The organism is Actinoplanes sp. NPDC026619, from assembly GCF_040638295.1.
In the GTDB taxonomy this organism is placed as follows: Bacteria; Actinomycetota; Actinomycetes; order Mycobacteriales; family Micromonosporaceae; genus Actinoplanes.
The window spans coordinates 323,601-369,265 of the sequence record NZ_JBEZYA010000008.1 but is presented as its reverse complement, the minus strand read 5'-3'; the positions used below and the strand labels follow the sequence as shown (position 1 = coordinate 369,265).

The 45,665-nt window shown below is 68.0% G+C and carries 40 protein-coding genes (1 of these 40 only partly in view); 5 read left to right on the top strand and 35 right to left on the bottom strand.

The genetic code is table 11. The features are described from left to right. Positions 1–113: 113 nt before the first annotated feature. The 9 genes from AB0E90_RS20540 to AB0E90_RS20500 form a co-directional block, all read right to left on the bottom strand. Positions 114–620: a hypothetical protein gene (locus tag AB0E90_RS20540; RefSeq protein WP_360407543.1), complete on the bottom strand. Its 507-nt coding sequence runs from the start codon at positions 618–620 to the stop codon at positions 114–116. A gap of 585 nt (positions 621–1,205) precedes the next feature. Further along, positions 1,206–1,928 (bottom strand): trypsin-like peptidase domain-containing protein, encoded by a 723-nt coding sequence (locus AB0E90_RS20535; protein WP_360407582.1) that lies wholly within the window; start codon positions 1,926–1,928, stop codon positions 1,206–1,208. 589 nt (positions 1,929–2,517) lie between these two features. Further along, a complete protein-coding gene (locus AB0E90_RS20530) occupies positions 2,518–3,303 on the bottom strand; it encodes a DUF2442 domain-containing protein (RefSeq protein WP_360407540.1) in 786 nt (261 codons plus the stop codon). Beyond that, a complete protein-coding gene (locus AB0E90_RS20525; protein ID WP_360407579.1) occupies positions 3,300–3,626 on the bottom strand; it encodes a DUF4160 domain-containing protein in 327 nt (108 codons plus the stop codon). The genes AB0E90_RS20530 and AB0E90_RS20525 overlap by 4 nt, the downstream gene beginning before the upstream one ends. 459 nt (positions 3,627–4,085) lie before the next feature. After that, positions 4,086–4,550 carry a hypothetical protein gene (locus AB0E90_RS20520; protein ID WP_360407537.1) on the bottom strand — a complete coding sequence of 155 codons (465 nt, stop codon included), beginning with the start codon at positions 4,548–4,550 and terminating at the stop codon, positions 4,086–4,088. A gap of 2 nt (positions 4,551–4,552) precedes the next feature. Continuing rightward, positions 4,553–6,631, bottom strand: a complete 2,079-nt coding sequence (locus AB0E90_RS20515) for a hypothetical protein (protein ID WP_360407535.1) — start codon at positions 6,629–6,631, stop codon at positions 4,553–4,555. 65 nt (positions 6,632–6,696) lie between these two features. Then, positions 6,697–8,349 (bottom strand): hypothetical protein, encoded by a 1,653-nt coding sequence (locus AB0E90_RS20510; protein WP_360407532.1) that lies wholly within the window; start codon positions 8,347–8,349, stop codon positions 6,697–6,699. Between the two features lie 74 nt (positions 8,350–8,423). Next, positions 8,424–9,974: a site-specific integrase gene (locus AB0E90_RS20505; protein WP_360407530.1), complete on the bottom strand. Its 1,551-nt coding sequence runs from the start codon at positions 9,972–9,974 to the stop codon at positions 8,424–8,426. A gap of 207 nt (positions 9,975–10,181) precedes the next feature. After that, complete coding sequence (locus tag AB0E90_RS20500) at positions 10,182–11,114, bottom strand: hypothetical protein (protein ID WP_360407527.1); 933 nt, start codon at positions 11,112–11,114, stop codon at positions 10,182–10,184. Between the two features lie 160 nt (positions 11,115–11,274). Here AB0E90_RS20500 and AB0E90_RS20495 point away from each other — a divergent pair, with 160 nt between their 5' ends. The 3 genes from AB0E90_RS20495 to AB0E90_RS20485 all read left to right on the top strand — a co-directional run bounded on the left by AB0E90_RS20495 (position 11,275) and on the right by AB0E90_RS20485 (position 13,398). Continuing rightward, positions 11,275–11,436 (top strand): hypothetical protein, encoded by a 162-nt coding sequence (locus tag AB0E90_RS20495; protein ID WP_360407524.1) that lies wholly within the window; start codon positions 11,275–11,277, stop codon positions 11,434–11,436. A 341-nt stretch (positions 11,437–11,777) separates the two neighbouring features. Next, positions 11,778–12,062 carry a hypothetical protein gene (locus AB0E90_RS20490; RefSeq protein WP_360407521.1) on the top strand — a complete coding sequence of 95 codons (285 nt, stop codon included), beginning with the start codon at positions 11,778–11,780 and terminating at the stop codon, positions 12,060–12,062. A 607-nt stretch (positions 12,063–12,669) separates the two neighbouring features. Then, positions 12,670–13,398 (top strand): HNH endonuclease, encoded by a 729-nt coding sequence (locus AB0E90_RS20485; RefSeq protein ID WP_360407518.1) that lies wholly within the window; start codon positions 12,670–12,672, stop codon positions 13,396–13,398. 99 nt (positions 13,399–13,497) lie between these two features. Here AB0E90_RS20485 and AB0E90_RS20480 read toward each other — a convergent pair whose 3' ends face one another. Both AB0E90_RS20480 and AB0E90_RS20475 read right to left on the bottom strand, forming a co-directional pair. Beyond that, positions 13,498–13,947, bottom strand: a complete 450-nt coding sequence (locus AB0E90_RS20480; RefSeq protein WP_360407515.1) for a GIY-YIG nuclease family protein — start codon at positions 13,945–13,947, stop codon at positions 13,498–13,500. A gap of 74 nt (positions 13,948–14,021) precedes the next feature. Beyond that, positions 14,022–14,273: a hypothetical protein gene (locus tag AB0E90_RS20475; RefSeq protein WP_360407512.1), complete on the bottom strand. Its 252-nt coding sequence runs from the start codon at positions 14,271–14,273 to the stop codon at positions 14,022–14,024. A 10-nt stretch (positions 14,274–14,283) separates the two neighbouring features. Here AB0E90_RS20475 and AB0E90_RS20470 point away from each other — a divergent pair, with 10 nt between their 5' ends. After that, a complete protein-coding gene (locus AB0E90_RS20470; protein ID WP_360407509.1) occupies positions 14,284–14,517 on the top strand; it encodes a hypothetical protein in 234 nt (77 codons plus the stop codon). 94 nt (positions 14,518–14,611) lie between these two features. On the opposite strand, the gene AB0E90_RS20465 is transcribed toward AB0E90_RS20470, so the two are convergent. The 24 genes from AB0E90_RS20465 to AB0E90_RS20350 form a co-directional block, all read right to left on the bottom strand. Then, a complete protein-coding gene (locus AB0E90_RS20465; protein ID WP_360407506.1) occupies positions 14,612–15,745 on the bottom strand; it encodes an alpha/beta hydrolase in 1,134 nt (377 codons plus the stop codon). Positions 15,746–15,774: 29 nt separating this feature from the next. Next, on the bottom strand, positions 15,775–16,248 hold the full coding sequence (locus AB0E90_RS20460; protein ID WP_360407503.1) for a MarR family winged helix-turn-helix transcriptional regulator: 474 nt from the start codon (positions 16,246–16,248) through the stop codon (positions 15,775–15,777). Then, positions 16,245–17,357, bottom strand: coding sequence for a M23 family metallopeptidase (locus AB0E90_RS20455; protein ID WP_360407500.1), 1,113 nt, complete (start codon positions 17,355–17,357; stop codon positions 16,245–16,247). The genes AB0E90_RS20460 and AB0E90_RS20455 overlap by 4 nt, the downstream gene beginning before the upstream one ends. Then, on the bottom strand, positions 17,354–17,815 hold the full coding sequence (locus tag AB0E90_RS20450; RefSeq protein WP_360407497.1) for a hypothetical protein: 462 nt from the start codon (positions 17,813–17,815) through the stop codon (positions 17,354–17,356). Before AB0E90_RS20450 ends, AB0E90_RS20455 begins: the two co-directional genes overlap by 4 nt. Before the next feature lie 139 nt (positions 17,816–17,954). Continuing rightward, the gene (locus AB0E90_RS20445) at positions 17,955–18,242 is read right to left on the bottom strand and encodes a hypothetical protein (RefSeq protein ID WP_360407494.1); all 288 of its coding nucleotides are present in this window, start codon (positions 18,240–18,242) and stop codon (positions 17,955–17,957) included. Continuing rightward, positions 18,239–18,856 (bottom strand): hypothetical protein, encoded by a 618-nt coding sequence (locus AB0E90_RS20440; RefSeq protein ID WP_360407491.1) that lies wholly within the window; start codon positions 18,854–18,856, stop codon positions 18,239–18,241. Before AB0E90_RS20440 ends, AB0E90_RS20445 begins: the two co-directional genes overlap by 4 nt. Beyond that, positions 18,856–20,712 carry a TraM recognition domain-containing protein gene (locus tag AB0E90_RS20435; protein ID WP_360407489.1) on the bottom strand — a complete coding sequence of 619 codons (1,857 nt, stop codon included), beginning with the start codon at positions 20,710–20,712 and terminating at the stop codon, positions 18,856–18,858. The genes AB0E90_RS20440 and AB0E90_RS20435 overlap by 1 nt, the downstream gene beginning before the upstream one ends. Further along, the gene (locus tag AB0E90_RS20430) at positions 20,709–22,286 is read right to left on the bottom strand and encodes a hypothetical protein (protein ID WP_360407487.1); all 1,578 of its coding nucleotides are present in this window, start codon (positions 22,284–22,286) and stop codon (positions 20,709–20,711) included. The genes AB0E90_RS20435 and AB0E90_RS20430 overlap by 4 nt, the downstream gene beginning before the upstream one ends. After that, positions 22,283–23,821: an SCO6880 family protein gene (locus tag AB0E90_RS20425; protein ID WP_360407484.1), complete on the bottom strand. Its 1,539-nt coding sequence runs from the start codon at positions 23,819–23,821 to the stop codon at positions 22,283–22,285. The genes AB0E90_RS20430 and AB0E90_RS20425 overlap by 4 nt, the downstream gene beginning before the upstream one ends. Continuing rightward, complete coding sequence (locus tag AB0E90_RS20420; protein WP_360407481.1) at positions 23,818–25,422, bottom strand: hypothetical protein; 1,605 nt, start codon at positions 25,420–25,422, stop codon at positions 23,818–23,820. Before AB0E90_RS20420 ends, AB0E90_RS20425 begins: the two co-directional genes overlap by 4 nt. A gap of 416 nt (positions 25,423–25,838) precedes the next feature. Further along, positions 25,839–26,198, bottom strand: a complete 360-nt coding sequence (locus AB0E90_RS20415) for a hypothetical protein (RefSeq protein WP_360407478.1) — start codon at positions 26,196–26,198, stop codon at positions 25,839–25,841. After that, on the bottom strand, positions 26,195–26,947 hold the full coding sequence (locus tag AB0E90_RS20410; protein WP_360407475.1) for a hypothetical protein: 753 nt from the start codon (positions 26,945–26,947) through the stop codon (positions 26,195–26,197). Before AB0E90_RS20410 ends, AB0E90_RS20415 begins: the two co-directional genes overlap by 4 nt. Before the next feature lie 939 nt (positions 26,948–27,886). Beyond that, a complete protein-coding gene (locus tag AB0E90_RS20405; protein ID WP_360407472.1) occupies positions 27,887–28,837 on the bottom strand; it encodes a hypothetical protein in 951 nt (316 codons plus the stop codon). A 424-nt stretch (positions 28,838–29,261) separates the two neighbouring features. Further along, positions 29,262–32,492 (bottom strand): hypothetical protein, encoded by a 3,231-nt coding sequence (locus AB0E90_RS20400; protein ID WP_360407469.1) that lies wholly within the window; start codon positions 32,490–32,492, stop codon positions 29,262–29,264. Positions 32,493–32,610: 118 nt separating this feature from the next. Continuing rightward, the gene (locus AB0E90_RS20395; RefSeq protein WP_360407466.1) at positions 32,611–35,235 is read right to left on the bottom strand and encodes a TrlF family AAA-like ATPase; all 2,625 of its coding nucleotides are present in this window, start codon (positions 35,233–35,235) and stop codon (positions 32,611–32,613) included. 342 nt (positions 35,236–35,577) lie between these two features. After that, positions 35,578–36,783, bottom strand: coding sequence for a histidine decarboxylase (locus AB0E90_RS20390; protein WP_360407463.1), 1,206 nt, complete (start codon positions 36,781–36,783; stop codon positions 35,578–35,580). Next, a complete protein-coding gene (locus AB0E90_RS20385) occupies positions 36,780–38,045 on the bottom strand; it encodes an MFS transporter (RefSeq protein WP_360407460.1) in 1,266 nt (421 codons plus the stop codon). Before AB0E90_RS20385 ends, AB0E90_RS20390 begins: the two co-directional genes overlap by 4 nt. A gap of 125 nt (positions 38,046–38,170) precedes the next feature. Then, on the bottom strand, positions 38,171–38,614 hold the full coding sequence (locus tag AB0E90_RS20380; protein ID WP_360407457.1) for a hypothetical protein: 444 nt from the start codon (positions 38,612–38,614) through the stop codon (positions 38,171–38,173). Between the two features lie 152 nt (positions 38,615–38,766). Then, positions 38,767–40,023, bottom strand: coding sequence for a cytochrome P450 (locus AB0E90_RS20375; RefSeq protein ID WP_360407454.1), 1,257 nt, complete (start codon positions 40,021–40,023; stop codon positions 38,767–38,769). 84 nt (positions 40,024–40,107) lie between these two features. Beyond that, positions 40,108–41,880, bottom strand: coding sequence for an asparagine synthase-related protein (locus tag AB0E90_RS20370; RefSeq protein WP_360407451.1), 1,773 nt, complete (start codon positions 41,878–41,880; stop codon positions 40,108–40,110). Positions 41,881–41,906: 26 nt separating this feature from the next. Next, positions 41,907–42,572, bottom strand: a complete 666-nt coding sequence (locus tag AB0E90_RS20365) for a hypothetical protein (protein ID WP_360407448.1) — start codon at positions 42,570–42,572, stop codon at positions 41,907–41,909. Positions 42,573–42,577: 5 nt separating this feature from the next. Continuing rightward, entirely contained in the window at positions 42,578–43,225 is a 648-nt protein-coding gene (locus tag AB0E90_RS20360; RefSeq protein ID WP_360407445.1) for a hypothetical protein, read from the bottom strand. A gap of 40 nt (positions 43,226–43,265) precedes the next feature. Next, positions 43,266–44,063 (bottom strand): L,D-transpeptidase, encoded by a 798-nt coding sequence (locus tag AB0E90_RS20355; protein WP_360407442.1) that lies wholly within the window; start codon positions 44,061–44,063, stop codon positions 43,266–43,268. Then, entirely contained in the window at positions 44,053–44,973 is a 921-nt protein-coding gene (locus tag AB0E90_RS20350) for a protease pro-enzyme activation domain-containing protein (protein WP_360407576.1), read from the bottom strand. The genes AB0E90_RS20355 and AB0E90_RS20350 overlap by 11 nt, the downstream gene beginning before the upstream one ends. 417 nt (positions 44,974–45,390) lie before the next feature. Here AB0E90_RS20350 and AB0E90_RS20345 point away from each other — a divergent pair, with 417 nt between their 5' ends. After that, positions 45,391–45,665 carry the beginning of a hypothetical protein gene (locus AB0E90_RS20345; RefSeq protein WP_360407439.1) on the top strand. 400 nt of this gene lie beyond the right edge of the window, so 275 of the gene's 675 nt are visible here — the first part of the coding sequence; the start codon lies at positions 45,391–45,393; its stop codon lies beyond the right edge, outside the window.

Genomic DNA, 45,665 nt, shown 5'->3' with positions numbered 1-45,665 from the left:
GGATCGACCCCGTCACCGGCCGACACCGGCTGCTTGTCAGATGAAGTGGACACGCTCACAAGGATCTCCGATCCCCGCCCTCAGGTCATCACCCCAGAGTCACACGGGGTGTCTCACCTGATCTTGACTGAGAGGGCATCGCTGATCGTCTCCAGCAGTTGCACATGGTCGCTGGAAGGCATGTCGGTGACGTCGGCGATGTCGAGCCATACCAGGGGCATCAGCCGGCCACGCCCGTGCAGGAGTTCGCTTAAGTCGGCGAATAGCTCACCAACTGGAGTCGTGACGGGGGATGGTGGCCGGACGCCAGGCCCGGCCCAGAGGCGGTTGTACCAGTCCACGGTCGATTCGCCACGCTGCTGATCGACGCCGCTGTTGGACTCCAGGTTCGACGACCACCGCTCCAGCTGGGTACGCGCGACGATGCTTGCACCAATCGGCTGCAGGCACATCATCAGACGCACCGCGGCGACGACACTGTCCAGGCCCCAGGCTAGATGGTCCGGCCAGGTCGGGCCGCGATAGAAGGGGGGACGCCCTTGGCTTGCACCTAGTTCCTCGGCGGCGAGCCCTAGAGGAAATTGGCTCGTCAGCAGCGGCGGGCCGATGCTCTGCATCATCTGTCCAGAGCGAACGATCCGCTGAAGCGTTGGTTGTGTCGGGCGATTAACGCCTCTGCTATAGCATCGTGCCCACGTTCGTGCAGAGCAGCCTCGAACCCCGCCACCGTCAGCGGCACGCGTTCTCCCCGCCGATCCGCACTCCGTCCGATCTTCGATTGGGCTCGCTGGGCGGCTCGGCGAGCAGACCGTGGACGGACGCGCCGCCGTCCACCACTCTGACCTGGCACGCCCACGCTCCGTCGTTGCGAGATTGCTCTGCTACCGATGTGCGTCCAATGTAGGCGCCCGCCGGTAGGGCAGCCAAGGCAATTTCGGTAGTCAGGCTCATCTTGGGAAGCGTGTCCGCGGTGCTGCTCTGAACATCGCTATCGACGGGTTCGGGCAAGTTATGGCTGGGGCAGAGGATCCGGCATCGGCGAGCCCGATATCTAGGCCAAACTCAAGCTTAGGCGCCGCCGTTGGCGTCACTCCTTCTCCCGTTCCGCGGCGCTGGCTCGGCGTCCGCCGGCCTTGGACTTCGTTCGCGGCGGTAAGTTCAGCGTGCCATCTCAGCGGCAGCCGAGTTGCCCGTGATAAAAGCGTCTAGTCCTCAGGTGGATCGAGCAAGGGCAGAAGTGGCTGAATCGTCGAGCCGTAGCAGTATGGCGGATTCTCGTCACTCGCTGACACTCCACGGGAACAGACTCCGACCACCTCGTTAGTTCCCGTCCGAAAGATCGGACCGCCGCTCATTCCGCCAGGCATCAAGCAAGGCATTTCAAACACCGGAGCAGGAATACCGGGAACCTCGTCGTGCATCCGTGTTACAACTGTCGGAATCGCAGCGAGCGCGCCTCCCGTTGTGATTACCTGTGCACCTTCGTTAACGGATTCCCCTCCATGTAAGTAGCCAACCATTGTCACCTCGTCGCCAACCTTAACTGGCGTTCCCGAAAATCCCAGGGATTGCATTTCCCTCAGATCGTTGTTTGGTCCGGCTGGCAATGCGAGCAGACCCAGGGCAAGATCCGTGGCGGCGCCCGCAGCATTGCGAAATGTTTTGAGGTCAAGAATAGGAATCAGAAAAGGTTTACTAGTTGGCACGTAGAGCGCTCCCGGCATCCCTCTCTCTGACACTGGGGAAGACCTCGTTTCCCACCAAATGTCATGCAACTCTTCTGCCACGTGATTAGCTGTGATCAAGCACCCATCAGAAGTGGTGACAAATGAACTACCAACGAACCCATACGCGTATGACGCCGAGGACGATAGGCTAAGAACCACTGGAAGCAGAGACGTCAGCCAGTCATCATCGCCTGGCTGCATAATTGCTGACGGAAAGTTCACGCAATGATTCTACTTCGCGCCATACATACGGGATCCAGCCGTCGCACATTCATCCTTTTGAGGTGTTTCTTAGAATGGCAGCGAATACGATTGCCCAACGTTCCCCTCACTCTCGTCGGCAGATGTGCGCAGCCGATCAAGGGGCTCGCGGACTCTGCTGTCGTGGTGAAAGCGCCGCCGACTCGACCATACGTACTTAGCCGGGACGGGTGGAGTTCAGTCCCGACGCCGCGGCATGCCGGCCCGGACCGCCGGAGGCTGGCCCGCAGGCCGCTCCCGGCACGGCCGCTGGAGGCGCCCAGCAACAAGGCGCCGCGGTCGTTCGGCCTGCACACCTCGACCAGCATGTCCTCAGTATCTCAACGATCAACGACAGGCCGCCGTTTCAGCAGATCACCAACGCGAACCCCACATCGAGAGGGAGCCTCATTCCGCGCACGGTCGGCGGCAGGTGTGCACTAGAACTCCGCCGATCAGCGGATAGGAAATGTGCAATCGCTCGGACGAGCCTCTTGGCGACGTTATCGTGGCTACGAGGCCTACTACGGAGATGGCACTGGACTGCGGGTCAGTTCCCAGTCCTCTTGCTTGCCGCTGAGGACTTAAGCGGCGGCGTCATCTTTTGGGCCGCTGTCCGCTTAGACGCTGTGCTCTTGGTAGTAACCTTGCCGCTTGTCATCTTTGCGGCTGCCTTCTTAGCGGCCATCTTTTGACTGCTAGCCGCTCTGGCTGCCGATTTAGCGCCGGTAGCACTCTTCGCCGTCGCGGCCTTTGCGGCTGCCTTCTTGGCGACTATCTTTTGACTGCTAGCCGCTCTGGCTGCCGATTTAGCGCCGGTAGCACTCTTCGCCGTCGCGGCCTTTGCGGCTGCCTTCTTGGCGGGTGATGCCTTCTGGATACCAGCCGTCCCCGACACTTTGATTGCCGGCAGCCCCGTCTGTTTGGGTACTCTGCGAGGCAATCTGGTTTCCGTGGAAAAGCTCGGCAAAAGTGTTCGCTTCGAGGTCGGTCCTCTTAGCTTTGCATTCCCTCCTTTGGCTGGCCGTCGCACCGAGTCCTGGATTACTACACGTTGGAAGTCAATCGAAAGCCCTTCGGCCCACGATGGAGTTAACCCATGCCTCAAGACATCAGTGTCGATATTGGCGCCATTGGGCCACTCCAGTGTTCCAGTTATGGAATCGATGAAGTAGGCGGCGAAAACCCCTGGATCCTCAATCAACGGCTGGAAGATTCGGCCATGCAGATAAGGCAGTAAATCAATCCTGATGATTGCGCCGTCTTCAAATTCAATTTCGACCCAATGGTCGCGCAGGCGCTCTACGGCTCGGATCCGAGTCCTCTGGTAGCTCACCGCGAAACACCCCCAGCCGTCGCTGAGAGTGCTGGGGGTTCGCCATCGCCTGCAGCAGTGGCGACATATTCTGCCAGAGAGCGCAACTCTTCCCCGGCGCAAGCGTCATCCCACGCGAGGAGCAGCGCCTCGCGGTGCTCGGTCACCCATTCCAAGATCTTCCTTTGGCCCTTCCGTGGGAAGGTGCCCGGCGGTAGCTCTTCACCGGTCTTGATGACTACCCTACCGTGGGTCTCCGCCGTGTCCACGTGGACGTGCGGTGGAGAATGATCGTTATAGTTGATGCTGATCCTGGCACCCTCAACGTTGGCCAGCCTCGGCATCCGGGCGTTCTCCTCGCGTATAGGCATGGCGTGCGCCGCCGCGCATCCGGATAGTAAGGCACGATCCGGGTGGCAGGGGCAGCTTTACCCATATGGGTGAATGGACCCTCATGGTGGTCAACATGAACGCGACCCATAGATCACCCTCGGTTCATGAAGCGGACCCGGCGACGTGGGTTTCAGCCATGATCCATGTCTCGATTTCGATCCAGTTTTAGGTCGTACAGGGTGCACTGTCATCGGCAAATCCGAGTGTCCCGCGTGGTGGTGAGCGTCGCGCTCCGTAGCCGACGATTCTGTTCGCTTGCGTCCGTCAGGCCCCTTGCTCGCCGCAGCAGAAGATGCGGATGTCGATACCGGTGGGTGCTTGGTGGTGTACGCGGCTCTGCACTCAGCCATACGTCGATACCGACATCCGGTGAGGTAGCACCGTGGCGGCTCTTTGAGGGCTGCACGTCTTTAGCCCGTTGATAGCGGGAATCGGATGAGGTTGTCGGGGATCTCGTCGGTGCCGGTCGCGTCGGCGGCGTATTCCGATCGCGTTGCGTCGCGGGTTCTGGCGGGTTCGGGCGTCTCCGAGCGGTTGGGTGTTGCGCGGAGAACAGTGTTGGCGAGGGTCAGGTTCGTGACGAGCAGCCGGAGTTTGTCGATCTCGGCGGCTTGGTCCGCGACGGTTTTCGTTAGCTTCTTGACGGCTTCCTGGAGTCGTTTCTCGGTGTCGGGGATCTGCTGGGTTTCGGTGCGGACCCGCGCGTAGAACTCGGTCTTCAGGTCGGCGTGCCGCTTGATGAGGGCCATGCGGTGGACGCCGGCCTCGAGGGCCAGGGCGACGACGGTGAGGCTGCCGTTGGAGGTGGTGGCCTGTCCGGTCAGGAGCCGGTCCATGGCGGCACGGATGCGGGCGCGTTCGTCGTCGTGCTGCACGGTCACGCCAACTCCTCGGCGGTGCGGGCGGTGGCGTTGTGGCCGTCGGCGAGTGAGCGGAGCCGGGCGGCGTCCCGGCGAAAGCGATCGCCGAGGGGCCCCGGCGAGTGAGCGGCGAGCAGGTCTCGATCGTCGGCCTTTTCGCGGAGGCTCCGGGTGTGTGTGTCGGTGCGGATCGCGTTGCCGCAGCCTTGCTCGCAGACGTCCTGGCGGGGCGCGTTCGCGTCGGGGTCTGGGTCGCAAAGCGCGGTGCTGTGGTTGAAGACGCAGATAAGCATCGCGCTGGGGTTGTCGAACAGGACGAGGCCGTCGCGGGCAAGGTACTTGGCGGCCTTCTTCGCGTATTGGGCAGGAACGAGGCGCCCGGCGAAGCGGGGTGCGGTGGCCGCGGCGGTGAGAGCGCGGCGGGAGGCAGAACCGGAGATTTTCTCGCCGGCGGCGAGGCGGTCACGCAGGTGGGCGGCGGTGTCGGCTGCGGCGAGGGCGGTCTCGACGTCGAGGACGCTGTGCAGGCCGCCGCTGCTGCGGCTGGCGTAGCCACTGGAGGTGCGGGCGTCCAGGACGGTACGCATGTGCCCGTACTGGATCGCGAGAGCGATCAGGCCACCGGGTCGGCGGGCGATGTGCCAGGCCAGGGTGCGTCTGAACCGGGACAATCCGACGGCGCCGTGCGGGTCATTGGGGATGACTTGCCCTGGCAGCCCTTGTATGTGCGCTTCGCGGTTGGCCCACTGGATGAAGTCCTCGATGCGGGAGTTCATGGCGAGGCTCTTCAACGCACCCGGATAGCCTCGCTGGAAGATGAAGTCGTGGTGAGTAGCGCTGAAGAGCAGTTCACCGGCGGGGACGATGCGTTCCAGGACGCGAATGGCGTGGACGACGGGGGTGATGGCGACCCACGGGACCTCGCGTTGTTCGCCGGCGGAGACGTGGTTACCGTCGTCGTCGGTGACGTTCTTGTAGTGGCGGCCGCGGATGAGGTGCCGGCCCGGGGTGCCGTCAGGGGCAAGTTCGGAGTCGGGGCAGCAGCCCGAACGCAGGCTTTGGACTTCTTGGGGGCGCATGCCCGTGAGATAGAGGCAGATGATCAGGGCGGCGGTGCCGAGCTGTCGCATCAGGTCGCCGGCCTCATTGAAGTCGAGGTGTTCCCGCCACGGCCTGTCACCGATCCGGCCGGTGACCGGGATTTGCATGGGGCATCCGCCAGGTCGCTGGGTGGCCAGCGCGGTTAGATCGTGCGCCTGGTTGAACCGCTCGACCTGCCCAGGGCTGGTCCCGGTGGTGGCGGCGATGAATGTGCAGGCCAGTCTGTCGGCGCCGTTGCGCTTGGTCGTCGGCAGCGGTGCTCCACTGGCGATCAGAGGGAGCAGGTATGCCGCGAGCGCGCCTTGCCCGGCGGGGCCGGTGGAGGGTTTGGCGGCGATGTCGGTCAGGCGGCGGTTCTCGGCCCAGGCGGCCAGGATGTCGTCGGCGAGGTCGTCGACCATGCGGATCGCCCAGACCAGCAGCGGCCCGATGACTTGCGGGTCCAAGGGCTGGGTCGAGTTCTCCCCGCCGCCGGCACTGGTAGCGGCGGGGAGGTAGGTGTCGACGCCCCCGGTCTCCCACGGAGGCTGGACGACGCCGATGCGGCAGCCGGTGAGCTGGTCAAATGCCCACAGTTGCGTCAGCCAGCCGAGAATCTTCGTGAGGTGCTTGCGGGTACCGCCATCGGCGCGGCGATCGGCTACGTAATCTCGCCACTGATCGTGGGTGCAGGCAGCGAGGTCGGTGATGCCGCGCCGATGGAGCCACCGCGCCAGGAGTATCCACTCGCTGACGACGTCCTGCATGGAGCCGGCCGACCATCGGGTACGAGCCTTTGCCCCGCGAGTTTGCACGTAGGTGGCTCTCAACTCCCCGTTGATCATGACCCAGGCGACGACCTTGATCTGCTCGCGCAGCTCCGCGGGACACCTCACCCAGCGGATTTTGCTGAGTTGCGCGGCGGGGTTGTCGATCAACGGGGCGAGCGACCAGGTGAGGTCGCTGTAGCGGGAGTTGGGGTGCCGATTGTCGGGGCTGATCCGGTGCGGCAGCACGACGGGGTCATGCGCGGTGGGTGTCGGTAGCGCATACCGGTCGTCCTCGACGGCGAGGCCGGTTGTCACGGGGCGAGGTGTCCTTTCAGCAGGAGGGTGATCAGGGTGCGGTCGTCCGCGGTGACCTGGGCCAGCGCGGCCGTCCAGACGGCGGAGCCGACCTTGCCGCGTAGGTCTTCGAGCCGCAGCAGGTGCTCACTCCAGCGTGGGGTCCAGTGCCGATCCGGCAGAGCGGAGCGCAGGCTGTGCAGCTGCTGGTGCAGGTGCGCCAGGCGGGGATGGTGGCCGGGGTGGACGTGAGCGTTCGGGCAGGCCAGGCAGAGCAGGAAGTCCGCGCCGCAGCCCCCGTCCGGACCCGGCCAGGGGCTGCTGGTCTCGTCCGCGCAGTCCGCGATCACGGTCTGCTGGCGCTGCCGGTCCGGCTCCGCGTCGAGGCGGCCCTTGAACACGACGTCGCGGGCCTGCTCGAGCGCTTCCAGGGCGCCAGCCTCGATGGTCTCCTGAGAGGCCTGTTGGACCCGCTTGTCGGGCAAGACGTAGACACTCTCGTGTGTGCCCCGAGCATGCTGCAACGGACCGTCACGGACCACCGTCGTTCGTCGCGTGCGCTGGAACGGTGAGCTGCCGAACTCGTGGTGCTGGGTCCACCACTTCGCGTCGACCCCGGAAATTCCGAAGCGCAGCGGTCCGACCGGTCGCGGCCGGTCCAGCAGCCGGTCCTCCATTCCGACCCGAGCGGTGCGGGCAGTCATCAACAGATCGACGCCGGGTGCCAGGGCGGCCGCCAGGCGGCGGCCGTGCGCGGTTGCCTCCAACGCCTCGGTGATCAAACGTCCTGGAGAGCCTGGGCCGGAATCGGTGATGTTTTCCGTGTCGAACCAGCGGCCACCGCCTCTGCGGCGTTTCTCCACCTGGACGTGGTAAGTCACCGACCTCGTCTCGCCGGCCGACGGCGTGGTGACAGGGGTTGGCATGCGGTCGAAAACGGACAGATTCCAGCCGAACCGGTCAGTGAACAGGACCGCCAACGCGGTCAACTCCATGCGAGTAAGAAACAGTCTTCCCCATGTGTGTTCCACGGCCTGCCCGCCGAGCAGCCTGCGGTTGGGCAAGTAGGGGCCGCCGCTCGGGCCGACTCCGCGCGGAACGTCGCCGGTGCGGGCGAGGTGGTCGAGTGCCTGGCCGATGCGTTCGTCGCTGCCGCCTGCCGGCAGTTGCCCCAACCGCCAGCGTTGCAGCAGGCTGGTGTTCGTCCGGATGCGCATCAGCGCCGTCCGGAACTGCCGGGTTGCTGCCAGACGTACCCGGTCACGTTCCGCGTCTTCATACGACTGCTTGCTAGGCGCGGGTTGGGGAACGCGGCGTGCAAGTTCCTCTGCCACCGCACCGACCTGGAGCCGGGGATCTCGTCGCAGCAAAGTCCGAATATTTCGCAGCGTAGTCCTGCCGGTGTTGCTCGCGATGTTCTTGGCGCGCCAGCGTTTGAACATCGCCAGGGTCACCTCGTGCAGGTCCTGAGGCGGTCGCTCGAACTCGGACAGGAACCGCGTGAAGACTACGAGTTTGGCCCAGTAGCTGCCGGCGCTCTGATGGCTGGTCCAGTGGCGCGACTGCTCGGCGAACGCGGCTGCCAGGGAGCGCTGCATCGGCTGGGGAGCCGGCAGACCGGCGAAATCGAACGTCTTGGCGAGACCCTCACGGTTGATCACCGTCACCACCAAGCCCTCCGCGGCCAGGACGGGCTCGACCCGGAAATCCGCAGGAGGCCGAACCGCCGGGTGACCCCGCCCGCTCACCGGCGGTCCCGCGGCAGCTTGTCGACCAGCGTGTCCACGTCTTGAATCCCGGAGGTCTCCCGTGCCAGCCGGGAGAACACCTCGTCCAGATCCTCAACCCGCCCTGGCGACGCGCCAGCGCTGTCGTCAGCGGCGGCGAGGATCGACTCGAGCTGCAGATGCGCGACCGGTGACAGATAATGCCGCTTGGTCGTCTCCACGTCCGCATGCCCGAGCAAAGTCTTGACCAGGAACCACGGATCGCCGAACAACAGGGCGAAGTCCCGTCGGTCCGCGGCGGTCAGCCCGAAACGGGCTTCCATCAGCTGGTTCAACACGATCAACATGTAAAGCGCGAACGAATGCCGACAAGCGTGTGGCGTCGCGTACGGTGTCTTGCCCCGCACCTCCGCCGTTCGGAAACCCCGCCCCACCTCACGCTCCTCCGCGGCCAGCAGCACCCGCTCGCAGCGCAGGTTCGCCTCCCGGAACACCCCATTCCACTGCTCCGGCGGCATCGGCGTGCCCTGCTCTGTCAACCACAACCAGGCCGGCTCCAGCCCGTCAGGGCCATCGACGAACAGCCACTGCCGTTCCCGCCAGCCCAGTCCACCCAGCCGCTGCCGGCCCACCGTGCCGTCCGGCTCCTGCCAGCGCACCACCGGATCCTGGCCCCGCGACACGCTTGTCAGCCGCCGCACCAGCGGCAACCGGTCGTAGCGGCCCTGATCCTGTGCCCGCTGCACCGCCCAAGCCCGTTCCGACTGGACATACGCCTCGACCTGACCAACCGCGTCTACACCCGCGTAGAACGTGCGGTCCCTCTTCGATCGGGTCACCGCGCCGGCCACCCGGCCGTGCAAGTACCGGCCGGACCGTAACCGCTGCGACGGGACCTCGAACGTCAACAGCGAGGCGCCCTCTTGACGGCGCAGGCCCGAACTCAGCAGCAGCTGCACGAACGACGTGTTCCGCAGCTCGGCCCGCGATGCCCAGTCCAACGCCGCAGCCCCGCTACGAGTGTGGCCGCGCAGCCCGATGTTCGACCACAGCCCCCACGTCCGCGGCGTCAGCCACGACACCCGCGAGCTCACCGCATGCGCCGCCCGGTCCTCCCGCCGCGACACGTCCACCGGCAGCGGCGACACCCCAGCCCACCGAAACAACTTCGTGAAAGCGGCCGCCTCCCGATTCCACTTCGCCCCGCTGATCCGCCGCGGATTCTCCGGCGCCCGGCACCGCCACGCCCGATAGTCCGCAAGGTCCCGCGCAGACGCTTCCCGCCACGGCACACCACGCGACCATAAGAAGTCCAGCAACAACCGAATGTCCGTCGCGTAGTTCCGCTTCGTCTCCCGCTCAAGCCACCGGAAGTCGTTCGAGCGGACGAACTCCAAAAGGTCCAAGTCGACCGTGAAATCCGGCGCGACAAACGCCGGATCACCCGCCTGCAAACCTAGCCCCACGACCGCCCGCGGCAGGTCCCTCACCCCCAGCACGGCCTCCGACAGCGGGCCCCAGCCACCCGGATCCGGCACCCAAACCACACGCCACTCGCCCACCTGCATGCCTCCCCTGACCTCTTGAACACAAGAGATCATCAGGGAACTTCAGACTCCGGACGGTCGGTGGCGGATAGAGGCGATCAAGCGTGCAGGACAGGACCGCTTCCGGCTCTTGCACGACGGCAACGTCATTGATGGGCTTTCCATCGCTGCGGTGGAGAGCCTTCTGAGCGAGGCGGGCGTGGACATGGCCGACTTCGTGAATGCCAGTCAGGTACCCGCGTTGGCCGAGCGCAGAGGCATCGCGTAGCGCTCGCCGTCGTGCGCGGTGAGGAACACAACGTCGCCCCCGAATTCAGGTGCGACGGCCTCGTGTTCTTCGCCGAGTTCCAGTTCAGCAGGGTCCGGCATCGGCATGTTCGCCACGGTGGACACGTACACGAGCGCTTCCACCACTTTGTCGTTGATGACCTGCATGAGGCTGCTGAGACTGCGATATTCAGTCGGGTCGTCGCGGATCGGCAGGCTGAGCACATATGCGGGTGCCAGGCGAAGGTCGACGACGTGCCTGTTTGGTGGCCGCTTGAGCTTCAACCGGGCAACGACAGCTCCGTCGTCCGCGGGCCCGTCAGCATGCCACTCTTCAACGACTTCCAGCGGATACGGTGAGTCGACGTCGATCGGCCCAAGGTCGATCGACGTGCGGCCCACGACATGCACTGCCCGGTGTTTGTCGACGTTGCTGAGCCACCGGAGGATCTCTAACGGAGACGTGTACGCCTCGTCGCCGCCATGGAACGGTTGAAGCGCCTCGATAACGTCCCACACGTCGCCCGCGAGCAGACCTTGAAGGTCGCGGCGCCGCCGCTCGAATTTGGCCAGCACCGTCTCGATGGGAAACTGGACCAAATTCGGCTTCGCAGGCACGCCAGAGTGTTCCAGCACCGCAGCCCAGAAGATGTGATCCAAGGCGGCACGCAGGTTGGTCACGATGTCGCCCAGATCGACGCTCCAGTGCGGTGGAAAATCCCGCGTGACCCGAAGCCGCCAGTACATCCTGATCAGAGGATCGGTGCGGTCGCCTGCGTTGTCGAACCGTTCGTACTCGTGCGAATCGGTGGCGAAGAACTCGCGAGTGCTTCGGGCGAGCACCCGCTGATGCTCCGTTGCCCGAGCCCATTTCATCCACCACGACTGTTCCACGCACCCACGGTAATCGCCCCCACTAGCGATTTTCCATTCGCCGAGCAGAACCGGGTCGCACACTCTCGTTGCACATCGTCGACTGCGACCATGCCGAGGCGAACTGCGCCGCGGCCGCACGAGGCTTTATCGCGACGCATCATGATCCAGGGTCAGCATCGTGGCCCGCGGAGGACGCAACACCGCACTGATCAACCTCGCCGCCGATCTTCCCGCCCCGATCCTCGCCAATCTCCTCGGCCCGCACATCGCGACCGCGGTCCGCTGGACGAAGTACGCATGCCGCGACTGGCAGGCGTCCTACTGGGACTTTCGGCGATAGTTGTCACCAGATGGGAGCTGAGACCAGCAGCGGCCGCGACCAAGTTTCGGCGGTAGTTGTCACCGATTTCCGGTTTTGGGTGTCACCGGTACGGATTTCGGCGGTGACTGGCACTGGATTGCGCCGACCTGCATCGGACGCCCATCACTCTCGGTAACGTGGTGCTGGTCAGGCCTTCGGCAGCGAGCACGATCGGCGGCGTGTGAGTAACTTGCCACCCGTCAACGTCCGAAGCTCCCAAAGCGTTCGCTCGCCGCCGCTGACAAGCAGTGCGACGAACCATCGACTTCAAGTCGGGCAATCGCCGGCCAGGCAGAGGATCAGGCCCGTAACTTGGCCACATGAACCCAACGTTTGCCCAGGTGCGAGGGGCGGCCAGCCATAATTTCTTTTCGGCCGTCGAGTACTCCGGCAGTCTCCGCCTCCGCATTAATCCTGAGAACCAGGTGCCAGCGGGTGCTACAGCCCTGCAGCTCAACCGCTATTTGGACGGCAGAATCCTTGACCTCGTGAACCATCTTGAAGAACAAGGTATCCAGGGGGCGATGGCATTCACCTCTGACGACGGATCCGACTCGTCGAACGGCAAGCAACACGTCAGGATTTCCATCGAAGGTGGTTTGTAGGTGCCGGCACGGTTCGTCGGAGCACTCACATCGGCTAAATCCGCGCATCGACGCAATCCGCACGCCGTGACGGAGGGTTGCCGTGAGGCCGTAAGAGCGACCTTCGTCCGGCCCTTGGGGGCGCTGGCCGGTGACATGACCGCCGAAAGGTGACAACCAATATCGAAAGTCACACCTACATCGCAGCCCGCCACCACGCTACCCACTAGGGAAGTCGAACATGCGTACGATCAGCTGGTGGGCGGCACGAACTTGGAGCGAGAAGCAGCGCAGGCACGGACGGCGTACTTCGCCGCGGCGCGTCGATTCACGGAGGCGTTCGCATCCATGCTGGCCGTCGGAGTTCCGCTCGACCCCGGTCGTCCGGGCCACGTGCGGGATTGGAACAGAGCCGACGTCGAGGTCCTACGCGAGCTGCACGCCGCACTAGGGGAAGTACTCGACACGCGACGCCGGTGGGACGGCACGCGCAAAGCTGGACCTGGTCTTCGACGGTGAAGCGACGTCCCGCCCCCGTACCCAGCCGAAGAGGAAGGAGACCACTGCTCAGGTCTGGGTGGTTCACGACGATGGTCGAGCTAAGTGTGCTGACCGGACAAGGGACCTGATGTTGCTGCGCGATGAGCCGACCAGCGATGACGAGTGGTATCCGATCTGGAAGGCCCATCCGATAGGTCCGGCGGGCATCAGCACGACTGAGTCCGGCCAGATCTACACGGACCTCGGCTACAGGGCGGACAGGGCGGCGAAGCGGGCAGGGAGACGACAGTTCGTCGTGCCAGTCGACAGGAATTCTCCGCCGAAGCAGCGGCAGCTCATCCGCGGTGAAGGGACAGGTCGGAGTGCCCACCTGGTCCGGGAATGGACGGAACGGGAACAGGCCGAGACCGAGGAGTCCGCCCTCACCGAGCGGGCGGAGCGGGTGCGGCAGCGTCGGTGGCAGATGCGAACGGAGCGACCAGAGCAGCCCGCATTCCGTGCGGGCCTGAACAGAGCCTACGGCGGCCGATGTGTCATCTCAGGGGTCTCGGCTCCTTCAGCGCTGGAGGCAGCCCACATTGAGCCGTACGCTAACGGGGGGCCGGACGACATGACTAACGGCCTGCTCCTGCGGGCCGACCTGCACAAGTTGTTCGACGACTTGCTGCTGTGGACCGACGACGACCTAACGGTGCGGGTCGCGGAGTCAATCGCGGATGAGGAGTACCGCCGTTTGGACGGGTGGCGTCTGCGCCCGCCGACTGATCGGGCGGACGAGCCGGACGCCGTTGTTCTTCGCGTGCATAGGCGCGCCTGCCAGCTCGAGCAGGCCGCCCGCGTGAGCGGGACTGCCTGATCGGTCAGTTCGCTGGCGCCATTCATCCTCAAAGCCCTTGGCCGTGAGTCATTTCCGCGCGGACGCAGACCGTCACCCGACCGGCGGAGAACATCTCCATCAGGTCGGCGACGGGTAGCATTCCCTGGCGCAACTGGAGGCGATGAACCCCGTCAGCTCGGGGTGGCCCTGGAACCATTCGCGCTGGCGGGGCAAGAGCAGATGGTTGAAGCTCCGGTGGAGCTCGTTCTCCCGTTGCCGGCGTTCTTTCTTGCTGTCTACGGCGATGACGTGCAGCAGCTCCAGGCCGTGGGGGTTGCCGGTGTGAAAGGGTTCCATCCGCTCGTACGGATCGCGGGCCTCACCGATCTTGATGTAGGGGCCGCTGGCGATGAAGTACACGCCGGCGTAGCAGTGCGGCAGGCCTGGGTCGCCGAAGTAGCCGAAGACCGCCAGCTCGGCTTCGGTCATGGCTTCTTTTGGGTCGCCGCGGGTGCCGTAACTGTTGATCACTCGTCGGTAGCGGCCAGCCAGCTGCTTCCAATCCTGATATTCGCCGTAGGTAGTCATCGCTTGCGATTCTCCCCGGCGGTGCGAGCCGTGGCCAGGGCGGCCTGCGCGGTGGCCACCTCGCTACAGAGCCGTTAGTAATCGACGTGGATGGCCAGTTCGGTACGCAGCCGGTCGGTGTCGGCGGCCGCGGTGCCGGCGTGCTCGATGGCGAGCTGGGCGCGGGCGGTGGCGAGCTCGTCGACGAGCCGGCTCGCAGACCGACTCGGGCCGAGAACAGGTCTCGGCCCGCCAAGATCAATGAATACCGCAAAGCCTGAATACCGCACCTGCACCGGCAAAGTTGGCCAGGAGACATTGGTCGCTTTAAGTCGAGTCTCAACCACGTTCGAGTGCTTGGCGGAGGGCTGCCAGACGGTCCGCAGCGCCCCGCGTGCCTGCTACGACCTCCTGCTCAAGCTCGCTGATGCGGCCTTGCTCGGCCAGCAGCTCGGCCAACCGCTCGGCGGCGTTCTCGTTGCCGATGTGGGCATGTTGCTGCAGGCGGCTATCGCCTGGCTCAGCAAGGCCAGTGCCGTCAGCGAAAGCGCGGCGCTGCGAAGCGTCCGGCGGCGAAGTGGGCGGTCGTGACCCTCGGTGGAGGTTCCTTTCCAGCGAGCGTGTCTGGTCTACGGGCTGGTTGCCGGCTGGGCGGATCTTCTGGACCGGCCGGTTGGTCGGTTGGTCACTGGCTTGTGTTGGTGAGCGGTCGCGGGCTGCACGAGGCCGGGGCCGGTCCGTGCGTTGTCCGGTCGAGCCAGGTGTTGATCAGGGTGTGCGTGGGGGTGGCGCTGGTGTGCAGGTTGATGGAATGGCCGGTTGCGGCGACGGTGATTGCCGTCAGTGCAGTGCTGGCGGGGAAGGCGCCGCGTTCGCGCTGGCAGATGTCGGCGGGACGGCTGCACTGCAGGGCGGCACCGCAGAACAGGGCGTCGTGGGTGCCCACGACGAGCAAGACAGGAACGGTGATGGCCCGGCTGTAGGCGAATTCCTGCTCAGGGGTGAAGGTGAGCTCACCGGTCGTGGCGGTCGTCTTCGTGGTTTCGTCCCACCCTGCTGCCCCGGGTACAGCGGTGTCCGGGTCGAGGAAGTAGGTGCCGCGGCTGCCGGGCCGGGTGGTCAGGTAGCCGGCTGGCGTGGTGGTGTGTGCGAAGGCGGGGTCGTCGGCGGCGGGGTGCAGGTCGGTGGTGAAGCGGGTCATCGCGTCGAGGTCGATGTCGTGCAGTAGTCCGGTCAGGATCAGGGCGTCGATGTCGTGGTGGGTGGCGGCTTCGGCCATCCAAACGACCGATCCGTAGGAATGCCCGACACCGGCGACGTGGGTGTAGCGGCCGAGGGTGCCGTTGCGCAGTGCGTGGACAGCCTGATGGGTGACCGTCGCTTCGGTGGCGACGGTGACCTGGTCGGCCGGTGGCCGATCGCTGGCGCCGGTGCCGATCCGGTCGATCATGTAGACCGCGTTGCCGGCGGCCAGGGCCGCGGCGACCTGGTCGGTGCGGTGGCCCGGGCCGGTCCAGTACCGATGGGTGTACGTCAGCCCGGCTACCAGCAGCTGCACCGTGTTGGCGGGGTGGCGGGGCTGGCACAACCATCCAGCGAGCCGGTACCTGATGGCCGGTCCGGGGGTGAGGGTGACCGGCAGGTCGCGCCGCACGCAGGGCGACCGGTCCGGTCGGGCCTGTGCTGGCGCCGCTGTCAGTACGAGCGCGGCCAGCACGAGCTGCAACGCCAGCCAGCCCCGCAGCGCATACCGGGTGCGGTGAGTTCGGGGCCGTTGCGGCTGCCTTCCGGTGGGTGTGGTTTCAGCCTGGTGGTACACGGTTCCTCCCATGGTGATTGCGGTGTGGGTCAGGGTTTGCTGATGCGGTGCAAGGCGATGCCGGCGTCGTGCTGGGCGGCGTCGGTGGCGTGGTCGAGCAGTTCCGACAGGGCTGCGGTCAGGCGGGTGCGCAGGTCTCGGTGGAATTGCAGGCCAGCTGCGGTGGGCTGCAGCAGCCAGTAGCGGTGGTCGCCGGCGCGCGGGAGTCGGCGGATCAGTTGCCGGGCGATGAGGTCTTTGACCGCGAGGGTGACGGTGGCTTTGGCCAGGCCGGTGACCTCGGTGATGGTGCGCGCGTCGACGGGTCGGCGGCCGGTGGCGAGTTGCAATACGTCGTAGCTGGCCCAGGTGAGTCGTGCGTCGCGCAGGACGGTGTGTTCCAGATGCCGCCGGAGGTGGTTGGCGGCTCGGCAGAGCACGGCGACGTGGTGCAGCAGTTCGTCCGGCGTGTCAGTGAGCGGCCGTCCGGATCCGGACGGGGTGCTGGTGGCGTCGGCAGTCATGACCGGTCACCCAGCGGCGCGCCGTGTGCTCGCATGTACTCATCCGGCGCGACCGCGTTGGCGCTCGACAGCTGGCATCGGGTTCTGCCGCAGGTGACGTTGAGGTGGACCTCGAAGTGCAGGTGGGGTCCGGAGGAATGGCCGCTGGAGCCGACCAGGCCGATCGGCTGGCCGGCGTCGACGTGCTCGCCGTAGGTGACGTCGGGTTTGCGGACCATGTGGCAGTAGCGGGTGGCCACCCGACCGGCGTGCAGAATCTCCACGAAGTAGCCGCAGCCCTTCGTGATGGGGTTGCCCTTGGCGTCGAGCTCGCCGTCGATGTCACAGTTGCCGGTGTCGTCGTCGCAGTCGGCGAACACGACTTTCCCGGCGGCGGCGGCGCGGATGACGGTGTTGCGTTTGGCGCCGAGGTCGTCGCCTTGGTGGTTCGGTCGTGACGCGGTGCGGAAGCCCGAGACGATCGGGGCGTGCACGGGTTGGGTCCAGCCGCCTGCCGAGACCACTGGTGGGGTGCCGCAGTCGGCGAGGCTGGCGCCGGGCAGGTTGGTGATCGTGGCGTTGCCGGTGACGGCGGCGACGATGCGTTCGGCGTCGGGTTCGTGTTTGGCGTACGCATCGGGGTAGCCGCTGTGCTGGACTTTCTGCGCGGCGACGGTGAGGTCCATGGTTTCCCAACCGCGTACGCGGTTGAGCGCGTGGTAGAAGGCGGTGGAGGCGTAGACACGGTCGAGTAGTTGGGCGGGTTGTCCCCAGCCCTGGCTGGGGCGTTGCTGGAACAGGCCGAGGGAGTCGTGGTCGTTGCGGGTTCCGAGGTTGCCCAGGTTCGTCAGCCGGGACTCCTGCATGGCGGTGGCCACGGCAACGACCCAGGCGCGGGCCGGCATGCGCAGGTCCGCGCCGACGTCAACGATGACGGCGGCGTTGTCGACCTGGCTGCTGCTCCACCGTCCGATCGCGCCGAGATGCCCGCGGATCTGCGCGCCCGCCGTTGTTGTTGTGCCGGCGCAGGCCGCGGCAGCGGCGTCGTTGTCGAGGACGGCGGCCAGTGGAAGGCCGCACAGCGACAGCAGTCCGGCGCCGGCGACGGCCAGGACGGTGCGCAGCTTCATGGTTGAGCCGGGCGGGCGGTCGCGACCAGCCACCGGTCTCCGCTGTTCACGACGGTGACTTCAACGGTGCCGGCGTCGGTTGGGACGGCGGCGACCACGACCGCTGTGGTGGAGGTGAGCACTCGAGCCGCTCCGGTGACGGACCGGGCGGGCACGGTGGCCGGGTCGGTATCGGCCAGCAGCCGCGCGTACTGCGCGATGACCAGGTCCCGCACTGCCGCATACCAGGAATCCCGGGCAAGGCCGGGCCGGGCCCACGCGGTCACGTAGCCGACCGCAGCGCTGACGGCGGCCGGTGCCGCCGGCGCGCTGGGCGCGGTGCCCGCACCGTCTTCGTCGCCTGGCTCCGGCACCGGGGTGGAGAGGGCCGCCGGTGGTGACTGGACGGGGCCGGTGGCACAACCGGCCACGGCTAGGGCGGCGGCGAACGCCAGCGGCAGCAGCCCTCGCCGGGTCATGGTGTCCTCCCGCGGCCTGCGGCGTCCGGCAGAGGCGATGCTGTCGTGGTGGCGGGCACGCCGATGATAGGAAGCGGATCGTGGTGGCCGAAGGTCGCCGCGTCGACGGCATCGGTCATCGCGCGGGGTGCGGTGGCCATCAGCCGTCCAGGTCCGGGTCGTCGGGGGTCGGGTCGTAGTCGCCGTCGAGCTCACCGTCGCTTTCGTAGTCGAGGCGGCGACGTCGTTCCTCTTCCTCCACTTCGGCCTCGCGGTCGAGGTCGTAGTCGCGGTCGTCGATGGGCACGGGTTCCTCCTGTTCGCTGGTGTCGCGGTCGGGATCGGTGATCCGCTCCCAGAGGTCTTCGACGTCCATGGCCAGGCTGGCGAGCTGGGCGTTGAGGCGGTCCCAGTCGTAGGTGGTGGTGACCTCGGCGGGCTGGCTCATGACTGCTCCGTGACCGCGACTGGCGTGCTCTGGTCAGGGCGCCCGGCCAGGTCGCTGTTTGCGGTCTCGATGGCGGTGTCATGCCAGCTGTCGGGCCAGGTCAGGTCACGGGGCCGGGTGGTGTGGGTGCCGTTGCGGCAGCGGGTGTAGTCGTCCCAGCCGCGCAGCCGGTCCCGAGAGCGGGCGAGGCGTTCGTGCCACAGCAGCGGCCCGTCCGGGTGAGCGTTGTCGTCGTAACTGCTGTGCCAGGCCGCAGCCAGAGCGGTGAGCTCTTCGATCAGCGGCGGATGCTGCGCCCAGCACGCGGGGACTTCTTCGGCGATCTGGTAGCGGTCGACGAACCAGCCGACCCAGTCGATCAGCCACGACCACGTCTGCGCGGCGGCTTCCCGGGTGAGGTCATGCCAGCGCAACGGCCACGGAATCGCCCGCTCAGCGGCAGTGTTGGTGCCGGCTCGGCGGGTCTGCTCGACGACGAGTTGGCGTAGCTGGCGGTGCTGCTGGTGCAGGCTCTCCAGTGCGGCGGCCAGCTGGCTGACGGCGGTGCCGAGCTGGGCGGCCGCGACCATGTCCGGCGGCGGGTCCTCGGGCAGCTGGAAGTCGAAGGTGTCCATCAGCTGGCCTCGGCGAGGATGCGACGGAACGCGTCGCGGCCGGCGGTCAGCTCTTCGGCGTCGGGCCGCTGCCACCAGGCGGGGACGTCAATTTCGACCGGGGGCAGGTTCCCGACGAATGCGATGGCACGTCCGTCGGGCAGGGTGCGCAGGTCGGCGAGGTCGATCAGATGTTCCCGGCGGGCGGATTCGTTGATCGTGGCGCGGGCGCTGCCCCAGCTGGCGCCGGAGGTGACTTCGCTGATCTGTCCGGCGAGGGCTTGGGCGTCGCGCAGTGAGCCGACGTCGCTGCTGCCGCCGATGATCAGCCGGGCGTTGGCCGCGTCGGCGATCGCCTGCCCACCTTTGTCATCCCACCGTTCGCGTAGTTGGGGCAGGTTCTGCGCGAAGACGGATACGGCGATGCCGGAGCCGCCGCCTTCGCTCATCACGCTCGGCAGCGACGGCAGCGGGGCGATGTTGGCGATCTCGTCGCCGATGAAATGCAGCGCCGGTTCGATGCGTCCGCCCGGCATGGTCAGCGCCCGGGTTTTGGCGTGGTAGATGATGTCTTCGCTGATCGCTGCGAGCAGAGGTGCGATCAGTGCCTGGGCGTCGCGGGTGCCGACCAGGTAGAGGGTGCCGGACTCGGCCAGCCAGTCCAGGGGTTTGAATTGGGTGCCGCGCGGCGGCGAACATGCCGCGAGGACGCGGGGGTCGTTGAAGGCGTCCAGCGCGCCGGAGACCACCGATTGGATGGTGTCGCGGGCCCGGCCGGTGGTTTCCCGGTGCCGGGTGAGCCGGTCGGCCCAGTTGTCCACGCCGTGCGCGCGCAGGATCCGTTCGGGCCGGGGGTTGGCCGGGTTCTGTGACCAGGCCAGGACGTCGACCATGGTGGCGGTGTCGTCGAGGGCAGCGGCGTGCAGCAGGCCACGCAGGATGGTGGCGGCTTGGTCTCTGAACCAGCGGCCGTTCTCCACGCTCTCGTCGCCGATCCCGGAGCCGGATGCGAAGCCGGTGGCGCGCAGCATTGCGACGATCTGATCCTGCGCGCCTTCGATCGGTGACCACCGCAGCCGGGGCACCCCGGGGATCTCGCCCTGGGGTTCGAAGATGAAGGTCGGGCCGATGCGGGTGCGGCGGGTGTAGGTGACTTCGGCGACGTCGAGACGGGTCGAGGTAGTCAGCACCGCACCACGGGCGTCGGCGACGGCGGGGATGACATAGCGGGTGGTCTTGCCGCCGAACCGCGGTACGGCGGCGGCGAGCATCGTGTACTCGTTGGCCAGATACAGCGGTCGGCGGCTGATGACGTCGGTGCCGAGGAACCGGGCGACCTCCAGGGGATCGCTGCGACGGCGGCTCTTCGCGGCCGCAATGGCCGGGGTGTCGGCGTCGGTGATCGTCAGGCCGGGCCGGACGATGTCGACCCGATCGAGGACCGCTTCGGCGGACAGCAGCCGGCGCAGATCAGCCCAGCTGGCGAAGCCGGCCCGGCGCATACGGGTCCGGGCGAGCCGGACGGCGGGGATGCCGGGTCCGGGGAGAACAGCGGTGAAGGTGAGCAGCCAGCATCCGTACAGCAGCCACGCCGGCCCCAGCGCGGCGCGCGTACGGGCGGGCCATGCCGCGGCCGGCTCATCGAGGTGGGCGGCGAGGCGAAGCAGGATCGCCGGGCTGTGGCCGATCCCGACGGCGGGCCAGCGGTGATGCGCCAGGAACCCGCTGAGCTGTCCGGCCGCCCACAGCGACAGCACGGCGGCCGACAGCAGCGCGATGAAACTGCCGAGTAGCAGCACCCGTACGCGGATGTCGGCACGCAGGTGCCCCTGCCGCGGTGGGCGGTGCCCCGGTGACGACAGGGATGGCCGGCTCACGCTGCCACCCCCGCCACCCCGGGTTCGGCGTCACCCGTTGAGTCGCTGGCAGGCGGTGCTTCGCCGGGCGGGGTCTGGTCGGCGTTCATGCGGCTGTCGGTGTGCACCATGGCGGTCTCGGCGCGGGAGAGCTGGTGTTTGACGACGTACGAACGCACGCCGATCTTCCACAAGCCAACGCCCTGACGCAGATAGCGCAGCAGGTCGGTCTCCGTGTCGGAGGTGCCCAAGAATTCTCTAGCTTGTTCCAGGCTGCCGGTGGCCTGGCGGTAGGAGACCCGCACACCGCAGTCCTCGATCAGGCCGCGGGCGATGCGGACCTGCTCGGAATCGCCCGCTCCGGATGCGGCCAAGTCGGAGAACCGGTGGAAGGCCAGGACGTTGGCGACGCCGAGGGCGCGGGCGAGTTTGAGTTGTTCGCGGGTGCGGCGGATCAGCGGCAGATGCCGGGCGATCAGTGCGAACTCGTCGTAGAAGCAGACCCGCGGTGGCGCGTCGGGGGCCGACAGTTCGGCTTCCAGCCAGGACTGGGCGCAGGTCATCGCCATCGCGGTCATCGCGTCCGACGAGCGGATCGCCCGCAGATCCAGCACCGCCCCCGCCTGGCTGAAATCGAGGCGGGCCGCGGATGTGTCCGGGCCGTCGAAGACACCGCCGAGCGCCCCGGACACGAGGCGTTCCAGCGCGAGCCGGACCCGCCGCGAGTCGGCCACAAACGTGTCCAACGGGTATGCCAGGCGGTCGAGGCGGTGCGCCCACCGCTCGGGCTGACCGGTCGCGGTCAGCACGCTGGACAAGGTGGGGGTGGCCATCCGGGCCGGCGTGGCGTCGTGTTCGCGGGTGACCGCGTCGACGGCGTACTCGAGCAGGGAACGTTCCGGCTCGCTCAGCGAGCCGGAGAGCTGGATCTCCAGCAATCCCTCCAGCAGCAGCAAGCGCCGGGCGCGCTGGGTGTGCCGCCACTGCTGCTCGGTCTGCCCGGGATGCCGGCGGATCCCCGCAAGGGGGTTCATCACCACGCCCAGGCCAGGTCCGATCCTCACGGGTGTGACGCCGGCCAGGGCGGCGAGTTGCTCGTATTCGCCCTTGTAGTCGCAGGTATAGAAGCGGGTCCCGAACGGGATGCCGCGAAACGCCAGACACTTCAGCAGCGACGACTTGGCGCTACCGATCTCGCCGGTGACCGCCATGTTCGGGGCGGTGACCGCTTTCGCCCGGTACAGCTCATGCAAGCTGAACGTGAACGCAGACCGGCTGTAGACCTCGGTGCCGATCAGCGGGCCGTCGACCGGCAGCCCGGGATCGGTCACGAACGGAAACACGCTGCACAGCTGGGCGGAAGTGGTGACCAGCGGCGGCAACCCGAGCAGCCATGACACCCGCCCGGCCCGGCGCCCATACCCGCCATGCCTGCCCGCTGCCGGCGGACCCAGCAGCCGTCGGTTCGCCTGGTCGAGACCGCGCTGCTCACGGGCGAGGACCTGCTCGGCGCGGGCCAGATCACCGGCGGCAGCCCCCTGGGTGATCCGGTCGGCCAAGGAGCCCGTGCGCCGCAGCCGGGGTTCGCGGGTCATGCAGTCCACCCCCGCATCGGCTTGAGGCCACGGGCCAGCGGGAGCGCGGCGGCGGCGAACGCCTGGTCCTGTTCACCGGCCAGCACCACCGCCTCACACCCGGCGCGCGAGAGGATCCGACGGACCTGCTGGACGTCACGGTTCAGGCCGTCGAGGGTCCGGGCGGTCACAGCGACCATGAGCGCGTACCGGTAGCGCACATGCCCGGCAGCCTGTTCCCGGTCGATCTGCTCGACCGCGCGAGCCTCGTCGTCCTCGCGTGCCGTACGTACGAGACGCAGTTTGCGTTTGGTGACCTCGTCGCCGGCGCGGGCGACCTTCTCCCTGCGGGTGGCCAGCTGCGCGAGACCGGCGGGGACCGGCTGCGCCACCAGCGTGACCGTGCGCCGGCAGGTGGTGCGCATGTACAGCGGTGTCAGCCAGGTAGCGCCGACCGGCTGGCGGGGCATCTGCGCCACCCACAACGTCCGCGAGAACGCGGAATCGTGCTGGTAGGTGGTCCAGCCGACCGTGCGGGCGGCGACCGGCCCGGCCAGCTGCGGCGCCACCCCGGCCGCCGTGCCCGGCCCGCCGGGCGGGGTGCTGGCGCGTAGGTCGACGGCTTCCTGATCGTCGGGATCGAACTGCGTGCGCAGCACCGCGGCGAAGCCGCGCGGCGACAGCCAGCCGCCGGTCGCCACACCCGCCTCGGCGACCGCCGCCTCGATCCCGCTCAGCCGCTCCAGCACGCTCGCCGCCAGCGCGGCGTCGGTACCGCCGCCCTCACGGATCTCACCGGATAGCCGGGCGAGGTCGAACACCACGGACAGGTGGATGTCGTGGCGTTGCGCCGCCGGGGCTGCCGCCGCGGTCAGCTCCGCCAGCGAGCGGTACGCGGCCGAGCTGGTCTCGACAGCCCGGTTGGCGAGGAACCGCTGTGCGCGGTTGCCGGTGTCCGGGACCGCCCGGGCGGTCACCGCCCACCGCAGCAGCCCCTGATCGGTGAAGTCGGCGCCGAGGATGTTGAGCAGTTGCGCCCAGTCGGTCAGGCGGCGGGTCTGCACGTCCCGGTCGGCCAGCACCAGGTTCTCCCCGAAGCAGGTCAGCGCCGCGGTCACCGTCCGCTCCTGGGAATGCACCAGCAGACCGGCTTCGGTCAGGCCATCTGCGGTGATGGCCGTGACCCAGCGGTAGCCGGCCGCCGGGCCGGGCAGGTCCATGTGCTCGGCGACGCTGTTGGGCGCCCACGGGCCGCCCCGATACTCGCTTTGCCCGGCCCCGCGCTGGAGGAGTGCGGCGGCCACGATCGGTAGCCACTCGGTGAGCCGGCGGCCTTTGAACCGCAACAGCGCCAGCACGATGAACGTGACGGTCACCGCGAACAGGGCCGCAGCGATGCCTGGTCGCCCGGCGGCGAGCAGGTTCAGCGCGATGACAGCGGTGATCACCCCGGAGACGACCATCACGATCTGCGACAAGGTGAAGCCGAGCAGGATCCCACGCGTCGCCCGCGGCGGAAATTGGAACACCACGTCTCCGTTCTTCGAGGTCGTCACAGCGGCAGGATCGGCGCTTCGCCGGCGGCAGCCGCCGCCCCGCGGCCGCCCGATGCGGACGACTGGCCTGCCTGCTGATCACCGTCTGATCCCGCTGCGCCGCCCGGATGGCCGTCTGCGGGCCCGCCACCGTCCTGAGGTGCGCCCGATCCGCTGGATCCGGCCGGCGACGAAGCGATGCCGGAGTCGGGACTCGGTCCACCGCCCGAGGTGCCAGCACTGCCGTCCTCGGGTGCGGTGGGCGTCCCGGTGGACACGGTGTGGCTGGCACTGCGGGCCGCGGCCTGAACGCCGTCGGCCTCCTGCCCGTTTGGGGTGTCCGCGTCACCTGATCCCGCGGAGCCGGCCGACTGCTCGCCGGACGTGCTCGCGGGCTGCCCGACCTGGCCGCCGTCCCCGCCGGTCGACGCCGCGTCCGCCGCCTGGCGTCCGCTGCTGTCGCCGCCCACCCCGGCGGCGTCGGCCGGGGTCGTCGGCATGCTCGAGGTGTTCGCGGCCATCACCCCAGCCGCGTTCGCCTCACCGCCCCCACCTCCGCCGGCGCTGCCGGGGCTGGAGGCCCCGGCCGCACCCGCCCCGATCCCGTCGGCGAAGGCGGGCGCCATCGCGAGGGGATTGCCGCCGGCGGAGAGCAGCCCGTAGGCGTTGACGTCGGACAGATAGCCGTCCCACATCGTCGTCAGCCGCAGCAAAATCCACGGAGCGGCCACCATCAGCCAGATCAGCAGCACGGCCCGCACCACCGTCATCAGATCGTCAGAGCCGTACGCCGACCGGCTGCCGTAGATCCAGAGTTCGGCGATGAAGAACTTGCTCGACGCCAGGGCGTTCGTGGTCCAGAACCAGCGGCGGCCCCAATGCCGGGTCTCGGCCATCACCTGCCCGGACATCGCTACCGCGCCGAAGATCGCGGCGCCGGTCGCGAGGATCCCGCGGAACAGCATGATGAAAAACAGCAGCAGCAGACCGATGCAGCCGAACATCGACAGCAGTAACGCCAAGAACAGGGTTCCGGCGCCGCCGGACAGGTTCGTCAGCGCGCTCACCCACTGCGACGGCTCCCACGGCGTTGCCGCGTTCGCTGCGATGACCGCGTTCGTTGCCTGATCCCAGGCCGTCACGATGAGAAACGCCAGCCCGCCGGCGAACGTGATTCCCAGCAACGCCCGGACCAGACCGCCGAGGGTGGCCATCGGGCCCGGGCCGGCGTTGGTCCGTAGTCCGTTGATGATCAGGGAGATGAGGAAGAACACCATCATCAGCAGGACCATCACGCCGGCCACGCTGTTGTAGACGGCGTAGAAAGCGTCGTCCGGCGCTGAGATCGAGGTGGCGGTGAAGACTAGCCCGGCCAGTTTCGACAGCAGGTACACCATGGCCTGCACCGCGATGTCGACCAGACCCTGGATGCCCGACCGGACGCCCGAGGCGAGGGCGTCCTGCGCCTTGCGCTGGATCTGACACGACGCGTCGGTCAGGCCGCAGTCAGCCGGTTTCGGATCCGGGTCGTTGACCTGTTGCTTCCACGTGCCGATCTGCTTCGCGCAGGCGTTGCGTTTCGCTTCCCACTGCGCGTCCCGTCCCGGGTCGGTGCCAGTCAATCCCGGTTCGGTCAGCAGCGCACAATTGATGAGTCCGGCCGGGCCGCTGCCGTCGGTGGGGCCGTCGCCGAATACTGACGCCGAGCCATCACGAGGACGAGCCGCGAGGGTGACCGATGCTGCCGCACACGAGGCGCGGTCAGGGTCGGTTGTGGCGATGCTGCACCGGGTCGCCCAATGCGAACGGCTCCCGGCCGGTGGCTTGTCCACCCGTACCACCCACGGCATGCACCACGCCACTGCCCCCGGCGCCTTCGCCGCACAGTCCGTGGCCGACGGATAGGGCGGTGCCGGCGACGGGGCCGCGTCCGCAGGTGCTGGTCCCGGCATCAAGCTTAGAAGAACGCCCACCAGCGCGGCGACAGCGACCGCCGTCCGCAGCTGCGCGCGGCAGACCTGGTGACCGGTACTGGTGGTCATACCTTCACCAGCAGGAACGCCATGATCGCCGTGAACGAGCCGACCCCGAATGCGATCAGCACGCCCTTCCACATCATGCTGCGCCCGCGATCCGACACGATATGGGCGCCGAAGATCGGCCCCACGCCGAACGCGATCAGGCCTGCCATCAGCGCGCCGGCGGCGGCGAATGCGCCGATGTAGAGCAGCCCGTTCATGATCGTGTAGAACAGATCGGGCCGCGGCACCGCCGAGGGATCCGGGTGGATCCGGCTCCAGTCGATGCCGCCCGGACCCTCTCCGGTCGGAGCCGGGCTCGGGGCCGCCAGCACGCGTGCCGCCACGGCTGTGAACACGGTGGACGGGGTGGTTGTCACGGCCGTCCCGCCGTCGTCGCGACGGTAGCGGCCGTGCACCGCAGCAGCACCTGCTCGGCCAGCCGAACCAGCGCGTGTCGGGTCGGCTTACGCAGCCGGCGCACATCGACCGGTTCTGGAACTGCCAGCCCCGGATCGAATGGAATGTCAACGACCGCTGGCACGGCTGCGCCCGCCTGGCGCAACACTGCCCGGACCTCTCGCGATGCCCACGGCGAGGTCGCCACCACGACCAGCACACACCGGTCCGCCACCGGGCCGCACCCGGCAGCCCGCAAATGAGTGAGTAGCCGCAAGCTGTGCCGGACACTGTCGGTCGCCGCACGGGCCACGAACACCGGGGCGTGCGCGGCACCCAGCGTCCGCCACACGTCGGTGAACCACGCCGGCATCACATCGCATACGGTCATCGGCACGAGGTGGCGTACCGCCTCAACCACCGCCGCCGCCTCATCATGCTGAGGAGGACGGCGACCTTGCCCTTCGGTCTCGCCCACCAGAGCCAGCAACCCGGATGGGCTCCGCTGCGCCCACCGCTGGACTTCTCGCAGTGAGGTCAGCGAGTCGAGGTCACGGACGGCGTCCCAGACGGTGCCCGCATTCTGCCGGCCGATCCGCTCAGCCAACCCGCCCCACGGCACCGGGTGCATGTCGACGGCCACCACCGGGCCTGGTACGGCCAATGCCAGCACGCCACCCAATGCGGCGACGAGCGTGGAGCGGCCTACCCCGCCGTCCGCGGAGGACACCGCCACGACGCTGCCCGGCCGTACGGCGGCCGCGTACCGCCATACGCGGTCGGCGACCTCGGCAGGGCCGAGTTCGTGCGGCACCGGTAACGGGCGCATCGGGCCGGGTTGATCACCGGGCACGCCGGGTCTGGCGATACCAACAGCGACTGGTCGGCTGCCGGTAGGAATCTGCAGGACGCCGTTCGCGGACGCCGACATCAACGGCGGCCTACTGAACGGGGTTTTCCGGCCGTCGGATCCTGACTCAGGGTGCGAGACGGACGCGTTCAGCGAGGGCATGCCACTCCCGTGCAACAGAAGAGCCCGGGGAGGCCGGCCGCGGCGACTAGCGGGGGGCAGCCGCGCACGACCGGCCGACGGATGCAGCCGACAACCCCGGAACCAGAAATCAGCCGGCTGCGCTGATCCACATGCAATGACCATCGCCCGCCAGCAGACACGTCGGAAGTGGGCTCTACTGGTCCCTGGAAGTCCCCTGTAACCCCGGGTGGTCCCGCCTAAGGCGTGCTATCGACCGCCAACCCCACACCGCCGTGTGACTTTAGCGATCGTCGGCACCGGTCTACGGCCCGCGAGCTACTCAGCGGCACCGATTTCGGTTCTAGGTGAGCCGAAGCGCGGCAGTTGTCACATAGGCAGGCTTGTTGTCATCTACGTGTACGAAGGCTGAGACTCCATCTTGATAGCGAGAGGGTCGGCGATCCTCTGGTGACAAGTAGCGCGCCTGATTGGTGACAACAAGCGTGCTTTACCCGAACCGATCCCGCAGGTCATCCAGCCTCCGCGGTGTCAACTGCCGTGCTTCCGGCTCACTAGGTGGCACTGGCACAGCTTTTCAGCGGTAAAAGGCGAAGGAAGCGACTGAAGATCAACTATCGACGAGAGATTACGGCGACATCGCTTGCCGTGCCTTACTGCGACGTGGTCGTACCCCAGTCAGGACCGCTGCAAGGAGCGCGGTCGTCGCAGTGCGAACTCGTTCATGTATTTGTCCAGCGTCTCGCGACGGCGCCGGTACGGAACTAGAGCGTCCTCGGGATCAAACCCCATGTAGCGGCCGTACGCCGAGATCACGACTTCGGTGGCCGCGACCGCGGCGGTAGCGGAGCCGCCGTTGGCGAGGGGATTGCTCTCGTAAGTCATGATCGCAGGGCCCGTGACGGCGATCCGCGCGTTGTCTCCGAGCATCCACTCCATGCTGTGCGCGACACCGGAGCCCATCTGATATAGCGCCGGATAGCCGGAAAAGGCTTCCTCGATCATGGCCGACGTCGTCGCGAAGGGGACTCCCCGGAAGGCGCTGGCGCCCACCCAGCGGACGCCAGTTGGCTTGCCGTTGACCTGGCGGCGAACCTCCAGACCGGTACGTTCAACCCGCTTCACAAGGGCATCGAGCCGGCGGCGGGCATCCGAGGCCGCGTCCGGAAACATGTGGGGAGGCAGCTGGAGCGCGGCGTTGAGGCTGTGGTGGTAGCTCTCGAGCAGAGCACTTGATGCCCGCAAGAGTCGTTCCTCGATGTCGATGCTGCCGTCCAGAAGGGCGTGCAGGCCCGCCGCGGCCTCCACGATCACTCGCGTCAGTGACGACGGTGCGTACACCGGCGGCGGATCGGACCCGAGGACGGTGGCCAACGCTTCCAGATGGTCTCTGACGTTTGCGATCTTGTGGAAGGACTGCTCCAGGTTGAGCGTGAGTATGCGTGCCCGCGGGTGTCGCTGCTTGTGGTTCGTCACGCGTCTCGCGGTCTTGTCGTCCTGCTTGTAGGGGCTGGAGGCCGGCGGCACGTGGAACTTTCCAAGATCGCGGCTGAGATTGGCAGCGCATTGACCGACCGCTGCACGATAGTGCCGGACTAGGCGCCGCTCCGCATCGTCGCGGGGAGCCACGGGCGGCCTCCTCGAGGTTGACCTCACCCGTCGTGAGAACTGCCGGCGACGCTATCCTTAGGCTGCTTGACGGACAAGGCAGATTTCGGATCTGCCAGGTCCATCCTGGCCGACGCGCTCGATGTCTACACCTGGTCGGAAGAGCCGTTTGATTTCTCGGCTCTCTGCGGGATGTCCGCTCGGCACACGGAACGATCCACGGCGCTGAGGCCGTCCTGACGAGGGCAATCGCGGCGTGGCTGAGCCCGCGCGCCGTAGGGTGTACGCACCCGCGCGAAGGCGGGGTGATCTGGCAAGTGCGGACGAGTCGCGTGGCGAATTCGCTGTCGGATTGCCGAGGAAGAAGCTGTTCGTTTCGAGTCGCCGCCGCGTCGCCGCGTCGCTGTGACGCGGACGGCGAGGACTCGCCCGTCGCGAATGGATGTCATAGGTCGGCGAAGCTGGAGTGGCCGCGGGCGACGAGTCGGCTGATGGCCTGCCGCGCAAGCCCGCGAGTTTCAGGTTCGGCCGCTTGCAGGCCGGTACGAAGTACGTCGGCGATGGCCGCTCGGGCGCCGGTGATGAACCAGGGCCGGTCAGGAGCATCTATCAGTCCGGCGACGGCGGTCACCGTGTCTTTGGATGCCTCGGGTCCGAAGGTTGCAAGCCGTTCCGCGATGTCGTCGCCTGGGGTGAGCGTTGCTCCTGCGGCGAGGGCGTGGTTGAGCTGAGCTAGTGCCCAGTCGGCTGGGAGCTGCCCGGAAGTGAACCAGTAGCCGAATCCGTTGAGCTCAGCTGCGTTGCCGCCCGCCTGGGCAACAGCGTTCAGCCTCTTGTTCCAGAAACCCTGCAATCGCTCGGTCTCGTCGGGCTCGAGAGGGCCGGGCTCGCCCAGTTGGAGTCCCATGATCTCGATGAGTCGGGCGCGCGGACGTAGTGGTGCGTGCTCGGAGAACTGGTCGAACCAGTCGGCTTCCGTCGGGAGCGCGCCGTGTCGGTAGAGCAGCGCCAGGTGCTGCACGAGGTGTTCTTCCGGCGTCTCCTGCCATCGCCCGTCCGTCGAGGGGGCGAGTTCGGGCGACTCAGTCAGGGCGGCGGCATGTTGCTCGTACAGCGGTAGCAGGAGCCTCACTGTCAGGGCGGATATCCGCCCGTACAGCAGATAGGTATTCCATGCCACGGAGGCGACGCCCGGCTCGGTGGTGTGAGGGAAGATTTGCGGAATGTGCTGGCTGGTCCATGGTTCGTCCAGCTCCCTCAGGATGTTGATCTTGTGGCCGTAGAGGCTGCGGATCGCTGGACTGGTCTCCGTCGCGGGGTCGAGGTGTCTGTCGAGCAGGTGACTGATGGCAGGATCCAGCATGGGTGCGGCGGGATCGTGTAGGCGGATGGCGTACTGCAGCAGCGCGAGCCAGGCGTTGCCGCGGGTACTGCTCAGAGCGATGGCTAGGGGTGGGTTGTCGGTACTGTTCGTGCTGTCGGTGTCAGTGTCGGATGGGTCCTGGTCGTCAAGGAGTTGTCCGATCAACGCGAAGGCTCGATCGAGCAGCGCCTCGGGGAGGTCGCTACGCAGGCCGGCGGTGATCAGTTCCGCGAGTTCCCGCCAGGTCCAGCTCCAGCCGGGGTCCTGCTCGCCGTCGCCGTGTTCCGGTCGTCCCGGCAGCAGGCGGCGCTGGGACAGCGACGCGCTGGCGAAAAGGAGAACGGGCTCCCACGCGACAATCGGGCTAGCCGGCTCGTCCTGCTCGTCAGTAGATTCGATTGCCTGACGGAGTCCTGCGAGCAGGCCGCGGGCGTATGTGGGGTCCAAGTTGATGAAGCGCGGCGCGAGCTCGGCGAACCGGTGCGGGTTTCGGGTTGCGGCGGCTTCGATGCGCTGGCGGAGGTCGCCGGTATCCGGGTCGTCCCATCGGCCGGTGGGCGTCCAGCTCGTTAGAAACGAGATCAAGTCGTCATCGGACATGTCGTCCAGGACCGGCAACGGCATGATCGCTAAATCGGTGCTGTTGCGGACCTTGAACTCGAAGACCTGGTTCGCGATGTCGGGTTCGCCGAGTTCTTGTACCAGTGCGTCCCGGTCGGCGAGATAGGGTTCGGGCAGGGCGTCGCCGAATCGAGTCAGCTGCCGCAACCTCCATCGTTGGATCGCGGCCGGGTCGTCGGTGTTCGTTGGGCCTTCGTCGACCAGCGTGGTGATGCGTGCGCGTTCTTCGGGTTGCAGACCCGCGAAGTGGGAACGCAGCAGCTGTCCGTACTCGACGAAGCAGTCGCGGTCGTGGAACAGGATCGGGTCGGTCAGCCGCTGGCTGATCGAAGCTGGCTCTGGTGTGATCAGCAGGACGTGCAATGCCAGCCGGCGGAAGATGCCGCCTGGATGCGTATCGAGCACGCGGACGACCTCCGTCGGCCCGGCGTCGGCGGCAACCGCGACCGCGGCGTCGCGCAGCATGGTCACCAGTTCATCGCGGGCACCGAGGACTTTGTCTGACGTGATCGACGGCCACCAGCGGTGGGAGTGGTTCAGCTCGTCGCGGACGTCTTCCTGCTTTTGCGCGAGTCGAGCCGCGACCGCGGTCAGGCCCGGTACACCAATCTGCGGAAACAGCCGGGAGACCAGGTCAGGCGGTATGAATCCGCCGCCAGCGCCTCGGCGGGTCGGGGCTGGCAGCATCTCTGCCAAGATCGCGGCAGCTTCGTCGAGCTGGCCGTCGGCGGCGAGTTTCGGCAACAACTCAGTCGCTTTGGACGGCAAGGCCCACTGGGCCGGCGACTGAAGCAGCTGGGCGATCTTCCGTGCCAAGGGCCGTACCAGCGCAATAGGGGCGGCGAGGGCAACGTCGGCGATGGTCTCGGTGGCTTGCGGGTTGTCGGTCTCCAGCTGCGAGACGACGTCGATGACGTCGCGGACGAGGTCCGGTACTTCCATCATCCGGACGAGATAGCGACCCGGTGGCCAGTGCCCGTAGGTCAGCAGGCCGTCCTCGTTGGGCCGTAGCGGTGCGGGTGACTGGAAGTATCCCTTCTTCAACAGCTGAGGGAACCAGGCTGGCGTGGCTTGCTCGAAGAAGCGGTTCAAGGCCGGTGCGCTGTTGGGCACCTGGCTTAACAGTCGTGAGACGTCAGGTTTGGTGACCGGGTCGGCGGCGGCGAGCTCGTCAATCATGGGCAAGGCTCGGGTGTACGACCCCTCATAGGCGCGCAGCACGACCTTGAGTACCGCTCCCAGCTGCTCCCACCGCGCGATGAGCGCATCGTCGGTCGGCCGAGGGGCGAGAAGAGCCGCGCGGTGGGCGGCTTCGTGCCACGCACCGGAGTTGTTCCAGAGGGAACGGACCGGGTCGCTGCCGTCGAACCCGAGCGCCGAGCAGATCGCGTCGATCACCAACGCGCGATCGGGGTCTCGCCGCTTTTCGGGTTTCTCGGCTTCGAGCTTCTTCCGCACTTCGGCCGGCACGAGCGACCAGAGAAGTTCGCGCAGAGCCGACTCGATCTCGCGAGCCATGTGGGCCAGCAAATGCGAGCGAGTCTGCAGCGGCGGTGTGCCGCGCAGGATGCGGATAGCGTCGGCGTACTGATCGGCCGGGGCGCCGCCCATCAATCCGAGCAGCCTGTGGATTTCCCGTTCGTGGGGCTCGAACGGCACCGGCTCAAAGCGGCTGACCTCAGGTTCCGACAAGATTTTTCCTCGATTGGCAGGCCACGCGGCCGCATTAGAGTCCGCGACCTGATTTTGATGCCGTCCATGTAACACCCACTCATGGCTTCGAGGGGCGTTGACTGGTCAGAGGCGAAGTTCAATGGGCGGCTCGGTATCGGCGCGCGCGGTCGCGGAAGGCTCTATCGCCGCCCTCGAGGATCTGCCGGGCGGCGTCGGCGACGTCGGGTTCGTCGATGGCGCCGCAGGCGACGATGCGGCTGCGGTCAATAGTGGCGTCCAAGGCCAGGATCATCTCGGCGTCGCCGAGGATGGGGATGTTCGGGTTGTGGGTGGCCACGATGACCTGGCGGCGGTTAGCGACCTCGGTTAGTTGTCGGACGACCTGGTCGTAGATGTAGCGGTTGTCGAGGTCGTCCTCGGGCTGGTCGATGATCAGCGGGTTGGTGCCGGTGACCAAGGCAAGCGACAACATGGCTGTGGCCTTCTGCCCCGGGCTGACTTGGCGCACGTCGAGCCATCGCGATTGTTCGGCGTTGCCGAGGTTGATCTCGATGATGATCAGGTCCGGTGTGGCGCATTGTTCGATGCTTCGAAGCTGCGCGGGCGTGAGCGTTCGTAGCTTCCGGGCGGTGGATTCGCTGGCGCCCAGCTTGATGAGCTGGTCCGGGTCTTCGTCGCTGAGAAGGGCCGTGACGAGTATGGCGGGGCCGGCGTCGGCAAGCTTTGCCAACTGGTCCCGGTTGACGTTCTGCCCCGATGCCACCGTGGTGAGCAGGGTCTTCAGCGCGGTGCGGTCGGCTTGCGGCTGAACCACAACCCGCACCCGGCCGCCGACAGCGGCGGTAAGGCGGTCAGCGGCAGCCTGCAACAGTCCAGAGACGCGTAGCCGCGCCTGGCGCACCTGTTCGACCTGCCGGGTGTGGTCGACACAGAGTTCGGCGAGGCGCTGGCGCTGCGCCGGGGCATCAGCCACTGCCCGCCCCAGTTCGGCCGCCGTGAGCTGCAGGCGAGCGAGCTGGTCCGGATCCGTCAGCCCGGCGTCGGCCAACGCCACGTTGATCAAGTGCCGCAGAGACAGAACGCGGCCGTTATGTTCAGCGACCGCCGGCTCGATCGTCGTCTTGGCCAGCTGCACGGCCTCGGCGATAGTGTCAGCGGCGGCGCGGACTGCGGTCTCCACGTCGGCGGCAGCCGCGTGCAGGGCGGCGGGGACGCTCTCGTGTCCCCGGACGGACGGACGGTTCGCGCTCCCGCGGATCTGCTCGGCGAGCGGGGCGAGTCCGCTCAGCCAGCCGGAGACCGCTTTGACTTCATCTTGCACGGCGGACAACGCTTGGGACGCCTCGACCTGCTGACCGGCTTCATGCTGACCAGCGATGTCGAGTTGGTCACGGACGTCCCTGAGTGTCTCTTCTTTCTCGACCACCTTCGCCAGGGCGTCTTCGAGCCCGGCCAAGGCACCAGCGGTGTCAGTTAGCCCGCTCAGGCGTTGTCGTTCGTCACCATGGGCGGCCTTGAGGTCGGGGTCGGCGGAGATCGCCAGGAACTCGCGCAAGGCGTCCTGGTCATCGGCGAGCAGCGCAAGTTCGCGTTGCCCGTAGACGCTGATCCCGAAGCGGCGGGTGACCTCGATGTCGAGGTTGAGGCCGTTACGCCGTAGCTGCGGCGGGCTGTCGTCGCCTGACCGGACGATCTGGTACGGCTGCTGGTCCACGGCGATGATGCCGAGCGTGGCGGTGGCGTTGGCGCCGAAGTTGGCGAGACGGTTGCTGTGGTTGTCCTTCGTCTTCGGTGCGGAAGCCGCGCACGCGTGGCGCAGGATTTCGATGGTGGTGGACTTTCCGGTCCCTTTGCCGCCGATGATGGCGTTCAGGCCAGGCCCGAGCTCGACCTGGAGGCGGTCGTGGAAGCCACCATCGATGGTGATGCTGGTCAGACGCGGCCAGGTCGGCTCCGGAGCATCCAGGAACTGCAGACCCGGCACCCGCTCAAACTTGGCGCGCAGATGCCCGGGGAAACGGATCCGCTGCTCGGGCATGAGGAACGCCTGCCGCAGGCCTTCGAGCGTCGGCGGTGTGCCGAGTTTGAGGTACACAGCACGCTTCCCGACAGTGTCGAGACTGCGGACATCGCCAGACACAAACCAGGCCGGCAGCTGTTCGCCGAACTCGGAGCGCGGATTGCGCAGCACGTCGGCGTCGTTCTTGCCCCAGACATCGAACCCGGCGACGTAGCCGCTCTGCGCGACCTGGGCGCTGGTATTGCAGACGTTGCGAGCGAACAGCCCGATGTCCTTGGCCGTGGAATGCGGCGCCAGCACCAGCGCTCCATACTCCTGGCAGGCCCGTTTAGCCAGTTCGAGCGGCGATCCCACGGCGGTGGGGTTGGCCTCACCGCGAGGATTCAGAGGCGACCGACCGGTCGGCGGAAACAGCGAGCCCACGAACTGCCGCCCGCGGTGGAAGCCGTCATCGGTGCAGTCCCAGATGGCCGTCAGATGGCACTTGTTGACGTTGAACTCGATGCCAGGGAACACAGTCACGCCGTAACGGCGTCCGACCTCGGCCAGGACCGGGTACCAGTCCAGACAGTTGTGGTCGGTGACCGCGATAACCGAAACCCCGGCGTCGGCGTGCGCCTTGATCAGGGTCTCCGCGAAGGCAGGATTCGGTACCCGGCCGCCCACATCACCGTATCTCTGGTGATAATCAGCCGGGGTGTGGACGTGAAGGTCCGCCAGGACCCATCGGGAGTAACCCACGACCGGACACGATAGATCCAAATAACCCGCTGTGACGAACCCGTTTTGTAGACGGTGCTATTTTCTGCCTGGTGAGCAGGGTTAATGTGCTGGCCTCGCCGTGATGTCTCACCCTTTAGGGGTACCGAGGGTGCACCGTGCACGGCTCAGAGAAGGCGACGGCCCGGGAAGGTGGGTCGCCCCATCGGATGCTCGCATTTCTGCTGCCGCTCCAAATTTTGGTCGATTTGAGTGCATTCGCATCACGTTCCGAGCCGAGGAAATGGTCCGCAGAAGTGGTGCTATCCGTTGCTTGACTTCTGTACATGCGTTAGTCGCAGACAGGTGAGCGGCTCACGCCAGTTAGCCGTTGACACCAAGTTCTTTGATGAGGGAGTCGATGTGTTCTCGGCCGATGCCGGGCATGCAGATGAGATGACTCCAGCCTTGCTCGATGGGAAGTGGCCAGCGGGGTCTCAGCGGCTCAGGGAGCGGTCTGAGCATGACGGTGAGGGCGTCCGGGTTGCGCCAGCATTCCCAGCCGACAGCGGCAAGACTCCGGCGAGCGTAGCTGGCGACATCTCGGGCGCGGTCGACGCGCAGGCGGTGGCCGGCGAGGTCGTGCCGGGTGATGGCGTGCCAGAGCATGAGGGCGGCGAGGCCTGGCCGTGAGCCCGTGATAGTGGTGTCGCGGCTGCCGATGTAGTCGACCCGCCGTCCTGGCCGGTGAGGTGGTCTGCGGGTGAGGGTGACGCCACACGGGATAGGTGTGCCCCACCATTTGTGGCCCGATATGGAAAGGCTGTCGGCGGCGCCGGGCGCCAGGTCGAAGTCGTGCCGGCCGGTGAGGACGAGTGGTATCCCGGCGAGCGCCGCGTCGGCGTGGATCCAGCGGCGCTCGATTCCCGCGGCGTCGAGAGCTGCGTGTATTTGAGGTACATCGTCGACGGCTTCGGTCATCGTCGTGCCGACGGTGGCGGCCACGATGGCGGGCTGACCCCGGCGGCGTGATGCCTCGCGGCGCAGCGCTTCGTAGTCGAGGTGTCCGCGAGGGCCGGCCGGGATCTGCACCATCGGCAGGCCGAGCAACGCGCAGCTTTTCGGCACGCTGTAGTGGCCCGAAGTAGAGACGAAGACGGTGGCTCGGGGATGTGCGGCGCGGGCGTTGAGAAGGCCGTTCATGGTGCCTTCTGTTCCGCCACTGGTCAGGTAACCGGTCCAGCCGGTGGGTGCGCGAAACAGTGTGGCGAACCAGGCGAGCACGTCGCGCTCGAGGTCTTTGGCGTGTGCCGGGTAAGTCGTGTCTTCGGCCGGACTACCGACGTTGTTGATCATGTATCGGAGGAACGGGGCGAGTGGCCGGTAGTCGATGTCCACGGCCGCCGGGAAACCGATGTTCGTAGGCGCTGCGGTGGTGAGCCGGTCGAGGATGGAAATCAACCGCGGGTGCAGCGCCGGACCTGGCGGCAAGCGGTCGACGGCATTGTTTTGCGTTGGCGCGCGGAACGCGACTTCAGGCACGTCAGTGGAGCTTGTGTGCGGTGCTCGCTGGACGATGTGGTGGGTCACGTCGCCACCCCCGCTGGCTGAAGTGACCTGCGGACTCGTGATCGCGTCGGTCGATGGTGGCGGCCGCGGCTGCGGTGGACGACCGGTGCGGCGAATATCAGTAGCGTGGCGAGGGCGGGAAGGATGAGCAGTGCGTTGCCGAGGCCGATGTGCATGGCGGCGCCGCCGATGATCGCTGGTCCGGTGACGTAGCCGAGGTAGCCGAGCGCTGCCACACGCGAGAGTGCGGCGCCGGGGCGTGCGGGGTCGAGGTTTCCTGCGGTGGAGTAGAGCAGGGGGATGACGCAGGACAGCCCGGCGCCGAGGCAGGCGAAACCGATGATCGCGGTGGCGGGTGTGCCGCCGATGAGGCCGACGGCGAGACCGATTGCGGCGGTCAGGCCGCAGCCGCGTAGCAGTGCGGCCGGTGCGATGGCGGCGGTGAGGCGGTCGCCGGTGAGGCGGCCGATGGTCATGCAGGCGGCGAAGGCGGCGTACGCGGCGGCTGCCATGGCGGGTGAGGCGCCGATGCGGGTGAGGTAGACGCTGCTCCAGTCCGCAGCGGCGCCTTCGCTGATCAGTGCGCTGAAGGCGAGTAGGCCGAGCAGCAGGATTCGCGTCCGTGGCCGCCGCCTTGGCGCGGCCGTCACGGTTGCTGTCGCCTCGGCGCTGTTGATCTCGGTGGCCGGTGCGGGGATGAGGCGGTGGACGGCCCAGCCGGCGGCTGCGGTGCAGGCCACGGCGACGGCGGCGAAGGCGTCGGTGACGCCGAGGCCGACGTGTGCGCATGCGGCCGACAGGGCGGCTCCGGCGACGCCGCCGATGCTGAACAGGGCGTGAAATGACGTCATGATCGGCCGCTGGTAGGCGGTCTGGCAGGCGACGGCCGCGGCGTTCATGGCGACGTTGAGGGTGCCGTGCAGGATCCCGAAGCCGAGCAAGGCGGCGGCGAGGGCTATCCAGGTCGGGGCGTGCGCGGCGAGCATCAGTGCTCCGCCCAGGGCCAGGGCTGGTGGGATCATGACGGTGCTGCTGCCGTGGCTGTCGATGAGCCAGCCGGCGGCGCGCATGCCGAGGAGGCCTCCGGCGGCGAGGATCAGCAGGCAGATGCTGAGTTTGCTGTCGGCCATCTTGATGTTCTGCTGGATGGCGGGGATCCGCGCGGTCCAGGTGCCGATGGTCATGCCGGCGATGGCGAACATGATGCTGATGGCGATCCGGTAGCGCCGCAGTACCTCGCGGTCGAGGCCGGTGCCGGGTTTGTGGTGCACAGCGGTGGTCATGGGGAATCTCCGCGGAGAAGGCGAGAAGTCGAGGGGATGTCCGCGCGGCGGTGGCGGTGGCGGTCTGTGTCCGGTGCCGGGGCCGGTGATGCCGGCGGCATCACCGGCCGAGTACGCCGCCGGGGTCAGCCGACGGTGGCGCAGGCGGTGCCGAAGCTGGTGTAGCCATTGACCGTGCCGGGTCCGGTGGCGCCGTTGTTCCACCAGAACTTCGAGCAGATCTTGGTGCCGCGCGGGTAGTTGCGGTTGACGTTCCACGTGCCTGTGGTGACCTCGGCACCGAAGATCGACTTCGAGCAGTAGTCCTTGTCCCGGCCGCCGTTGGAGTCGGCGTAGTGGCCGCCGTTTATCAGCACTTGGCTATGGCCGTACCGGCACGTTTTCGCGTACAGCGCGACGCGGCTCTTGATCCAGTTGACGTGCAGGCCCTTGCCATTGACGCCGACGCAGCTGGCGAAGGCGTCGCCCTTGCACTTGTCCGCGCTGGCTAGTGCGGGTGTGGCGACGGTGAGGGTCAGGCCCAGCGCGGTGGCAGCGACGGCGACCATGCGGGTGAACGTTTTGGTCATCAGGGGTGTGCTCCTTGGAAGGCGGAGATCGGCTTTGGGCAGCGGCGGCAGAGAGATGCGGCCGTTGGGGTGTGCGGTCCACCGGCGCGGAGGCCCGCGGGCCGGGTACCGGCGTGCCGGCCCGCCGCCCGCGACGGCGAAGGGGTGCGGGGTCATTGCTGAGCCGCCTGTGCGCTGTGCCGGACGGGGCATCCACCGGTGGTGGCGGGCAGGGTGGCGTGCTGGCGCAACGCGACGCTGGGCCTGTACTGGCGGCGGTATCCGTCGGCGAGCGCCAGGGCGGGCAGGCGGCGGGCGAGGGTGCGCAGGGCGGTGGTCAGTTCGAGGCGGGCCAGGGCGGCGCCGATGCAGTAATGCGCCCCGGCTCCGAAGGCGAGGTGCTGCCCGAGGCGGGCGCGGCCCCGATCGAACACCTGCGGCTGCGGGAAGTGGGCGGGGTCGTGGTTGGCGGTGCCGATCAGCAGTAGGCAGCGGCTTGCGGCCGGAATGAGGGTGCCGTCGAGGTCGACGTCGGTGGTGGTGACGCGCAGCCAGCCGTCGATGGCAGGGCTGTGCCGCAGGGTTTCCTCGACGTGGGTGGCCAGGGCGTGTTCGTCATAGGCCAGTGGTGTCCACCGGCCGGGCTCGATCAGGGCGTGTTCGAGGGCATGACTGAGTGCTCCCGTGGTGGTTTCCCAGCCGGCTCCGGCGACGCTGAGCACGATCGCGGCGGCTTCGGTCACGCTCAGGCGAGCGTCGTCGCCGTGGCGGTAGCGCAGTAAATCGCCGATGACGCCGGGCCCGTAGTCGCCGCCAGCTTGTTCGCGGGTGGTGACCGTCTCCGAGCACAGCCGCCACAGCGCGAGGGCATCGTGGGCGTCGTCGACCTGAAGGTCGGGGTGATGGGCCCAGACGAGGCGGGCGAACGCGTCGGTCCATGCCTGCAAGTCGCCGGCCTGGTCGGTGGGCAGGCCGAGGACATCGGTGATGACATGCAGGGAGTAGCGGATCGCCGCCGGCATCAAGTCCGTCGCATCGGCGGTGATGTCGTCGGCGAGTTCGTCGGCGCGGCGGGCGACCAGTGCGCCCCACGCGAGTTCGGCGCGGGCCGCGGTGGTGGGGAAGAAGCCGCGCAGCACCGCGCGGATACGGACGTGCTGCGCTCCGTCGGCGGTGGTGGTGACGGCCGGGGCGTCGAAGGCGGCGAGCACGCGGTCGGCGTCGGCACTGACCGGCATGACCGGTGCCAGGGTGGCCGCGTTGGAGAATCGGGTGGTGTCTGCCAGTACGGCTCGGACGGTGTCGTGCCCGCCGATCAGCCACAGGCCGAGTTCGGAGTCGTGACTGACTGTGCGCCCGGAGGCCAAGATGCGCTGCCAGGCGGCGGACGGGTCGTGAACGTAATCGGCGCCGAACGGATCGAGTCGCATAACCGTCTTTCCTTCGCGAATCGGGCGGGCTGCGGATGTGTGGTGCCGTCGCCCACGTGGCGGCGGGGGCGATGAGGCATGGGGTCAGACGAGGCGGATGCGGTGCCTGGCAAGCCAGGCGTTGATCTCCAGCAGGTAGGCGATGGCGCTGTGTCGTGCGTGGTTGTGCTCGGGGATGCGGGCCAGCAGTGGGTGGATCTGGACGGGGTCGAGCAGTGGTTGCAGGGGCTGCGACGCGTCGGCCAGGACGCCGAGCATCCGGTCGCGTTGGTTCGCCCGCCAGCCGGGCAGCAGGTGCGCGCCGGGGAAGGTGCGGCCGGGCAGCCAGGTGACGCTGGCGGGCAGCAGACCAGTGACGGCGTGGCGCAGCAGTCCGAGACGAACGCCCCGCAGGTGCCGCACCGGGTCGGGCATGCGCAGGGTGTGCTGGATGAGCCGCCGGTCGGCGAGCGGGCTGTGCACGCTCAGGCCGAGTGCGGCGGCGAGTTCGTCCAGCCGCCGCAGCTGGGCGGGCAGGCTGTGGGTCAGGGTGAGGTAGGCGTCGCGGTGCCAGGCACGCTGGGCGTCGGTGAGTCCGGCCGGGGCCGGGATGGTCGCGATCGCGTCTTCGAGGCGCCGTTTGGCGTAGGCGGTGGGCAGCAGGTGCAGGCGGGCGTCGGCCGACAGCAGGTCTATCGGTGCGGTGTCGTAGCGCTGCCACGGCAGGCCGGTGATCTCCGGCGTTGAGGATGCCCAGCCGAAGACGGCGTCGGCGCCGTCGCCGGTGACGATGCTCGTGGTGGTGGCGGCCGCCCTGCGCAGCAGCGTGAACAGGGCGGCGTCCAGGGTGGATTCGCCGGGCAGGTCGAGGACGTGGCGACTGGCGGCTGCCATGGCGACTAGTTCGTCCGCGCTGGCGGCGATCGGGTGGTGATGGAGGTTGAGGTGCCGGGCGACGCGGCCGGCGGCGGTGACGTCCGCGCCGACACCGGGTGGCAGGCCCCACGGCCCGGCTAGGGTCAGGGTGTACGCGATAGGCCGCCGGTCGGCCGACGGCTGTGGGGCGGCTAAGGCGGCGGCGGTAGCGGAGGCGACGCCGCCGGACAGCAGCACCGCCCCGGCAGGCTGGGTGCGCAGCGTGGCGGTGGCCTCGGCCAGGGTGCGCCGCACCATGTGGGCCGCGGCCGTTTCGCCGATGGTGGGATCGGGCGCTTGGGCCTGCCACTGCCAGTGCCGCCGGCTGCAGATGCGGCCGGGCACGGCTTGGGTGAGGTGCCCGGGCAGCACCTCATGCATGCCGTGCACGATCGCGTGGCCAGGGGTGCGGGCCGGGCCGAGGGTGATCAGCTCGTTGAGGCCGTCGCTGGTGACGACCGGGTCGACGCCCGGGTGGGCGAGCAGCCCACGGACCTTGGTGGCAAACGTGACGCTGCCGTCGCGCAGCGGCTGGTAGAACCAGGTCTTGACGCCGAGCGGGTCGCGGATCAGCAGTAGCTGGCGGCGTAGCTGGTCCCAGATGGCGATGGCGTAGACGCCGTCGATGCGGTCGACCAGGAATTGACCCCACTGCCGGTAGGCGTGCAGCAGCAGGTCGGCGTCGCACGCGTGGGTGCGCCGCTGCCCGAGCCGGTCGAGCAGGAGGTCGCGGTTGGACAGTCGGCCTTCGATCGCCACGGCGATGTCGGGGTCGGGTCGTTCGGGATGCCGCCAGTCCGCGTAGCCGGTCTGCGGGCCCTGGCAGCACAATCCCGCGTCGCGGCCGAGCCGCAGCAGCAGCGGGCTGGCTGGGACCGGCCCGGCTGCGGTGGTCATCGCGCTGAGGGTCGAGGTTTCGTCGCGCAGGTCGGTGGGGGCGTTGACCCATCCGGAGATTGCCATGACGAGGTCCTTCTGCTCCTGGAAGGTCAAGCCCGCGCCGAGGCGGCAGGCCGGATATGGGGGGTGACGGCGGGGCGCCACATCGGCCACAGCTGTGGCCCTGCGGCTGGGCGGAACGGATGACCGGCCTGGTAGCCGGCCGCAGCGAGCAGGTCGCGCTGCGCTGGGCTGCCGGCGATGGCATGGCCGGCAATGTCTGCCGGGTCGAGGCGGCGATGCCGATGGGCGAGCAGTCCGGCGAGCCCGCCAGGATGGGTGCCGGCCAGAAACGACAGCTCCAGGTGGGCGGCAGCCGGCCGGTGCTGGCGCAGCAAGTGGTGGTAGCAGAGCAGCGTGATCGCGTGCTTGCCGCACGAGGAGGTCAACCGGCGCAGCGACCGCTGCAGGGCCGGCGCCGGCCCGGTTCGGTCGATCCACACGGCCACGGCGCTGCGGTCGGCGAGCAGGTCGACACGGCCGTGACCCAGCGCCTGTTCCAGCAGCAACTGGTACCACGCGCGCAGGACGGTAGGTCGCTGCCGCGGGTCCGGCACCAGCCACCGCGCGACCGGTGTCCCCACGGTCGTCGCGGCGGCCAGCCCGGCCAGCTCGGCAACGTCGTCGCGGCTGACCGGGACCACCGATGACGGCGCGAGCAGCGTGGGGCAGTCTTCTCGTTGGCTGGTCGGGCCCGGCAGTGCGGATGCGGCCATGACAGTCAGCACCCGCCGTTCGCGGCGCGCGAGCCGACGGTGATCGTGGCCGGGCGCGCGGTGGCGTCACGGCGTCCCTGGTACGGCTCATGCAGCAGCGCTTCGCGCAGTGCCGCGGGCAGACCGGGCAGCACGACGGTCGGCTTGTCCCGGGCGGGCGCGCAGGTAGCCACGGCGACATCGACGATGACAGAGGGCCGGTCGGCGGCCGCGGGCAGTTGCAGCCGCAAGCCGGTGATGGTGGTGGAGCCGTCGGGATTCTTGTGGCGCACGTCCGCCGTCAGAGCCGCCATCGGCAGCAGTGTCTGCAGGCCGGTGACATGCGATTGTGCGGCACCGTCGCGGCAATACACGCCGACTGTCGCGGCCTGCACCGTGCCGCCAGCGACCGTCAGCCCGGACACCTGGCTTCGCGCCTCGTTGTCGGCGGCGCTGATGGTCGACGACGTGAACTTCGTCAGCGTTCCCCACGCCCGTGGCAGGTCAACCAATGGCAGCAGCCGCCGGGAGCCGGCGACGTCGGCTCCGACCACGGCCAGGCGCAGCGGCGCGTCAAGGCCGGGCGGTGTCGGGCTGGCAGTGACGGCCAGCGCCCCGACACCGCTGAACAGGACTGCCGCGGCGACCGCGGCGTAGGAGAGGGCTTTCATCACGCGATGTCCTTTGTTAGGTGACGACCGGGCCGGCCAAGGGTCAGGGGTAGATCCGCACCAGGGAGCCGAGCGGGGCCCGGGCCAAGGCGGGCAGCGCGGCAGGTGGCACGGTGATGCAGCCGGCGTGCGGCGGCCCGGTGTGCAGGGCGATCACGCCGTGAGCGCCGCACCCGGCGTGTCTGCTGGGCACGGCCAGGGGCAGCACGATCGGGTCCGGCCGGCGGCGGGTGTCGCGGGTGACGGCCAGCACGAAGGTGCGCCCGGGCGGGGTCGGGGTGTCCGGGGTTCCGCAGGTGACCGGCCAGCTCTTGGTGATACGTCCCGCGAAGACCAGTTGGGCTCGGTGCGCGGTCACGAGGATGCGGATCTCGTGCCGGCTGTGCGCCAGGGTGACCCGGGCGGCGTCGACCCACCCGACGGATCCGGCCGGTTGCGAAGGCAGCAGGATCTGGATCCAGTCGGCTTGCTGGGCGATGACCGGCAGCCACGCCTCGCCGCCGGCAAGCGTGGTCCGCAGCTGGGCGAACGCCCGGCCGCCAGGCCGGTCGAACACTGCCAGCGGAGCACGAGGATGAGCGATCAGGCCCGCAGTGCCGTATGACCGGGTCGTGTCCCGTGGCGCTGCGGCCAACACGCTCGCTGGGCGTGCCGCGGGTAGGGCGCGCAGTGTGGGGCCGTCGACGTAGGCGCCCTGCGTGGCTCGAGTCCGGGCCTGCGCTGCGCAATTCCGGGCGATGAGCCGGGTGAGCAGGGTATCGAGCAGGCCGCACCCGGTGTCCGCGAGGCCGGTGAGAATAGCCTGGATCGAATGGCGAGCACCGGTGGTCTCACGCTGCATCGACGAATCTCCACCCCGGCGCGCCAAGACCCGTCACCGGGGCCCAGCCAGGTCCGGCTTGCTGCGTGCCGCTGTCAACCCGCACCAGGTAGCCGCCCCACGGGCCGGCTGTTGCCGGGCGGCCGACGATGCCCGCGGTGACATGCCGGATGTCCTCGACCGGAGGCGCCGCGTGCGCGGCCCGGGCGAACGTGGTGCTGGCATCGGCGTGCGTGCGCTGATCGTCGTAGGCGCCGACGATCACTACGGTCTGCCCTGCGCCGCTGTCGGAACCGGCCAGCCCGTACAGGCTGCGCAACTGCGTTCCGGTGTAACCGCGCAGCGGCGCCCATACGTTGCCGACCAGGTAGGGCCGCGACGTCACCGGGACGGCACGCCGGTCCCAGACTGTCGTGCATCCGCCCCGTTCTGTGGTCGGACCGCTGTCTGTGGTCATCGAGGGCGCAGCTAGACAGGATACGTTCGTGGCGGCGACCTCCACCACGGTCGCGCCCTGGCGGGGTGCGACGATGCAGCTGCGCAGGCTCATCGGCCGGGCGGGCTGTGGATTGGGGTCGCTTACTGCCGCTGCCAGCCCGTGCAGCGCTGCCGGAAGGTGCGGCTGCGAGGCCTGCCGCACTACGGCGCCGCCGACGACCGACTCGGTGAGCGTGACTCCGAACCAGCGCCGCCACGCCGCAGCGGCGGCAGTGATCGGCAGCCTGACACCGGTGGCATCGATCGGCCCCGTCGTGAAGCCCGCCGTTCTCGCCCACGCCGTCACCCGCTTTACCCGGGTGGTGGGCGCCCCGAAGCCTTGCCGGAGCTCTGCCGGCGTCAGATTGCCGTGGAAGTCCGCCGAGTCCGACACGTTGACGGCTGCCTCCGATGCCGCTGCGCGACCGGTCAGGGTCAACGTCACGGCGACCATCGTGGTGTCCGCCACCGGCGTACGAGGGTCGGCAGGGGGAACACCGGCCATGGCCGGTGCCGCGAGTCCCGCAACGAGCACGCCGAGTGCCGCTATAGCTGTCAGCGTCCCGCGGACGCGCTGACGCATCGGTGACGTTGTTGCTGCTCGTGGCCGTGCCCTCATGCTCGTGCCCGACCGCTGGTTTCCTCGGCTCGGGGGCTCGTTTAGAGTGCTGGGAACCTTGTTCACGTCCTCGACCCTCGACCACCACCGACGTCATCGATAGTTGGCTCCGATGGTCTGCAGTGGTCCCAGGTGGTCCCGGTCAAGGGCCGGCGTGGTCGAGGCGAGCAGGGTTCCGGCCACGTTCGGCGGTGGTCGGCGCAGGCTACGGCGAAGGCGTCGCTCGGCTGTGACACTGGGGGTCAGCAGCGGATGAGTGTGATTGTGCGGCAGGTGCTGCCGGCGTATGCGGGCATCACGCTGCCCGCAGCGGTGCGCCAAGCACTGGTGGATCACGGTATTTCCTGCAACATGGCCGCAGCCACAGTCAACCAGGCTGCCGTGCTGGATCAGCAGGCCAATACGCGCGAGGACCATATTCAGGCGTTAGGCCGCGGCGACCAGGTCAGTCGAGCAGCCGCAGACATCGCCGAGGCCGCGGACCGGTTCCACTCCCTGGCGCTGGTCGCGCTTGCCCGAGCCGCGAC

What these genes read in the sequence shown, in the direction of transcription:
- AB0E90_RS20540 (WP_360407543.1), bottom strand. Translation starts at nt 620, where the DNA reads ATGATGCAGAGCATCGGCCCGCCGCTGCTGACGAGCCAATTTCCTCTA.
- AB0E90_RS20535 (WP_360407582.1), bottom strand. Translation starts at nt 1,928, where the DNA reads ATGCAGCCAGGCGATGATGACTGGCTGACGTCTCTGCTTCCAGTGGTT.
- AB0E90_RS20525 (WP_360407579.1), bottom strand. Translation starts at nt 3,626, where the DNA reads ATGCCGAGGCTGGCCAACGTTGAGGGTGCCAGGATCAGCATCAACTAT.
- AB0E90_RS20505 (WP_360407530.1), bottom strand. Translation starts at nt 9,974, where the DNA reads ATGCAGGTGGGCGAGTGGCGTGTGGTTTGGGTGCCGGATCCGGGTGGC.
- AB0E90_RS20490 (WP_360407521.1), top strand. Translation starts at nt 11,778, where the DNA reads ATGAACCCAACGTTTGCCCAGGTGCGAGGGGCGGCCAGCCATAATTTC.
- AB0E90_RS20485 (WP_360407518.1), top strand. Translation starts at nt 12,670, where the DNA reads ATGTTGCTGCGCGATGAGCCGACCAGCGATGACGAGTGGTATCCGATC.
- AB0E90_RS20480 (WP_360407515.1), bottom strand. Translation starts at nt 13,947, where the DNA reads ATGACTACCTACGGCGAATATCAGGATTGGAAGCAGCTGGCTGGCCGC.
- AB0E90_RS20460 (WP_360407503.1), bottom strand. Translation starts at nt 16,248, where the DNA reads ATGACTGCCGACGCCACCAGCACCCCGTCCGGATCCGGACGGCCGCTC.
- AB0E90_RS20455 (WP_360407500.1), bottom strand. Translation starts at nt 17,357, where the DNA reads ATGAAGCTGCGCACCGTCCTGGCCGTCGCCGGCGCCGGACTGCTGTCG.
- AB0E90_RS20450 (WP_360407497.1), bottom strand. Translation starts at nt 17,815, where the DNA reads ATGACCCGGCGAGGGCTGCTGCCGCTGGCGTTCGCCGCCGCCCTAGCC.
- AB0E90_RS20445 (WP_360407494.1), bottom strand. Translation starts at nt 18,242, where the DNA reads ATGAGCCAGCCCGCCGAGGTCACCACCACCTACGACTGGGACCGCCTC.
- AB0E90_RS20440 (WP_360407491.1), bottom strand. Translation starts at nt 18,856, where the DNA reads ATGGACACCTTCGACTTCCAGCTGCCCGAGGACCCGCCGCCGGACATG.
- AB0E90_RS20430 (WP_360407487.1), bottom strand. Translation starts at nt 22,286, where the DNA reads ATGACCCGCGAACCCCGGCTGCGGCGCACGGGCTCCTTGGCCGACCGG.
- AB0E90_RS20385 (WP_360407460.1), bottom strand. Translation starts at nt 38,045, where the DNA reads ATGACCACCGCTGTGCACCACAAACCCGGCACCGGCCTCGACCGCGAG.
- AB0E90_RS20380 (WP_360407457.1), bottom strand. Translation starts at nt 38,614, where the DNA reads ATGACCAAAACGTTCACCCGCATGGTCGCCGTCGCTGCCACCGCGCTG.
- AB0E90_RS20375 (WP_360407454.1), bottom strand. Translation starts at nt 40,023, where the DNA reads ATGCGACTCGATCCGTTCGGCGCCGATTACGTTCACGACCCGTCCGCC.
- AB0E90_RS20370 (WP_360407451.1), bottom strand. Translation starts at nt 41,880, where the DNA reads ATGGCAATCTCCGGATGGGTCAACGCCCCCACCGACCTGCGCGACGAA.
- AB0E90_RS20365 (WP_360407448.1), bottom strand. Translation starts at nt 42,572, where the DNA reads ATGGCCGCATCCGCACTGCCGGGCCCGACCAGCCAACGAGAAGACTGC.
- AB0E90_RS20355 (WP_360407442.1), bottom strand. Translation starts at nt 44,063, where the DNA reads ATGCAGCGTGAGACCACCGGTGCTCGCCATTCGATCCAGGCTATTCTC.
- AB0E90_RS20350 (WP_360407576.1), bottom strand. Translation starts at nt 44,973, where the DNA reads ATGGTCGCCGTGACGTTGACCCTGACCGGTCGCGCAGCGGCATCGGAG.